The following is a 57671-nucleotide window of genomic DNA, read 5'->3' as shown; positions in this document are numbered from 1 at the left end:
GCTAATGCAATTGAACAATATCAAGTGAGAGAAGACTTTTGTCTTCATGTAACATCCACCGGCGTTGGTAACGTTAAGCCTAAAAACTGTGATGTGATGCTGTATTCCGACGATCCTATCGGGCAGGCGCAAGAGCAAGTAAAGGCAAATTTAGCAAAGCCTTTTACCACCCTGACAGACTACACCAATTACTATATCCCTGAAGACGACCGCATTCACATGAAGTATATGGGTATGCTTTCTTCACAGATAAAACAGTTTGAGCAGCAAGTAGAGCCGCAAATCTCTGAATTAGGAAATTACTTCCCGTCGGCAATTATTTTTGGTCTGGGTTTGGGGTATCACTTACCTGCATTGTTAGAACGAGTGAACTTCCGCTATCTATTTGTTGTTGAACCAGATTTCGAACTATTTTTTGGTAGTCTTTTCTGTCTTGATTGGCATTCCATCATTAATGAAATCGACAAAAGAGGCGAAAGCTTATATCTCCTTCTCGGTGCTGATGAAGATACATTTATTGCTGATTTAGAACAAATGGCTGAAAACATCGGGGCATTTTCAATCGTAAGAAGTTTTTGCTACCAACATACGCCACAAATTGAAACAAACAAGCTGATTGCTGAGTGGATTAAAGGCTACTTTTTATTTCAAAATGGTCATGGGTTTTTCAATGATTCCATTACAGGCTTAGCACACAGTATTCATATCGCAGAAAAGAAAGCCAACTTTTTGACGAATACCAAGGTTGAAGAGTTAGACCGAGATACACCAGTATTTATTGTTGGTAATGGGCCCTCTCTTGATGATGCCGATGAATATTTAAAGAAGAACTGTAAAAATGCCATTGTAATTTCTGCTGGAACATCAGTTGCAAGTTTATACAAAAAAGGCATCAAAGCGGATTTTCATGTACTAATTGAAAGGCCGTACGCGAACTATAAAATTTTTGGTGATATTGTTCCGCCTGAAGTCTATGAAGATATGAACCTCCTTGGTGTGAATACTTTGTACCCAGATACAATAGACAGGTATAAATGGGCGGGTATTACAGTCAAAGGTAATGAGTCAGGTACCGATTTACTAGGTATGTTGAGCCAAACATGCATAGGTACTAACTTGCCTCAAATACCTTATTGTAACCCTGTGGTCGCGAATACGGCATTATCATATGCAATGTACCTAGGGTTTAAAAATATCTACTTGTTTGGTATCGATAACGGCAGCTCAGTTTCTGGTAATCACCATAGTAAAGATAGTATTTATAAATTTAATCAGGAAGATGAGCAGGAAGAAGGGTATATTTCTATTCCCCTGAAAGGTAAATTTCTTCCAGGAAATCGCAGTGAGCTTGTGGAAACAAATGACCTACTTGCCAGCTCAAATCACCAGTTAGAAAAGTTGATCGCATACTTCCCAGAGCGAACCGTGTTTAATATTGGTGATGGTGCCAAGATAAAGGGCACAGTACCTTCTGATGTTGATAGCTTGCTTGATTTACCAGAATTGAGTAACAAAGATGTGAGCATTGAAAACTTTAAATCTCACTTCAAATCTCTAGGGTTGGATGAAATTCCTGACTCAGTTATTGGCTTCGACACGTTTGACGAAATCTGTGAACACTTATTGTCTATTGCGAGAGAACCCGTTAAGACACGTATGGAAGCGCTGGATGTATTGACAAGGCAAGAAAGGTTTTTATATTCATATCACTTGACTCACCGTTCACACTTATTCCATATCATTAAAGGTGCCATGCTGTATTACCACTGTCCAATGGTCACTATGCTATATAAATATGAATCTGAGCAATATACGCTGGATATTTATACTGAGCTTAACGAGCTATGGCAGGGGTATATTCTAGAGATGCAATCCTATTTCCCCGAGCACTATCGAACTAAATGTGATCATGGCTCAGATTGGTTTGAGTAATTACAACGTCTCACTACCAAATTAGGCAGTGAGACTCTTCATTTTTAGGCAGGAATACAGTACAACACAGTTTCAAACCACTCATCGGAGTGGTGTCCAATGTACATATCATAACCATCGTACATTTCGTCAATCATTTTTGGGATTATCCAAAAGTCATCAAAATGATGGTATAGACAAATCGCAAGTGTAGGTTTGTGTGTCTGGATAAAGCTTTTTGCGCCATGTAACGCTTCTATTTCAGCCCCTTCGATATCCATCTTAAGGAAATCTGGCGATACATTATTTTCACTAAGAAAAGTATCTACAGAGGTTACGGGGATTTCTATATCACCTGATTCACTGATGTTGCATCCAGCAGCAGCTTGCACTGCACTTGAATTGAACTTGAGTACTTCTTCTTTTGACCACAAGCCTTTTTCGACAATTGATATCTGTTGGCGAAGGTGATCCGTGTTTAAGGAATTATAACACAGCGTCAAATTGTCTTTTTCAGGCTCAAAAGCATAGAATCGAGTATCTGGCCCGAAATGCTCTAGCATTTCTATTGTTGAGATACAGTCGAATGCGCCGCCATCTAACACTGTATTGGCGCTGGTTATTTTGGGGTGGAGATACTGTGGGTAAGAGGAGCATGGGAAAAGCTTTTCACGATTGCTAATATACGCACTCAAGTTATCCAAAACGTCTCTGGAGTCTTGATCTGATACTCTTTCATACAACCATTGTAGATTGTCAGCTCGGTCAGCCGTCAAAGGTTGACGAGCCGTCGCGATATGGCTCAAGTCAATAAAATTATCGACGCCCATCTCTTTTAGTTGCGCGGCAATCTCAAAGTGCCATGTACTTGCGATAGCTATTGGGTTTGAAGCTAAGTTTTCCTTTGTTGGGGCAAGAACTTGAATACCGTGAAATTGCTTGCCATGTTTTGCTGGGTCATTATCAAAAATCGCTACAACGGTTTTGTTTTTTTGCTGAAGTAGTTCTATGGCTTTTAGTCCACATGTACCAGCGCCAAATACCGAGAACTGCTCATTACTTTCTATGTACTTTATTATTTTTTGATAGTTTTTTGTCAATTCATTCATTGTAAAAAAACTCCTAAATTAAATTTATTCCAAGCGTATCCTGGGTCGAATGATCTTAAATTATCGCTTTTTTAAATATTCGTTCTTCAGGGATGTTTAAGCGAACAAATCGCTTTTTAATTTGTTCATAGCTCTGAGATGCGGCAATTAATACTGGTAAGTCACTTTCAAGGATCTTTTCAGGTGCAAGAACAGGGCGATCCATAAAGGTATCACTAGTAATAAACTCTTTGTCTACGACGAAAAAAGCAACTTTGGTATTTTCGAAAAACAGTGAATTTTCTAATAGGAACTTGGATTGCCAACCTGTTCCCCAGATAATAATTTCTTGAGTATCATGCAAATCAGCCAAGAAATCTTTGTATCCGTGAATGGTTAGAAGCTCACGTACGGACTTAAAGTCAGCGTTGGTAATACTGGATAGTCTAGCTCGTAATAGGTCGTCGAAGAAAATCGTGGTGTAGCCACTTTTTAACAACAAGCCAAACAACAAAACTGCCGCACATATTACCTGATGGTCGAGAATTTCATCTTTAAAGTCACAGCTAATTTGAAAGTTACATGCTTTCAATTCAGGGTGCTCATTTAGTTTATCCAGATACGCTCTTATCTCTGTAAAGGCGCTGTTGTCTGGCCTTAAAATATATTTAATGGTGATATTTTCTGAACTAACTTTCGCATATTTGGCCAGGTTTTCTATGACCTCAGACAGTTTACTTTTACCGCGAACACTTAAGAACGTTTCGTCAGTACCTGCGTCAATACTGGTGACAACCTTTACGTTCTTATTTATTAGAGACTGTTCAATGGTGGGAGAAAACTTAACAGAATTTGAAAGTACACGATGCACTGCTTTAGGGGCATCTTCAATAATCTGAGGCAACAATGAGTCAAAGTCTCGCCCTAAGCTTGGTTCACCACCACCCCAAACAACATTTTCGCAATCGTGCAGATACTCAGCTCCTTCTTTGGAAGTAAGAAGCGCTTTTATATCGTAGGTACTTTTTTTGCCACCATAGTATTTTTCGTCGCAATATGAACACTTCAAATTGCACACAGAGTGGTGTTCAAGCGACAGGTATTTAACCTTCTCAAGGTTATTGCGACCCCAATCTTTGAATTCAAGGTAGGGACACCCATCACAATCGGTTTCAGAACCATTATTTAATGCGGTTTTGAGTTTAACTTTTGCAGCTTTTATTTCTTCAATAGTGATATTGTCTTGAATGTCTTTGATCAGGGTTACGTCACCGCGGATCTCTGAACCGACAAAAAAGCGTTTACAGCAAGCTCTTACTTCGCTTGGTGCTAAAAATAATGAGTGTTCTAAATCTTTACAACTCCATGTACTTACTGCTATCTCTTGTACTCGGCTAAAAAAATCGACTTGATTTGCCTTCGTTTCAAAGCTTTCAAAAGTCAACAGAAGCTGTGTAAGCTTGTGGTACTGGGTTGTATTAAATTCATAGGAATTAGGTAAGCTAGTACACACCTGCGCTTTTAAAGCCAATAGAATTTGCGCTGTTTGCTGCTCATTCAAATGCAAAAAGTTTTGGGTATTTCTTATTCTTGTGGCTGCGATGGCGATGATGCCACTGTAAAAGGATAATTCAAACTGACTAAAACACTGTTTAATTTTTAAAAATGAACGGATCTCAGAGTAGGCTCTGGCAAACCCTTCGATATGCTTAAGAGAGACAGAGTTGACAATGGAGTTTTCTCTAGAGTCTTTAATATATACAATCTCATCAAATACACGAAGGCTTTTAGAAAACCAATATACCTTCAAGAGAAAATCAACATCCTCATGGTAACCTGAAGCAAATTTAATTTGGTTGTCAGTAACAAGGGAGCGTTTAATGGCACTAAAAATAACCGAGCCATCCATTTTCAGACTAAGGTAATCTTCAACTAGCTCAGTTTTACTTTTTATCAGAGACACTCGATCCTTCTTCAGTTTTGTTAAAGGGGAACGACTATCGGCCCAAGAAAAAGAGACAACGTCATCGTTAGCTGCGTCAGAGTTGAGAAAATTGAGCAGCTGTGCAAGGCCTTGATGTTGCCAGACGTCATCGGCGTCAATGAATAACAACCAATCGCCAGTAGCATGATCAATAGCAATGTTCCTAGCGGAGCCTGGGCCTTGATTTTTTGTCGATTTGACCAGCTTAATTGCTCTATTTTGTAAACTTTGTATGAGACTCTTTTCTAGTTGCTCAGCGGTGTCATCTTGTGAGCCATCGTCAACAATAATCCACTCTACATTAGTATAAGCTGCAACAATGCTCTTGACGTGTTCAATGAAAGGCCCAACGTACGCTGTTGCATTATATATCGGCGTGATTATAGAAAACTTATATTCCATCTGAACTCCTAATGGTTACTTCGATGAATACTGGACAACTTTAAAAAGTCTCTACTATTTATCGGTAAGCTTTCACTTTGCTTTACAGCATAGGTCTCATTTTTCTTTGTGTTCTTAACGACAAGAGCCCCAGCACCAATAAAATTACATTGTGCAATTGCAATGTTGTTTCCTATAGTTGCTCCAACGCCCAATACACTGTTGTCACCAATTTCAACATCACCAGCTATGGTAACGCCAGAGTTTATCCAAACATTTTTCCCTATTTTACAATTATGCCCTATGTCAACACCGGTAGAAATAAAGGTGTTTTCACCAATAACTGATCCGGCATGAATGGATGTATGTTCAAGAATGATGCTACCTTTAGCGACTTCAACGCCATGCCCTTCGATACGCGGATTTAAAACCAATTGAGCTGGTTGAAAGCCTTTTGCTTTCATTTCGTTAAACTTTGACTCTCTAATTAAGTTCATATCTTGAAAGCCAATTGCCACCGCAAAACAGACATCTTCTGGATCAAGGTACGCTTCAATAGACTCAAAAGGGTAAACAGGAAGCCCTTCGTAGGTCTCTGAACTAATGTACTTTTTGTCCAGAGCGTACCCCACTAGCTGGTATTTTTCTTTTAAGTATGGAGCTAGTGTTTTGGCCATATTTCCACATCCAACAATCACGAGAGGTTTCATATATTCACTCCATTAAAATGTGCCTGATGGCTGTGATACGAGGCCTAATTTTTGCCCAATACGTTGTTTGTAAAACTCCGCCAGTTCAGAATTCTCTGTGCGGCGATAATATCTATATAGCCAGAAAAAATTGAGCGCTTGCATGTCTTGTGCTAACGATGAGTCCAATGATGTAAACACCCCACCGACATGCCTGCGATACAGAGAAGGGGAGATATCAAACATGAACTTAGACTTCCCATGCGCACCTAATAGAGATGCGAGAAATAAATCACCAGAAAAAGCTTTATGGAATTCACTAGGTATAACTCCTAGCACATTTCTATACATAGCAGTCTGGGTCATTATTCCACCCCAGCATTTCTGTAATTCTACGCCCGTAAAGTCTTTTCTATAAAAGTCTGGTAAAAAGACCGGCTCGATGACTTCATTCTTCTCACAAATAGAGGTCACATCATGTACTGCAAGTACGTAGTCTGGATTAGCATCTAGGAAAGTAATTTGTTTTTGCAGCTTATCAGGGTCAGTCCATGCGTCATCTCCCTCGAGTGTTGCAACATATTCAGAGTTACATAATGGGAGTAAAATATCCGCTACTGGTCGAACACCTTGAGAGTAAAGATTCTCATCAGGCAGTACCGGAATAAAAATATCGGGATACTTGTCACAATAGCTTTGGACTATCTGCCTGGTGCCATCGGTTGAAGCATCGTCATATGCGAGTACTTGAAAAGAGTAATCTGTTTCTTGCAGCAATATACTGTCTAATGCCTGCGCCACAAACTCTTCATGATTATAAGTGATGAAAATAATCGTTAGTTTATTTTTATTGACGACGCGATTTTTAAGAAAGCTTTGAGGATCTATCATTCTACTCACTTATTTAACGAAACTACATATTTCTTCTATTTGAGATTTAGGTTGCCCAAAAAACAGAGGAAGGCATAAGACTCGTTGCGAAATATGCTCCGCAATCGGTAGCTGCCATGTTTTTCCCTGACTTTTTACACATTGCATTTGGTGAATGGCCGGGTGGAAGTACCTTCGAGGGTATATCCCCTTATCATTAAATTGTGACAAGGTATTTAACAGCTCAGTTTCCGAGTTGAATAGCACGGGCATGTATGACGGGGATATCTTGCCGTCGAGTGGAAGCTGCTGAAATTCGACTTTAGATTCAAGCAGTTTAAGGTAAAGGTCTTTTTGCTGCTGTCTATCTTCTTCAATTTTGCTTAAATCGTCTAATATGGCAAGGCCCATCGCGGCGTGAAATTCGCTTAATTTACCGTTTATGCCGGGACTTGCAGCATCTTCACCATCTAAGCCAAAATTAATCATTTTTTGGGCCAGAGCAAGCTCATCTGCTTCTTTGAATGTAATTCCACCTCCCTCTACGGTGTGGAAGAGTTTAGTTGCATGCAAGCTGAAGCAGTTAATATCCCCATGTTCTAGTATGCTTTTTCCATCATCGGTTTTTGTCGTCACGGCGTGTGCAGAGTCATAAATGACATCAAAACCATACTGAGATTGCAGTTTTGCTAAATGTTCAACATTACACGGGTTACCGAATGTGTGTACAGGCACAATGCAGTTAGGTCGATGGCCAGAAGCAAGCTGTTTTTCTAGCAAGTCCGAGTCTAAATTCCATGTGCTTTTGTTTACGTCGCAGAAATCGACATTTGCACCTTGCCACTCCAAAGCCGAATAAGTTGCTTGGAATGTGAAAGGGGTTGTTGTTACCTTTTTATTGGCGAGATTTTTAATTTTAAAAGCAATTTGTAATGCCATTGTGCCGCTAGAAGTAAGTAGAAGGTTTTGTACACCTAATTTTTCTTCAAGCCGAACAGTCAACTCTTTGACCAAAGGGCCATTATTGGTGAGCCAATTTCTGTCATAGATGCCCTCTACATACTTCATGTATTTTTCGATAGGAGGCAAGTAGGGAGAGGTAACAAAAATCATTTTAACTCCGTCAGTACTTTGTACAGATATTCTCCATACGTTGTATTCTCATGGTGTTGACAGGCTTGTTCTACAGCCGCTTTTGTTAGCCAGCCCTTTCTGTATGCTATCTCTTCTAAGCAAGCAATTTTAAATCCTTGCCTTTTTTCAATCGACTGAATGTAAATTGAGGCTTCCATTAGGCTTTCACTTGTGCCCATGTCTAACCAAGCGTAGCCGCGACCAAGCACCTCAACACCAAGTTCAGACTGATTGATATAGGTATTCAATAGATCTGTGACCTCGAGCTCACCACGACTTGAAGCGCTGAGTTGTTCTACATAATCTAAAGCACAGTTATTAAACATATAGAGACCAGTGGCAACCTTATTAGACTTGGGTACTTCTGGCTTTTCTTCAATTGAGTCTACTTGGTTGTCTTTGTTGTATGAAATGACACCAAAACTGCGTGGGTTTTTAACTTCATAGGCAAACGCGGTTGCATGCTTGAGTTGTTTTTTTGCGTTTGTTAAAACAGGCGTCAGACCTGGTCCAAAAAAGAAGTTATCTCCAAGGATAAGGCAAAAAGACGACTCCCCAATAAAACTGCCAGCTTGCTTGATGCCGTCAGATATGCCTTTTGCAGAATTTTGAGTAACGTACTCAATACTTATGCCAAATCGTTCTCCTGAGCCAAGAAGTGACTCAAATGACGCTCTATCACAATCCCGGCAAACAATAGCGACTTCTTGAATATCAGCCAGCATAAGAACAGATAAAGGGTAATAAATCATGGGTTTGTCAAACACAGGTAGTAAGTGCTTGTTAACCCCCTTTGTTACTGGGAACATGCGTGAACCAGTCCCACCAGCTAAAATGACACCTTTCATAGCTCATGCTCATCTAAGTGAAGGATCTCGCCAGACAGCTCTGTATCCTTTACAATTTTATGCCAATGAATGAGCTGCTGGTACCAGTTTAAGGTAATAGTGTCAGGGGTATTCTTGAGATCCCCTGATTGTAATTTGGCTATAATTTCATTGACGCCATAGTACACATCATATTGTGGCTGCCAACCCAAAACTGAGTGCACTTTGTCAAAGTTTACTTCATAACTGCGCACATCAGGGTCACCGTACCAATCAATCGGAATATCTTTGCCTAAAATCTTTTTAGCAACTTCACAAACACTATTGGCCAGTTCACTTAGCTGATAGTTTTGCGGGTTCGATCCCGCATTGAATATTTCGCCATTTATTTTTTCTGCTGGCGTATCAAGCAGTAAACACATTAGCTCAGACGTGTCCTTTACATGCAGCATAGGTCGTTTTTGTGTGCCATCCCGCATTAACGGCAAGCGGCCATTTTCATATGCCCCCAATGCCATACCGTTGATGGCCAAATCAAAGCGCATTCTTGGGCTGTATCCAAACAGCGTTGCTTGTCGAATGACTGTTACGCAATACGAGTCATCAGCAAGCGCTAACACATCGGTTTCAGCTCTTTCGTTGGCAATGGCGTATGTCGTTAGCGCGTTTGTTGTCGACAGCTCGGACACCTTGTCTTTTTGAAAGCCGTAAATGCTACAACTGGAAGGCAGAATGTATTGTTTTACACCTTGTTCTTTTGCAATTTTTGCTGTTCTGGCACGGGATTTGTGGTTGATGTCGTAAGTGATATCCTGAAAAAGTTCACCGCTCGGATCGTTCGAAAGTGCGACCAAATCTATTACTGCGTCCACGCCTTTAAATAGGGAAGCATCAAGCGCGCGGCAATCAAGCTTGTGCTTACTTAAATTGTTATGTGTCGGTAGTCTATCCCCAAAGTAAAAGCGGTCTATTGCAATTACATGGTGACCTCTTTCTAATAGGAGTCTTACCAGTACGCTACCAACATACCCTGAAGCGCCCGTGACTAATATTTTTTTCATACCATTGCCCTAGATAAATTTAGAGAGACAAAAGCAAAATTTATACCGCTATGCAGTTTTTTGCTCAACATGTTGGTTAATTGATGAGATTTCAGGCTGTGTTGTTAGGGCTTGAATTAAATCTTCATAACTAAACTGTGTATTAAAATTAAAATAATCAAACAAAGACTGAAGCATTTTATAATCGTCGGGCTCATCTAGCGTAATTCTGTAATGGCTATGATCCTCACCTGCGCTGATATTCATGACATTTAGGTCCTGAAATTTAGTCATCCCCAGTGTAACGTGTTCTCTATCTGCTTTATGCGTTGCCTTGAGATGCGTTTGTTCGAGCAGTTCGTAGTTGAAAACACAAGTATCTAGCCCGCGAGGAAAGCCAGAGTGGGGGCCAAGAGAAACCATATCATATTGATTGTTCTCGAAAAGGCTTAAGGCTTTATCTAAGAGCGTTGGGTCAATGAATGGACAGTCGCTGGTTAATCGAACAACAATATCATTTTTGGCCGCGCCAAAATGCGTGGCGGCTTCGTAATATCTACCTAATACGTTTTCTGTATCGCCGCGATAAAATTGAATGCCATTTTTTTGACATACATCCACGATGGGGGCTTCTGTGTTGTCGTTTGTCGTGGCGACGATGATGTTCTTTTGAAAGTCTTTTAAGCGCAGAAACATAGTTTCTAATACAGATTGATTACCAAAAGGCAGCAATACTTTTCCAGGCAGGCGTGTAGACGTCATTCTAGCTTGGATTATAATGAATACTTTACTCATTAGTCTTTAATTTAATTGGAATTAATCCATTTAAACGATAGCATATTAAAATTAGCTGTAAAGCTTTGAGCCGTAGAACCGATATCTTAGTCGTATATATTTGGAATATATTTTGCTTCGATTAAAAGAAACAAGCATATTTGCCGGAGTGTAAAATTTGTTAAAACCAGAAATTGTCATTAATGACAGGATAATAGGGCATAATCACCCATGCTATATTATCGCCGAAATGTCGGCCAACCATGGGCAAAGCCTTTCTAAAGCAAAAGAGCTTGTTTACGCTGCTAAAGAAGCTGGTGCTGACGCAATAAAGCTACAAACCTATCGAGCAGATACGCTCACTATGAAGTGTGACTTACCGCATTTTTATATCAATGAAGGTCCTTGGAAAGGTCAATACCTCTACGACTTGTATGAGGGGGCATATATGCCTTGGGATTTTCATGCGCAGCTGTTTGAACTTGCGAACAAAATAGGCATTACTTGTTTTTCGTCTCCATTTGATAGCACGGCTGTTGATCTGCTTGCAGAGCTCAATGCACCAGCCTATAAAATCGCTTCTCCAGAGTTGATCGATCACGACTTAATTAGAAAATCTGCTCAGACGGGTAAACCACTGATCTTATCCACCGGCGGTGCAACATTGCCTGAAATTGCAGAAGCTGTAAAAGTTGCAAAAGATGCTGGGGCTACAGAAATTGCCGTTTTAAAGTGCACGAGTACTTATCCTGCTCCTCCTGAATCAATTAACCTGAATACAATTGCACATTTGAAAGACGCATTTGGTGTACCCGTTGGTTTATCAGATCACACGCTTGGTAATAATATCCCAATTGCCTCAGTTGCAGTGGGCGGTTGTATTATCGAAAAGCATTTTGTCATGGACAAAACGGAAAAAACGGCAGACAGTTTTTTCTCGATGAATCCAGAAGAGCTAAAACAACTCGTTGATGGGGTGAGACAGGTAGAGAGTGCCTTGGGTACAGTCTCATACCCTGATGAAGGCTCAAAAGCGAGACGATGCGTGTATCTGGTTAAAGATGTTGCCCAAGGTGAGATACTCACTGATATGCATTTAGCGCAAATGCGCCCTGGTGGTGGAGAAATACAGCCCAAAGAAATTAAGTATGTTGTAGGGCGAAAAGTGGTTAAAGATATGCCGCGTGGTGCGCAATTAAAATGGGAAGATTTGAGTTAATGAATAGTGCAGAATTAAAAAGCTTTTTTAGTGACTTCCTTGAGCAAAGAGGCGTTGAGGTTGCAGAGGGTGACATTGAACAATATAACTTTGTTGAAGAAGGAGCATTAGACTCATTCGAACTGCTCTCTATGATTTTACAAATTGAGTCTCAATTTGGCGTCAAGGTTACTCCTTCAGAGCTAATGGATGAGTCAAATGCTCAATTGGGCGCATTGATAAATACAATATTGGCGAAGTAATGCGTTATCTATTTCGAGTTAATACTTACCAGGGAATTGGTCATCTAATGCGCTGTCGTTGGCTTGCAACAGCGTTGCAAAGTCAGGGGCAAAGCTGCTGTTTTTTTGTTGATAAGAACACCGATTTAGACGCGTTGTTCGATTCATTCCCTTTCGATATAGTTCAATTAGAAGCTGACCTAGCTGAAAAACAGGATGCTCAGCAGTTTATTTCGAGTGCACAATCGAAAATTGGTGATCTCAGCAGTGTATCCGTTGTTGTAGATAACTACCAACTGGGGGCGCAATGGGAAGCTGACATTAAAAAGAGTGGTGCTCGCGTGATCGCGCTGGATGATATACATCGTACTCATAGTGCGGATGTGGTGATTGATCAGCGCTTAGACTTGAGTGGTGAGCGCAATTACAGCGCTCTAGTAACTCAAGAAACCTCTTTGCTACTTGGTCCTGACTACACGCTTTTAAATCCAGTATACGAAAGGGCTGTCAATAAGGGGTCGCTCGCAGGGAATAATGTATTGATAAGCCTCGGCGGGGGAGGAGACTGGTCTCAGATTGAGGGTTTAGTCCAAAAACTGGCTGAGCAGCGCAAAGTTAGCCTGACAGTAATCGTGGGACCCCAAGCAAAAAATATACATTATTTACATCAGTTACAATCGAGTGGCCTGATAGAGTTAGTTGAATCACCTGAAAGTTTAATCGAATATTACCAACGTTGTGATCTGTTCTTTGGAGCTTTGGGCACTTCGTTATATGAGTTGGCCGCGACCCTCACTCCTGCATTAACATTTGCACTGGCGCCAAATCAAGAAAATGACTGGCGGTCCCTTGATGCACTTGGGCACTTTTTCCATTTAGGCAATCTTAAACATATTGACTTCGATGATGTAATGCAGGCCATCTATGCTTTGCTAGACAATTTAGTGGCAGTTAAGGCGATGAGAGAGGCTGCACCTGTTCGTATTGATGGTCAGGGCGCTAAGCGAATCGCTCGCTTTTTAAATGGCGAGGATATAACCCTAAAAACAGAGCGTAGTCAAAGTGATGAGTGTTTGAGGATTAATGACCACCTGAGCTACAGAGATGTCATTGACCAAGATATCAATTTGTATCGCAATGCCAGAAACAGACCCAACAATAGCGAAAAAATGACTGTGACACAGGATGTGAAACTTGGAGAGCACATCAAATGGTGGTTTAACAACCAGCGTCACTCACAGATTTTGTATTACCAAGGTGCACCAACAATTGTGATGTGGCATCAACTGGTAAGATTTGATGAACAGGAATACCTGATAGGTGGATGGTTTACCACAGATGTAACCCCAAGTTTTGATGTGGTCACAGCAGCGCTTGAATGGCAGCTACAGCAAACTTTCAAATCACATCCAAATGCGGCTTGGATTGCCGTTATTAATAAAGAGAATAAATTTGTTAATTTGCTAAACCAGTATTTGGGTTTTCAGCGCAGTAGAGAGCACACTCACTACTATCTTGCAACTCAACGAGCTTTTCCAAAAGCGACTGACAATGACTTTAACTTTGTCCATTTAGAAAATACCAAAATGGAGCGCTAATGCAGAATATATTTGAACTTGTAAATAAGCAGCGAGTCGCAGATCCCCACAAGGTTGCAATCGTTTATGAGGGGCAAGAAGTAAGCTATGCAAAGCTCATTCAGGAGACATTGAAGTTAAGCCAAGGCTTGAAGTCTTTGGGCCTTGGTAAAGGTCAACGAATTGCACTTTTTGCACCGAATGGTATCGAGTACGCGATAGTTTTATTAGCGGCGGCAAAGCTTGGTGTCGCTGTGGTGCCATTGCCAATAACATTGAAAGGCATGGCGCTAATTAATGCATTAAAAAAAGTCCCAGTAGCTTGCACAATTGCTTGGTCTAGCGTGTCGTCAGCATTATTAGAAAGCAATGTCATTGAGCCGGGACGTCTCATCACGCTAAATAAAAAAGTCGGTGATGAATTAGAGTGGCGCGCTTTTTTGGATGCACAACAAAATGATGATGAGTCTTTTGAAGGGGGCGGCAGCGACCCCTATATCTTGACTATGACATCGGGTTCAACTGGTGAGCCAAAGCCGATTGTATTGAGCCAACAATGTAAAATAGCGCGAGCATTTGAAGCTACAGTTAATTATTACTCTTTATCAAAAACCGACGTTGTGCTGGTGTCAACACCCCTATACCACTCTTTAGCTGAGCGTGGTTTGCTAATGCCCCTAATGCTTGGGGCAACCACTGTTATCATGCCTAAGTTTAACATTAATAAATGGTTTGATTTAATTACAAATTATGGTGTGACATTTATGTTTTCGGTTTCGAGTCAGCTCGAATCGCTTATCCCCGAGTTGCAAAAGGGGCATGATCTATCATCTTTAAAATGTATTGTTAGCTCTTCAGCGGTATTGCCAAGTGAAACAAAGGACAGACTACTCCAGCATTTAGATTGTAGGCTACACGAATGCTATGGTGCCTCTGAGGTTGGGGTAGTCACAGATTTTTGTGTCAGTGAAGACCGTCATAAACGTGGTAGTGTAGGGAAACCTTTGCCATTTGTGTCATTGAAAATTGTAGATAAAGATGGCTTACAAGTTGCTCCATCAGAAGTTGGAGAGATTGTCTGTACTACAAGTACTGCTTTTAATGGTTACCACAAGCTTCCCGAGCAGACTAAAAAAGCCTACGACAAAGATGGCTATTTTTCGACAGGAGATCTTGGCTACCTAGATGACGATGGTTACTTGTACTACGTGGGTAGAAACAAAGAAGTGATCTCCACTGGGGGGATCAATGTTTACCCTCAGGACATCGAATCAGTGATTAAAACCCACCCGCACATTGCTGATTGTGTGGCCTTTGGGATCCCAGACCAAAAATTTGGAGAGGTGGTCAAGGTGGTCTATGTTTCAAATGAAGCAGATAGCGTGATTGATGAAATGGAAATTCGCAAACTGTGTTTTGAGCAGTTAACTGATTATCAGCAGCCTAGGGAGTTACTCCAAGTTCCTTGCTTGGAAAGAAGCGGTCTTGGAAAAATCCTACGTAATGAAGTCAAACTTAAGTACAAGCATTAATATGGGTGAGCAGCACATGGCTAAAACACTTATCGAGCGATTTTTAAAAAGTGACGAAAGGAAGTATATTTTTGGCACGACATCCGAGGCAAAGGCACTTATTGCACTTTGCCAACAGCAGGGTATTGAAATTGCTGGCGTGATCGATAATTTTTATCAGGGCGAGCAGTTTGAGGGGGCTCCCTGCTGTAAATTGGTGGATGCCATACCGCAGTCGCTGGTCTTGTCAGCTGTGACCAATAGTAGGCCGCTAGAGGTGGCTGAGTTGCTTACTAAATCGGGCTTTACTCATATTGATTACTATAGCTTTTTCAGACTATCAGGACTTCCATGCCCTACGATTGATTTTTGGGCAGGTGCAGAGCAGCATTGGCACAATAATGGGCATAAATACCGTGAAGTTCGTGAGTTATTTGAGGAAACTAAATCAAAAGAAATATTTGATGCGGTGGTGTCTTTCAGAACCTCATACGACCTCGAGCATATGAAGGGCTTTGCCTTTGATATCAGTAATATGTATATAGAGCCGTTTGTATTGCCATTTAAAGATGAGGGCGTCTTTTTCGATCTTGGCGCGTTCGATGGTAGCGACACATTGCGGTTTTTGAGTCTGTGTGACTCTGGTAAAAGCTATATGTTTGAACCCATTCCAGAGCAAGTTGACAAGCTTAATAATATTGCCAATAACACCGACAAAATCTCTGTCGTACCGGTAGCTGTTGGTAATGAATCAAAACAAGTACAGTTCTGCCTCGGTGGCACGTCATCAAAAGTGTCAACCGATGGAGAGCCGCTTGAAAATAGCATAAAAGTACAGCAGCTGAGCTTAGATGAATTTTGTGAACAACACCATGTTGTACCAGAGTACGTGAAAATGGATGTAGAGGGAGCAGAGCAAGACGTCATTTTGGGGATGGAAACTTTACTCACTCAGCATAAACCCAAACTGGCGGTAAGCGTGTATCACAGAGTTGAGGATATTATTGATATTCCTCTGATGATTAAACGTGCAAATCCAGAGTACAAGTTTTATCTGCGCCATTATACTCAAGGATACAGTGAAACAGTATTGTTTGCTGTGTGATATGTTCAGGTAAAAGAAAAGCGGCCTCCATAATAAATAGAGGCCGATATGTCATTTCTAAAATTACACTGCGCTAGGCGTCAATAATTTCCCACTTGTTTGATTTGCTGGAGGTAACGGCAGTCTCAAAAAGTTGTAATCCACATTTCGACTGCTCTAAGCCAAAGACATATTTATTTGTCACCGGATCACCATTTTTATATTCGCTGAGAGCTTCATAAATATCGGTGTAAAGGTTCGCAAATGCCTCAACAAATCCAGTTGGGTGCCCTGGCTTCATTCGATTGTACCTGAATTGATTGGCATACGTGCAATCACCTGCACGGTCTAGAATTTCTCTTCTGCCATCACTGTAGCTAATTTCAAGCTCATCAGGATTAAGTTGGTACCATCTTGCACTACCTTGCGTGCCATAGATGCGGATTTCTAGGCCATTTCGATGCCCAATGGCTGTTTTTGACATCCACATAGTACCAGAAATATCATTTGGATATTTAAGTAACATGGTTACGTCATCGACCAGTGACTCAAAGTCAGAGTGATTAGAGAAATGTGCACAAGTTTCTATAGGCTCACACTCTAGTAAGTAACTAGACAAATGGTGTAGGTGAACGCCTAAATCAAGGCAAATTGTGGGGACACTATAGTCTTGTAAACGCCAAGGCTGAGGTTTACTTGGCTGACCAGCGATATCAGGTGGACGCTTGAAACCTTCTTGTGGCATCTCAAGGTGTATTTTTTGGATTTGTCCCAGTTTTTGCTGTCCAATTAAGTGCTTTAATTCTCGCACCATGGCGTAGCCACTATAATTGTAGGTAACAGCTAAAAAATGCTTTTTAGGGTTATAAACCTTAGCAATTTCTTCAATATCATTTAAACCACAGGCGAGCGCCTTTTCGCAAATGATTGGCAAGTCTGCTTCGAGTAATTTAGTAATGACCTCAACGTGGTGGGGAGTAGGCGTTAGAACGACAACAGCGTCGATTGCGTGCTTTTCTTTGTCTATAAGCTGTTGCCAATCATTGTAAACTCGGCTCTCGTCAATAGCCCAATGTTTTGCTGTCTCTGCGTTGACTTCTGGATCTCTACTAAAAGCGCCAGCAACGACTTGGAATTTGTTATCAAGCTGAGCGGCTGAAAAGTGCACATACCCTACAGCGGAATTGGCGCCTCCACCAATAAAAGCGATTTTTAAGTTCTGTACTGACATGCATGTATTCCTATTGAGGTTGCTGTTTCAATGTAATGAGGGTATCGACCAGTGTGGTTGCTATGTACTCTTGGTCACTTGCTGAGAGTTCTGGAAATAAAGGCAGGGTGATTGCGCTATGATAATACTCCTCAGCATTAGGACAATGACCTGGTTTGAAGCCAAGTGACTGATAATAAGGCTGTAAGTAAATTGGAATATAATGCACATGGCAGAAAATCCCTTGAGCACGTAACTCTTCGACAAGTCGCCTGTGTAGGTCTGGACTAGTATCATTGATCCTAACAACATATAAATGATAAGCGTTGTACACACCGGCTTGTTGAGATAAAGGTGTTATCTCCTCACTTTGTGCAAACAGTTTTGTGTAAGTTTGTGCAAGTTGATTTCGTTTCTCAACAAACTCATCTAACCTTTTTACTTGCTGTATACCGAGTGCTGCGTGTAAATCAGTCATTCGGTAGTTAAAACCAAGCTCTTGCTGCTCATAGTACCAAGGACCGTCAGCTTCATTGTGTAATAAATCTTGCTGAGCAGTTACACCATGACTTCTGAACATTTTTAATTTAGCGTTTATGGTTGGGTCATTTGTAAGCACCATACCTCCTTCAGCAGAGGTAATGATTTTAACTGGGTGAAAGCTAAAAACGCAGATGTCTGAGTATTGGCAATGGCCAACTGGCGAGTTGAGGTATTTTCCACCAACAGCGTGCGAGGCATCCTCGATGATCTTAAAACCATAAATTTGAGACAATTCACTTATCGCTTTCATGTCGCAACATTGACCTGCAAAGTGCACAGGTATAAGTACTTTTGGCAGCGTATTTGTTTGTTGCGCTTGTTTAAGCCTAAGTTTCAACTCTGTTATTGATAAATTCCCCGTTGCTGGATCAATATCGATAAAGTCGACTTTTGCGCCGCAATACAGCGCACAATTAGAAGAGGCAACAAATGAATTTGGTGATGTCCAAACAATATCGTTATGACCTACATTCAATGCTAAGCAAGCAATATGCAACGCTGAGGTTGCGCTATTAGTTGCGGTGGCGTACTGCACTTGGCAGTATTGGGAAATCACAGTCTCAAATTCAGGCACTTTGGGCCCTTGAGTAAGCCAAGGTGACTTGAGCACTTCTACAACCGCATCAATATCTTGTTCAGAAATTGCCTGCTTGCCGTACGGGATCATAGTAGCGCCTTTTTATTAAACTCTACGATCTCCTCTACGGATAAATACTCATTGTTAGACAATGAGTTATATTCAAAACCAGGTGCTACCGCATGACCTTTTTCATTCAGCGCATTGGTATCGAAATTATTACTACGGCTGCTGAACTTAATTCCTGGAGCAATAATAAAGTGATCTGTAAACTCAAAGGTATTAAAAGATAGATCTTCAGGGCACATCACTTCATGGAGCTTTTCACCTGGTCTAATGCCAATAACTTTTTGTTTAAGTCCCGGCGCCATTGCTGTGGCTAAATCTGTTATTTTAATGGACGGAATCTTAGGTACAAAAATCTCTCCACCTAACATACGTTCGAAATTTTTGAGGACGAAGTCGACACCCTGTTGCAAACTAATCCAAAACCTTGTCATGTCAGGGTGAGTAATTGGTATATGGTCAGCTTTTTCGTCTATAAATTTCTGAAAAACAGGGACTACAGAGCCTCTTGAGCATACCACATTTCCGTATCTGACAACGGAAAAGAGCGTTTTGTGTCCACCTGCAATGTTGTTTGCTGCTACGAATAATTTATCTGAGGCGAGCTTGGTTGCGCCATACAGGTTAATTGGGTTAGCTGCTTTGTCGGTAGACAATGCAATCACTTTGTCCACATTACAATCAAGGGCTGCCTCTATCACATTTTCAGCACCATTGATGTTAGTTTTGATACATTCCATTGGATTGTATTCAGCGGCAGGTACTTGCTTTAATGCAGCAGCATGAATGACGTAATCCACCCCTTGCATAGCACGTCTTAACCTTTCTCTGTCTCTTACGTCACCAATAAAGTAACGCATACAAGGTTGGTTAAATACTTGCTGCATTTCGAATTGTTTTAGCTCATCACGAGAAAAAACAATAATCTTTTTAGGGCTATATCTCTCTAGTAGCGTTTTGACGTATTTTTTACCAAAGGAGCCTGTGCCGCCAGTGATTAGGATTGTTTTATTATCAAACATATTTTACCCATCTAAAGGTGCAATCATTTCTTTACACTGTAGAAAAAAGTATTAGGTAAAGACTTTGCTTCCGCACCCTAAAAAAAAGTGATTACTCAATACTTTATATCACTTTTTCAAATTTTGCAGTATTTAAACAAGACTCATGAGTTAATTTATCTCTATAGATGACTTTTTGAGCGAGTGGGCGTAGACTAAGAGTACGAGCACTAGACTGGAGAGTGTGATGCAAATCAATTCGCCAAGTAACTCTTTCTTTAATAGAACAGAGCAAACAAACAACAAGTTGAACCAACAATTGGCAACTGGCAAAAGAGTAAATTCTGCTGCCGACGATGCTGCTGCGTTGCAGATAATCAATCGATTGAATTCTCAACAAAGCGGGTTTGAGCAGTCAATAAGAAACGCTTATGATGGAATTTCTTATTCTCAAACTGCCGATTCAGCGTTGTCTGGTGTTAATGACGCGGTTGGGCGTATTAGAGAATTATCAATTCAGGCTGGCAACGGCGCTTTGTCAGACAGTGATAGGCAAGCTCTGCAAGATGAAGTGTCTCAACTTCAGACTCAGATAACTGAAACTTTTGAAAATACGACGTTTGGTGGCGACCCTTTATTTGATGGCCAGCAATCAAGCTTTCAAGTTGGACCAGATGCCAACACGACGCAGAGCTTTACACCGACTGATGGTTCGGTAGCTGCTGGTATTTTAAGCGTTGATATTTCCACTCAAGCGGGAGCTCAAGCCGCTATCACCGCAGCCGACCAAGTTGCCAAAGATGTAAATTCGCAACGTGCTGAGCTTGGTGCGTTTGAAAACACATTAGACAGCACTATTAGAGGCCTTGGTAATCAAAGTGACAGAATTGCAGAAAGCCAGAGTAGAATTGCTGACACTGACTTTGCGCAAGCAGCTGCTGAGCGCACTGCGAACGATATTTTGTCTCAAACTTCTATCGCATTAAGAGGCCAAGCAAACCAGTCTGCATCTTCTGTTTTGAGCCTTCTACAGTAAAAATCAATACTTTTGTATTGATATAGAACATACTCAGTGGCATTTATTTGGCGTTTATGTCAATAAATTGCCACTTAGGTATTGCATCCCTTCCACACTCCCTTACAATCTCCTGTATAGACTTATAAAAACACTTGGATCCAATCCAAATGATACTGATCATCGATAACAACAATAATCGTGCTTCTGGTTTAGCTGCTGCACTGACATTTTGCGGCCAAGCTGCAAAAGTATTAGCTGAGTCAGAGTTTACACCCGAGTCGGTCAAAAAATATCAGGAATGTACAATTGTACTTGGTGCTTTAAATGGATTGGATCACGAGCAGCACATTAAGAAGTTACCTGCACAGCCATTTATTTTGGTTGGAGAGACACTGAGACCTTTAATGTCTCTGGCGAATGTTATCGGCTTGATCAGTGAACCTTTCAGTCACGATGTCACGATGCAACTGCTACATGACTGTCAACAGTACTTAAGTTTATTGCCAGGACAAAGTAGTCAAAATAGAGATGCAAAATCATTTGATGGTCTTGTCGGTGATACTGAGGCTGTGAAAGAAGTCAGGTTTTTAATTTCACAGGTTGCTAAAACTGATGCCAACGTTCTGATTCTAGGTGAATCAGGAACGGGTAAAGAAGTGGTAGCACGAAATGTACACCTTTTATCAAATCGCTCTACAGGGCCATTTGTGCCTGTAAACTGCGGCGCTATTCCTGGTGAACTACTTGAAAGTGAACTATTTGGTCATGAGAAAGGCGCATTTACCGGTGCTATTTCAGCACGAAAAGGGCGATTTGAGCTTGCTCAAAATGGCACACTGTTTTTAGATGAAATAGGTGATATGCCATTGCAAATGCAAGTGAAATTGCTCCGAGTATTGCAAGAGCGTAGCTATGAGCGAGTTGGTGGTACCAAGGCGATTCAGGCTAATGTGCGAGTTATAGCTGCAACACACCGCAATCTTGAGGATATGATTGAGACAGGCAAGTTCCGTGAAGACTTATTCTACCGACTTAATGTATTCCCGATCGAAAATCCTTCGCTTAGTCAACGTGTGGACGATATACCTTTATTACTTAAAGAGCTGTTGCGAAGAGTCACGGAGCAAGGTAACAAAGGCGTAAAGTTCACTGACAGAGCAATCGAAAGCCTCAAATCACATGCTTGGCCGGGTAATATCCGAGAGCTGGCTAATTTAGTTGAGCGTATGGCGATTATGTTCCCTGACAAACTGGTCGATGTCACTGATCTACCAAATAAATATCGATATATCGAAGTGGAAGCTTTTGAGCCTGAGTATCCCGAAGAATTGAGAGAAAAGGACGCGTTTAACGAATTGTTTAGTGAAGGCTTTAGTGATTTTGAAGAGGAAGATGAGCTAGATAGTGTTACTGAACAGCCGCTGCTTGGTTTGTTACCTGATGAAGGGATTGAATTAAAAGATTATTTGGCTGAACTAGAGATCAGCCTAATTACACAAGCATTGGAGCGTTATGATTACGTTGTTGCACGTGCCGCTGAGATCTTAGGTGTCAGACGAACAACACTTGTAGAAAAAATGAAAAAGTACAATCTGAACCGAGATTAATCACCTTGGTTCAGAATGATTAGCACAGTAGGGATCTTAAATCTAAATCTTTGGTGCTTTCTATTAATGGCTGCTTTCTAAAGCAGGCATTATCGTGGTCATTAACCATGCCGCAAGCTTGCATATGTGCATACACAGTTGTTGGGCCTAGAAATTTAAACCCTCTCTTTTTCAAATCCTTGGCAAATCTTTCACTAATTTCGCTGGTGGCAGGGTAGTCCTCTTTACTGCGGATATCGTTAACAATGGGCTTAAAATTAACATATTCCCATTGATACCTAGCAAAACTACCAAACTCTTTTTGCACTTCAATAAAGCGCTGAGCATTATTGATAGTGGCCAGTATTTTAGCTTTGTTACGCACAATCCCTTTATTGTCCATAAGCTGAGTGACATCTTCATCGGTCATTGTCGCGACTTGTTCAACGTTAAAGCATTTAAATGCGCTTCGATAATGCGCTCTTTTTTTCAAAATTGTGTACCAACTCAGGCCAGCTTGTGCCGACTCAAGTGTAATAAACTCAAAAAGCTTATTGTCATCCCAAATTGGTACTCCCCACTCTTCATCGTGATAAGCAACGTAGTCTGGTTTACTCTCATCGAGCCATAAGCATCTAGTGCACATATTGCTTCCTTAAAATCCTCTATGCATGTGTCAAATATTCGACCTAAGCAAGTGAAAAGCTGATGGTCAGCATATTTCATTGTTTCGATAACTATATTTTATATCTGTATAAAAATACAGTGTCAAAGTTTTGTTAGGAGGTAAATTGATTTTAACTTTATGAATTTTATAGATAATTAATGTTGGCACAAGGTTTGCTTTTATCCTGTTAGGAAGATTCATGAGAGTAGTGTCATGGCGTTAGCAAAAGTGATAAATCCACAATTTGTGCCAGAAAACCAATTTAACCCTTGCTTGTTGCAGGAAGCGTATGTTGGTGAACTGAGCGACCTAAGGCAGCAAGCGAGCTGGTTAAGCCATTTGGTAGATACGATGCCTGCGGGTGTTGTAGTCCTTGATGGGCAAGGCATGATCGCAAAGGCGAATCAAATAGCCAAAGATATGCTTGGAGAACCATTAGAAGGCGAAAAATGGTTTAACATCATTCAGCGCTCCTTTAGCCCACAGCAAGATGATGGCCATGAAGTGTCGCTGCGAGATGGTAGGCTTATCAAATTGGAGATTACGGCACTTACGCCAGAGCCTGGTCAATTGGTGCTAATGACTGACTTAACTGAAACGCGTAAATTGCAAGCCAGAGTTGCGCATATGCAAAGGTTAAGCGCACTTGGGAAAATGGTTGCGTCTTTAGCGCACCAAGTACGAACGCCTTTGTCTGCGGCTATGCTATATGGCGCTAATCTAGGAAGCGCCAATTTGCCATCTCAATCCAGAGAGAAGTTTCACAATAAACTCATGTCTCGTCTCAAAGATTTAGAGAGCCAAGTAAATGACATGCTGTTGTTTGCGAAAAGTGGAGAGCAGCAAGTAGTCGAACGAGTCTCTATGCAGCAGTTGCTTAACGAAGTAAAAGCAGGCGCAGATGCGATGTTGTCATTGAATAATGCGGCGATGGAAGTATTTCTACCTGAGCCTGATATCGAAATTCTTGGTAATAAAACGGCGCTTGCGAGTGCTATCCAGAACTTGATCCACAATAGTGTTCAAGTTATTGGGGCTGGAGCAAAAATTACTTTGCGCGCAACTCGTGAAGCGCAAGGTGAAGAAGTCAGAATCTCAGTTAGCGACAATGGGCCAGGGGTCGATTTGTCACAAGCCAACAGATTATTTGAACCGTTTTTCACCACAAAATCACAAGGCACAGGACTAGGTCTCGCAGTGGTTAGTTCCGTAGCAAATTCACACAAAGGGCGTGTTGAAGTAGATAACATGCCAAGCGGAGGAGCGTGTTTTAGCATGCTATTACCGATTTCTCAACACACTCAACTTCAGGAGGTCGTATGAGTAACAAAATTCTAGTCGTTGAAGATGACGCAGGTTTACGTGAAGCACTCTTGGATACTTTAGAGCTAGCTGGCATTGACTGTGTTGAGGCGGATAGCGCAGAGCAAGCGATGGTATTGCTTAAGCAGCAAAGCTTCTCTCTTGTTGTAAGTGACGTACAAATGGGGCAAATGAGCGGTATTGATTTACTTAAAAGTATCAAGCTCAATTACCCACAACTACCTGTTTTAATGATGACTGCTTATGCGACCATTGACGATGCAGTAGAAGCTATGAGGCTGGGCGCAATAGACTATATGGCTAAGCCATTTGCACCTGAAGTGCTGCTCAACATGGTCAGTCGTTATATGCCTGAAAAGGAAAAAGACACAGACGGCCCTATCGTGGCTGACGTTAAAAGTTTACAGCTACTCAACCTAGCCAAAAAAGTGGCTCAATCAGATGCGAGTGTAATGGTATTAGGTCCAAGCGGTTCGGGTAAAGAAGTTCTTGCACGCTATATTCATGACAACTCTGAGCGTTGTAATGAACCTTTTGTCGCAATTAATTGTGCAGCAATTCCAGAAAATATGCTTGAAGCCACTTTATTCGGTTACGAGAAAGGCGCATTCACCGGCGCTATCCAAGCGTGCCCAGGTAAGTTTGAACAAGCGCAAAAAGGCACCATTCTATTGGATGAAATTACGGAGATGGACTTAGGGTTGCAAGCCAAGTTACTTCGTGTACTTCAAGAAAGGGAGGTCGAGAGGTTAGGTGGTCGTAAGACGATTGAATTAGATGTCAGAGTGTTAGCGACGAGTAACCGAGATCTCAAAGAAGCCGTTGCTGAAGGTAAGTTTAGAGAGGACTTATATTACAGACTAAATGTATTCCCGCTGACATGGCTACCTCTGAAAGACAGAGCTGCTGATATTGTTCCTTTGGCAAATCATTTAATTGAAAGACATTGTCAAAAATCTGGCCAAGCTGCACCACAGTTGTCTGCTGAAGCACAAGATAAGCTGATGCAGCATGCATGGCCTGGTAATGTCAGGGAGCTGGATAATGTGGTTCAAAGAGCGCTAATACTACAACAGGGCGGTGTTGTTTCAGACTCAGATATTTTCATAGAAAACTTTGAGCCTGTTGAGTTGAGTTTGACTCCAGAAGTCGTGAGCACGCCTGCTGAGTTAGATAGTTCGCCATATCAGGAGTTGCCTCAGAATGTGTCCAATGTACCAAGCAACGATGCACTTAGCTACAAAGAGGAACTGCAAGACAAAGAGCATCAAATCATTTTAGATACTTTGACGCGATGCAACGGAAAAAGAAAAGACGTTGCTGAAATCCTTGGAATAAGCCCAAGAACGTTACGATACAAGCTAGCTAAAATGAGAGATTTGGGGTTACCTGTCCCTGCCTAAATAGTGAGTTAGCCAGATGTATGTCTGGCTAACTTTTATACTGTCAAAATTCTGTCCTTTCTAAAACTCACCTTGTTTGTTTGTAAGTTGTTGATATTTAACGGGTAAAAGTTGGCACATTTAGTGCATTTATCAATTCATATGTAATCTCACGAGGTGAGCAATATGAAGATTCAACACACCAGTTTATATCAAGAAATGCAGTCAATGGCATCCCAAGCCAGTCGAGTACAGCCAGAAGCAAAAGTGCCAGCGCAAGCGACAGCGGCAACTTCAAGTGCGCAATTTGGCGACATTCTTTCGAGTGCATTAAATAACGTTGCTGATTTACAAAGAGATGCAAAATCAAAAGTTACCGCGGTTGAAATGGGTGACAGAAGTGTATCTCTTGCTGAAGCAATGATCGCTAAAAACAAGTCTTCAGTAGCATTTGAAGCAACCGTTCAGGTACGTAATAAGCTCGTTGAAGCTTATAAAGATATCATGAGCATGCCGGTGTAATTCAGAGAGTTAGTGGAGAGTAACTGTGGCTACAAATCAATCGACAGATTTAGCACTTTCAGACGGCCCCGCAGGAGCGGTTGCAGAAGGTGCTGAGACCCAGCAAGAGCAAAAATCTGGTTACTTCAGTGCTTTAAGCGGCGTTGATATGTTACGTCAAGTTACGCTCGTAATCGCACTGGCAATATGTTTAGCAATCGCTGTATTTATTATTATTTGGGCTCGTCAGCCTGATATGCGACCTCTTGGTCAATACCCAACAGATGAGTTAGTGCAAACTTTAGATTTTCTTGATGCGCAAAAAATAGACTACGAGCTTGATGGAAATACCATCATGGTTGAAGAAACTGACTATCAAAATATTAAGTTAAAGATGGCACGTGACGGTTTTACACAATCTCCGTCGTCAGGTACTGATATTCTGATGCAAGATATGGGATTTGGTGTTAGTCAACGTTTAGAAAGAGAGCGTCTAAAGCACAGCCGTGAACAACAGTTGGCTAGAACCATTGAAGAGTTGCAAGATATTAATCGAGCAAAGGTCTTATTGGCGATACCGAAAGAAAATGTATTCGCACGCCGAGAGAAAAAGCCTTCTGCAACTGTTGTGTTGACAATGAAACGTGGCCGTACACTGGACGGTGAAGAGGTGGATTCGATAGTAGATATCGTTGCATCAGCGGTTCAAGGTTTAGAACCTTCTCGTGTGACCGTGACAGATCAAAATGGTCGTTTATTAAACTCAGGCTCGCAAGACTCGCTGGCTGCCCGTTCTAGAAAAGAGTATGAAATTGAGCGCAAACGTGAGTCTGAGTATTTGTCCAAAATTGACAGTATTATGATCCCAGTTGTTGGTCTTGGTAATTTTACAGCGCAAGTTGACCTAACAATGGACTTTAGTGCAATTGAAGAGACTCAAAAGCGTTTTAACCCAGATCTTCCAGCTGTTCGTAGTGAAACGACATTCGAGGAAAGTAATATCGGTGGGATTACTGCTGGTATTCCTGGGGCTCTAACAAATCAACCTCCAGTGGACTCGAATATTCCTGAAATTGCTGGCGCAGGTGGCAGCGGCAAAGGCACAACGCCGACGCGTTCGCAAAAAGAAGCGACACGTAACTACGAGCTAGACACAACAATTTCGCATAAGCGTCAACAGACAGGGGTTATTCGTCGCATTAGTGTCTCTGTGGCTGTTGATTATGTTGCGAAGGCTGACGCTGAAGGCAATATGGCCATGACGCCTCGCTCACAAGAAGAATTGAATAATATTCGCCGTCTTTTACAGGGTGGGGTTGGTTTTGACATGCAGCGCGGTGACGCATTAGAAGTAGTGACTGTGCCGTTTGTTCGTGAAGATATCTTGGAAGCTTCTGAATTACCTTTATGGGAGCAAGAGTGGTTCATGAAGGTAGCAAGGCTAGCAGCTGGCGCATTGGTAATCATTGTATTGATTATGGCTGTAGTTCGCCCTATGCTGAAGAGATTGATATACCCAGATGATACACTAGAAGATTATGATGAAGATGCATTAACGGCTGGTGTTGATTTAGGCGATAGTACACTAGATATGCTAAGTAATGACTTTGATGAATCAGCTGTTGGCTTCTCCTCGGATGGTACATTACAATTGCCAGACTTACATGGAGATGAAGATCTATTGAAAGCGGTTCGCGCACTGGTAGCGAATGAACCTGAGCTTTCTTCACAAGTGGTCAAAGCGTGGTTAACTGAAGATGAGTGATGAAGAACAAAAACAACTGCCGCCAGCGTTCGATGTTGAGAAGCTAGATGGGGTCGATAAGGCTGCCATCTTGCTACTTAGCCTAACGGAAGAAGATGCGGCGCAGATTTTAAAACACCTTGAGCCAAAGCAAGTACAGAAAGTGGGCATGGCAATGGCTGCGATAGATGATTTGTCACAGTCAAAAATAAGTGCGGTTCATAACCTGTTTATTGAACAAATACAGAGTTTTAGTACTATTGGATTCCAGTCTGAAGACTTTATTAAAAAAGCGCTTACCGCAGCCCTTGGTGAAGATAAGGCAGCAAGTCTTATCGACCAGATTGTTATGGGCTCTGGTGCGAAAGGTCTCGATTCACTCAAGTGGATGGACTCAAAACAAGTTGCAAATATTATCCGCAATGAGCACCCACAGATCCAAACAATTGTATTGTCTTATTTAGAACCTGAGCAATCGGCTGAGATTTTGTCTCAGTTTACTGAAAAGGTTCGGTTAGACTTAACTATGCGTATTGCTAATTTAGAAGAAGTACAGCCAGCTGCACTACAAGAATTGAATGAAATCATGGAGAAACAGTTTGCAGGTCAAGCCGGTGCGCAAGCTGCGAAAATGGGTGGCCTCAAAGCTGCTGCTGATATCATGAACTACCTTGATACTAACGTAGAAGGTCAGCTGATGGACTCAATCCGTGAACATGACGAAGAAATGTCACAGCAAATTCAAGATCTGATGTTTGTATTTGAGAACTTGATGGATGTTGAAGACAGAGGCATTCAAGCCATCCTACGTGAAGTACAACAAGATGTGCTGATGAAGGCAATTAAAGGTGCGGACGATTCCCTCAAAGATAAAATCCTCAGTAATATGTCAAAACGTGCTGCTGAAATGATGGCTGATGATTTGGAAGCCATGCCTCCGGTGCGTATTAGTGAAGTAGAAGCTGCGCAGAAAGAAATTCTTGCTACGGCGAGACGTTTGGCTGATTCTGGCGAAATTATGCTTGGCGGCGGTGGCGGTGAGGAGTTCTTGTAAACCATGTCTGAACCAAAGTTATATCGCGGTAAGCCGCTTCACGGAGAAGCGGTTGATTCACTGTTAGAGCATGTCGAAGACTGGCCCATCCCAAATGTCAAAGAGGACTTGAGTGGTTTAGCCGGTCGCTCTACCGCGATGGGCACGCCGTTAGAAGAGCTCTATACAAAAACTGAACGACAAGCAGAACCTGAGACGGTCGAACCTGAAATTCCCACTTTAACCTTGGAGGAGCTTGAGCAAATCCGTCAGGATGCATATGAAGAAGGCTTAAAGCAAGGTCATGAACAAGGATACATTGAAGGCTTTGAAAAAGGTGCTAAGGAAGGAAATGAAGCTGGATTGAAAGAAGGGGTTGAAGTCGGAAAACAGCAGGGGCTTGAAGATGCGAAGCCTCTCATTGAAGAACGACTGCATATGCTGTCTGGCCTTATTGACAAAATTAATGCGCCATTACAGCAGGTAGATGAGGCTTGTGAGAAGCAGTTAATACAACTTGTCAGTTTATTGACACAACAAATTACTTTTCATGAATTGAGAACAAATCCGGAGCTGATATTACAAGCACTCAAAAAAGGCTTAGATGCGTTACCTATTTCCGATGTGCAGTTGAAAGTACACCTTCACCCTGAAGATTTAAGCCTTGTTGAAGAGGCATACGGCTCTGAAATGCTACAAAAACAAAGGTGGCAACTTATTCCTGAACCCACATTGGAGCGAGGTGGTTGCGAAATTAAATCACCCATTTCATCTATTGATCTTACGGTTAAAAACCGCCTAACAGAAATATTGGAAAAGTTTTTGCATGATAGCGGTATATCGTAATTACGACACCAGCATTCATGACAGAAACAGAGCTTCAAAATCAGCCTTTAGCGAACAGAATTAGTTCTTATCAAAAACATATTCACTCCTATGGGGTTGCTGTAGCTGGCAGCCTCACTCGTGTAGTTGGCTTAACATTAGAAGCAAAAGGTCTAAACGCCGCTGTAGGTAGCCAATGTAAAATAGAGACCATTAATGGCTTTGTTGATGCCGAGGTTATTGGTTTTAACGATGACGTTTTGTATCTAATGCCCAACGATCAAATCTCAGGTGTTTTACCTGGAGCACGTGTTATCCCTCAAGTAAAAGAGTCTGGTTTGCCAGTTGGCATGGGACTGTTGGGTCGAGTTGTAGATGGGTTAGGTCGACCGCTTGATGGCCTAGGCGCGGTCAAGGCTGAGGCCCGTTTGAAATTTGCACAAGCACCCATCAACCCATTGGCTAGAAGACCTATTAGCGAGCCGATGGATGTTGGTGTACGGGCTATTAATTCAATCATTACTGTTGGCCAAGGGCAACGCATGGGTTTGTTTGCAGGTAGTGGTGTTGGTAAATCCGTTTTACTGGGCATGATGACCCGAGGCAGTGAAGCTGACGTTATTGTGGTTGGACTGGTTGGTGAGCGTGGCCGAGAGGTAAAAGAGTTCATTGATGAAATTCTTGGTGCAGAGGGACGTAGGCGTTCTGTCGTGGTAGCAGCGCCAGCTGATGCTTCTCCGCTAATGCGATTAAAAGGGTGTGAAAGTGCCGTGACAATTGCAGAGTATTTTAGAGATCAAGGGTTAAATGTTTTGCTACTACTTGACTCTGTTACTCGATATGCGATGGCGCAACGTGAGATTGCATTGGCAGTTGGTGAGCCTCCTGCAACTAAAGGCTACCCACCTTCGGTATTTGCAAAGTTACCAGCTTTAGTCGAGAGGGCTGGTAATGGCGGTGAAGGGCAAGGTTCAATAACTGCCTTCTTCACTGTTTTAAGTGAAGGAGATGACATGCAAGACCCCATCGCTGATTCAGCGCGTGCGATTTTGGATGGCCATATAGTGTTGTCACGAGAATTAGCTGACAGTGGACACTACCCAGCCATTGATATTGAAAAGTCTATCAGCCGTGTCATGCCACAAGTTGTTTCTGAAGCACATTTACAGCAAGCAAGGGTACTGAAGCAGGTTTATTCCATGTACCAACAGAATAAAGACATGGTTACGCTTGGCGCTTATCAACAAGGGAGCGATCCCATGTTAGACCAAGCGATAGCGATGATGCCAACAGTCAATGGTTTCTTGCAGCAAGGTATGAAAGAAGTACTTAACTATGATGAGTGCTTACAAGGCCTAGCACAATTATTAGGACAAGGTTAATGGCAGCGAACAAACTTGCACTATTACATAAGCTAGAAGCGGATAAAGAAGACGGGTTGAGGGTTAACTTTGTTCAAGCAGAGCGAAGTTTTCAAGATAACCAACAAAAACTTAAAGGTCTAAATGACTTTCGTTTGGAGTACTCTCAGCAGCTATTTAACAAAGCTCAACAGGGGCTCAGTAGTAGTGGATTTTCTCAGTACCACAGCTTTATCAATAAAATTGAAGAGGCAATCAAGCAGCAGGCTAATACTGTGGCAACGGCAAAGCGAGTGGTGGAGCAAAGGCGGAAGCTCTGGTTGGCACAGCAGGCTAAGGTAAAGGCAATCGCCAAACTTATTGAGAAAAAAGAGCTTGAAAAACAAAGGTTACTAGCCAAAGCAGAGCAAAAAATGCTGGACGAATTTGCGACAAATATTTTTATGCGACGCAAGCTGGCTAATTAATGGCTCAAAAATTGCATTTTTATGAAATAACAGGTTTATAAGTAGGCAAGCGGCGTTCAATTGCCACACGAAAAGGTGAGAATATGGTTAATGTTTCATTGGAAGTTGGATTAAACAACACTGTTTCACCACAGCACAGACAAGCAGAGGATAGCTCCGACGGAAGAGGCTTTATGGCGGTGCTCGCGGAAGCCACAGAGCGAGAAGAATCTAATGCATCAGCACAAAATGAAGCGGATAGAGAAGAACAAGTAAAGCAAGAGGCTAGCAGTGAGAAGTCTCATGCTGAAAAAACACGTGCCGAGCAAGAGCGTGCTGAGCAGACTGGACAGGCAAACCAGAAGCCCATTCCAAAAGAGCTAGATGAGCCACTCAAACTGGATGAATCACATTTGCCAAAGCCAAAGCAAGGACCTGATGTTATTTTGAAAGTGGCAACATCTGAGGATGTGAATAAATCAGCTCCGACTCCGAGTGCGGATTCTTTGTTGTCTCAAATTAATGCGTCAAACAACCAAAAAACAGGTGTTGAGCATCATTTAGCACCTGTGCCTCAAGCCCTAAAAGCACACCTTGGAAATGCTGAAAAAGTTGAAGAGGTGCCAACCAAAAGCAGTAAAAAAGGGCCTATTGACCTAATTGGTCCAATTGTTGTTCAGGATAACAAAGACACTGAAAGCGCCATAAAAACAGCCCCTAAACTGATGGCTATGGAAGAAAGTTCTTCGAGCAAACAGGGCCAAGGTCAGGCTGAAGTACTCAAGCCAAATCCCGTTGGGCCGAGACAATCGGAGGGCCCTGTTGGCGATCCTAGTGATGAACCTGCAGCAGGAGCCAACTCGTCAAAACTGCTAGAGAATGGAGGAAAAGTCCAATCTCAGCCAGAAGCATTCGATGGTGTGAAAAAAGAGCGTGAGTGGTATTTGCACGATAATAAAGCTGCTAAGTCAACACCTACGACTGACTCTGTTAATGTAGTAAAAGTAGCTCCTCAACCGACGGATAATAAGTCAGTACCTAATGCAGATGTAGCAAAAGGTACGGGATCAGAGAGAAAAGTACCGGACCTGATTAGTGACTTAATGCAAAAAGAGAGTATAAATCCGGTGCAGGGGCAAGAAAAACCTGTTGCAAAAGAGACCGATAAGCTTACGTCTCTGAGTAAAGAGTTTACAGATAAAGTGCCTAGTGCAAGCGCTCAAAGTGGACAGCAGGCTCAGGCAACAGATGCCCCTAAGCATGTGCTGAAGCAGACTAGCGCAGAGCCTACAGTTACTCCAAAAATAGCAGAAGGTTCAAACTCTAAATTATCAGAGTTAAAAGCGATGGTGGATAATCTGTCACCTGAGGAAAAGCAAGAATTAGAAAAGCTCGTTAATGAGCGTCTTAGCGACGCTAAGCCAGCCGATTCAGCAACTAAAAAACAAGAAGCTGCGCTGTATAATGCGTTGACAGGTAAAAGTCTAAATCAGTCTTCTGAGTCAAGTGCAGCTGCGGTAACAAAAGGTTCAATGGACAGTGAAGCCAAAGACAAAGTTGGCCTAAGCAATGAAAAACTCGGTAATGGTAAGCTGGAGAATAGTGCAAAAACTGATACATCAGTAAAATCAGAATTTACTTACAATAGCACTAAGGTCGCTGCAAAAGAGCAACCTGCCACTGAAGTAAGTAAACAAGGTGCAATAGAAGTATCTGCAACAACAGAAGAGCAAGCAGAGCTGCCAAGTAACTTTGAGGGAGAGCAGCAAAATGGCAGCCAAAATCAGCGCCACACAGCGAGCCAAAATGTTGAAAACGTATTTAAGGCTATTCGAACGCTAGGTACTGAACAAATCCAGAGTAAGGAAGAGTTTGAACAAGTAATCCAGCAAGTTGAGCAGTCACGCCAAAATCAACAAACGACTGTGCAACAATCTAACGCGCAAGCTAAACTACAAATGGATCCTGGGGTTGCACAGGCATTGAACTTGACTCGTAATGATGCCGCTAAAATGCTTCAAGATAAAGTTAACATGATGATTAACTTAAACAACAAAGAAGCTGAGATCAGATTGGACCCTGCCGAATTAGGCAGTATGCAAATTCGCATCCGCTCAGATGCTGAACAAGCTCAAATAAACTTTGTCGTACAAAACCAGCAAGCGAAAGAGTTGCTAGAAGAGTCTATGCCTAAACTGAGAGAAATGTTGGAAGAGCAAGGGATTGAATTAGGAGAAAGTAATATCCAACAAGAATCAGAAGGTAGCTCAAGTGGTGATGAAAATGAGCAACAAGGGCATGGAAAACTTGCTAATGAAGCCAGTGAAGCGCAAAATAATAAAGAACAATCAGTGACTAGCAGAAAACAAAGTGATTCCGCAATAGATTACTATGCTTAACAACTGCTATCATTAAGAGAGAACTTAATTTTATAGAAGCGCACATATGGCTGAAGAAACCGATTTAGAAATAGAAGAAGCGGGTGGTTCCAAAAAGAAGCTCATCATTATAATTGCCGCAGTTGTTGTGATTTTAGGTGGTGTTGCTGGATTTTTCTTAATGTCTGGTGGCGATGAAGAAGAGGCGTCTTTAGCCGAAGAGTCAACTGTTGTAGAAGAAGACTTAAGCGAACAAAACTCTGCCGAGATGGGGAGTGCGTTGTATGTTGCTATGCCAAGGCCATTTGTGTTCAATGTGCCTGGTGCTAGCAGGGATAGAATAGTACAAATTAAAGTTCAATTGTTGGTCCGTGGGGACGTGAACGAAGAAGTCACCAAAAAACATATTCCTTTGATTGAAGGCACATTATTAAGTGTGTTTTCGACGACAACCGCAGATGAATTGAGTACCAGTGCGGGTAAGGAGACATTGAGATTGACTGCGTTGGACAAAGTTCAAGCAGCGATGGAAGGTGTCGAAGGCAGCAAAGTTATTGAACGTGTGCTATTTACCGGTTTTGTAATGCAGTAGGAATCAACCTGTGAGCGATTTACTATCACAAGATGAAATCGATGCCCTCTTGCATGGTGTTGACGAAGTCGAAGAAGACGAAGTACCTTCTGGTGAAGGGGGCGAGGATGCTAATGCCCTACAGTATGACTTCTCCTCTCAAGACAGGATCGTGCGTGGGCGAATGCCAACGCTTGAAATCGTAAATGAACGTTTTGCGAGACATATGCGCATTAGTTTGTTCAACATGATGCGAAGAACGGCAGAAGTTTCTATTAACGGTGTTCAAATGCTCAAGTTTGGTGAGTATATCCACACGCTGTTTGTACCGACGAGTTTGAACATGGTGAGGTTTCGTCCGCTTAAGGGAACTGGATTAATCACGATGGAAGCAAGGTTAGTCTTCATCTTGGTTGACAACTTTTTTGGCGGGGACGGTCGCTACCATGCCAAAATCGAAGGACGAGAATTCACGCCGACAGAACGACGTATCGTACAAATGCTTCTGAAAATTATTTTTGAAGACTATAAAGAAGCATGGGCGCCAGTTATGGATGTCTCCTTCGAGTATTTGGATTCAGAAGTTAACCCTGCAATGGCAAACATTGTATCACCTACCGAAGTCGTGGTTATCAGTTCATTTCATATTGAATTAGACGGCGGTGGTGGCGATTTTCATATCTCCTTACCATACTCCATGCTTGAACCCATCAGAGAACTTCTTGATGCGGGTGTGCAATCTGATACTGAAGATACAGACTTGCGTTGGAGTAAAGCGTTACGTGATGAAATCATGGATGTTGAAGTAGAAATGTCCACTCAATTACTGGAAGTTGATTTGTCATTGCAACAAATTATGGAATTGAAAGCTGGCGATATCATACCAGTGGAAATGCCAGAGCATATCACCGTATTTGTTGAAGAGCTGCCAACTTTCCGCGCAAAAATGGGTCGCTCTAGAGACAACGTTGCATTGCAAATAAGTGAAAAAATTAAACGTCCTGAGTCTGTTAAATCAGAGCTGCATGTGTTTACCAAAGGTGGTAAAAAGCTCGATTCAGATGCAGAGTTAGCTGAATTAGAAGAAGATCTGCACCTATCAGAGGGTGTTGATCTTGACTGGTGATCAAGAATTTAAGGTAGTAAGTGCATGAGTGATGATCAAGATACTATGGATGAATGGGCTGCCGCGCTTGCCGAAGCAGAAGATGCTGATCAAGGCAGTGCTGAAGTCGCTGAGTTAGAAGAGCTAGAAGAGAATAATGCAAATTTAAGCGCTGACGAGAAAAGAAAGTTAGACACTATTTTAGATATTCCGGTCACCATTTCGATGGAAGTGGGTAGATCGAAAATCAACATTAGAAACTTGCTTCAATTAAACCAAGGCTCTGTTGTTGAGCTGGATAGAGTAGCAGGTGAGCCACTAGACGTGCTTGTTAATGGTACGCTGATAGCGCACGGTGAAGTGGTAGTAGTAAATGACAAATTTGGTATCCGATTAACTGATGTAATCAGCCAAGTTGAACGAATCAAAAAGCTTAGATAGTAGTATAAGTCATGACTTGGATACTATTTACAAATGTGGCTGCAGCGCAGCCGCAAGGGCCCAGTTTGGAGATAGTAACTGTTGCTCTGTCCCTGGCTTCTATTATTGCACTCATAATTGGCCTCGCTTGGCTTGTTAAACGTATAAACCCCAATGTTGGAAATAATCAAGACTTTAAAGTGGTCCGAAGCTTGCCGCTGGGGACGCGGGAAAGGTTGTTGGTTATCGAGATAGATGATAAGCAACATTTACTAGGTGTTACACCTCAAAATATCAACTACTTATATCAATTAGAAACCCCTTTAAGCGAAAACCAGACGGCGCCTTTTGTTAAAGAGTTAAGCCGTTTCATGGGTCAACCAATAAAAAAAGAAAAGTGAAAAGCATGCTTCGACTCCTTTTATTTTTAGTTTTAACTATGTTTCTTCCCCATGTAAGTGCAAACGATGGTTTTGAGGCATTAAGTGTAACTACTAACCCTGATGGCTCTCAAGAGTACTCGGTAACGCTCCAAGTACTGGCTATCATGACGGCGCTAAGCTTTATCCCCGCTGCCGTTATTATGATGACCTCATTTACGCGAATTATTGTGGTGTTGGCTATTTTACGCCAAGCGATTGGCTTACAGCAGTCGCCGTCTAATCAAATATTAGTGGGGATGTCACTGTTTTTAACTTTTTTCATTATGGCGCCAATTTTCAGTCAAATACATGAAAAAGCCGTTCAGCCATACCTGAATGAAGAAATGACATCGGTTCAAGCTTTGCAAGAGGCGAAAGAACCAATAAAAGAGTTTATGCTGTCTCAAACCCGCATCTCAGATCTAGAAACCTTCGCTAAAATAGCAGGTTATGAAAAACTGGATAGTCCTGAGGACACACCATTTGTTGTGATTATCCCGGCTTTTGTCACCAGTGAATTACAAACAGCATTTATTATCGGTTTTATGTTCTTTATTCCATTTCTTATTGTAGATTTGGTTGTAGCCAGTGTCTTGATGGCAATGGGTATGATGATGTTATCTCCAATGATTGTCTCCTTACCTTTCAAAATAATGTTGTTTGTGTTGGTAGATGGTTGGTCGCTAGTTATGGGAACATTGGCAAGAAGTTTCGGCTTGGGGGTCTGATATGGAACCAGAAGTTTTTGTAGATATTCTCAGCGACTCTTTATTTCTGGTTATCAAGTTAGTTGCGGCCATCGTGGTACCCGGGTTGGTTATTGGTTTAATCGTGTCAGTATTTCAGGCAGCAACTTCCATCAACGAACAGACGCTGAGCTTTTTACCAAAGCTGATTATTACGCTTGTTGCCCTGATTGTGGGAGGGCACTGGATGACCCAAGAGTTAATGGACTTTTTCAAATTGATGGTCATGCGTATCCCCGAAATCGCAGGTTAATATGGAGATCCTGTTTTCTGAATTAATGCAGGGGTTAAGCGATTATATATTACCCCTGATACGTATTAGCTCAATGATTATGGTGATGGCGGGCCTTGGTGCACAAAGCGTATCTAAACGTATAAAGCTTTGCTTGTCTATTGTAGTTACCTTGGCTGCTGCACCCGCTATACCACAGTCGCAATTCACAGACTTATTCTCTTTTCAAATGATCCTAGTGGTTATTCAAGAAATGATCATCGGCATTGCGATTGGTTTTGCGTCTTTATTATTACTTAATACATTTATTGTTGCAGGTCAGGTGCTTGCTATGCAGACAGGCCTAGGCTTTGCGTCTGTGGTTGATCCGTCCAATGGATTGAGTGTACCAGCGGTTGGTCAATTTTATCTCATTCTTGCTACTTTACTGTTTTTTGTTTTCGATGGGCATTTAATGATGATTCAGATGGTTATTTTTAGTTTTGAATCTTGGCCTATCGGAGGAAATTGGTGGCATGTGGATAATTACTGGGAAATTGTAACTTGGGGGGCGTGGGTATTTGCCACTGCATTGTCGCTGTCCTTGGCGCCCCTAACCGCAATGTTAGTAATCAACATGGCGTTTGGGATCATGACACGTGCAGCACCTCAAATGAATATTTTCTCAGTCGGTTTTGCCTTCACACTCGTAGCTGGTCTTACTATTATTTGGGCTACACTGGGTAACTTTACGATGCAGTATGAGTTCCAGTGGCTTAGAATGATTGAATTGATGTGTGAATTGGTCGGTTGTACGGTGTAGGAGGAAGCAATGGCTGAAGATTCAGGTCAAGAACGTACCGAAGAACCCACCGCCAAAAAAATCAGTGATGCGAGAAAGAAAGGTCAGGTTGCGCGTTCCAAAGAATTGGGTACCACATTCGTACTGATCTTTTCAGCAGTGGCCTTGATTTTGTATGGAGCCGACATTGCGAAAGGTTTATACAACATAATGGGCCGAATGCTGACTTTAAATCGCAACGAGACCTATGATACGACCAAGATGTTTTCTGTTTGGGGTGATGCGTTCTCTGAGCTGTTTTTCCCAATGTCTATGTTTGTCCTGATCATCCTTGTTGCTGGAGTGATTGGAAATACTCTCCTAGGAGGATTTAACTTTAGTTGGCAAGCCGCAGCACCCAAAGCAAGTAAAATGTCGCCTATGAAAGGCATAAAAAGAATGTTGGGCCCTCAGGCAGCTGTTGAACTCCTCAAATCAATTTTGAAGTTTGTGCTCGTTGCAGGGTTTGCCATATTGTTTATTAAATGGATGTTTTACGACATTCTGCATTTAAGTATTGAATCTGCGCCCGGCAACGTTATCCATGCACTAGAAATACTGGCTTGGATGTTTTTGGCTTTGAGCTGCACAATGATTGTGATTTCAGCGATAGATGCACCTTATCAGAGTTATAATCACAATAAGCAGTTAAAAATGACACTTCAGGAAGTGAAGGATGAGTATAAAAACTCTGAAGGTGACCCGCAGATTAAAGCGCGGATCCGAAGAACTCAACGTGAAATGTCTCAACGCAGGATGATGCAAGATGTGCCGGATGCTGATGTTGTTGTTACTAACCCTACTCACTATTCGGTCGCGTTAAAATACGACACAGAGAAAGCTGGCGCGCCAATCGTGTTAGCAAAAGGTGTTGACGAGCTTGCCATGCAAATTCGAAAGGTTGCAAAAGGTAACGAGGTGCCAATTGTCGAGTCTCCAGTGCTCACACGCTCTCTCTACCATACGACCGAAGTAGGCGACCAAATACCCGATCAATTATTTACAGCCGTTGCACAAGTGCTCGCGTATGTATTCCAGCTTAAAAAGTTTAATAAAGGCCGAGGCCGCAGGCCAACAGCGCTTAATAAAGACTTACCAATACCAGACGATATGAAGCACTAATAGTTGGAATGAAGATTGCTTTAACTTACCTGCGTCAATAAATTGAAGTTGATAAGTTATGGATTTTAAAGCGGTTCTACAACAAATAAATCGAGACAAAAAAGACTATGCAAAAGGCATTGGTACCCCATTACTGGTACTTGCTGCTTTAGCTATGGTTATTTTGCCCATGCCACCATTTTTGCTAGATATATTGTTTTCTTTCAATATAGCGCTGGCCCTCGTTGTGTTGTTGGTAACCGTTTACACCATGAAACCATTAGAATTTGGTATGTTCCCTGCGGTCTTGCTTATCGCAACGATAATGAGGCTCGCATTGAATGTGGCGAGTACACGAGTTGTTTTGCTTGAAGGGCACAACGGTGGTGACGCAGCCGGTAAAGTAATTGAAGCATTTGGCTCGGTTGTAATTGGTGGTAACTATGCTGTTGGTCTGGTTGTATTCCTAATTTTAATTATTATCAACTTTGTGGTAATTACCAAAGGTGCTGGGCGTATTTCAGAAGTCTCGGCACGTTTCACATTAGACGCGATGCCAGGCAAACAAATGGCTATTGACGCGGACTTAAACGCGGGTTTTATTTCGGCAGAAGATGCACGAGCAAGACGTGATGAAGTAACCAGAGAAGCTGACTTTTACGGTTCAATGGATGGTGCGAGTAAATTTGTAAAGGGCGATGCGATTGCAGGCATCGTGATACTCGCAATCAATATTATCGGTGGTCTGTTTGTTGGTATGGTGCAGCATGATTTAACGTTCTCGCGTGCGATGGAAGTATACACCTTACTTACTATTGGTGATGGGTTAGTCGCTCAGCTGCCTTCGCTACTTCTTTCTATCGGTACAGCCATTGTTGTTACTCGTCAAAACGAGTCTCATAATATGGGCGAGCAAGTTACTCAGCAATTAGGCAATGAAAAATCGCTGTACATAGCCTCTGGCATTTTAATTGTAATGGGTTTAGTGCCTGGTATGCCGCATGTTGCATTTTTAGGTTTAGGTACTTTAATTGGTGGTCTTGCATATTACTCGAAACAACACAAAGAAAAAGCTGCTGCTGCAAAGGCTGAGGAAGAAGCGCAAGGTACACAAGTGGCAAACAAGCAGCAAGATCAAAAAGAATTGGGGTGGGACGATGTGCAGCCCGTTGATGTCATTGGCCTTGAAGTTGGTTACCGTTTAATTCCACTTGTTGACCAAGCCCAAGGCGGTGAATTACTGAATCGAATTAAAGGGGTTAGAAAAAAGCTTTCACAAGAACTTGGCTTCCTAGTACCTCCTGTACATATTCGAGATAACCTAGAGTTAGACCCAAATGCCTATAAAATTACCTTAATGGGTGTTGGCTCAGGCGATGGTGAGCTCAAACATGGTGATGAGTTAGCTATTAACCCTGGCCAAGTATTCGGCCCGATCCAAGGGGTTGCAACTAAAGATCCAGCATTTGGACTAGAAGCCGTTTGGATTAAGCCTGATCAAAAAGATGAGGCTCATTCACTGGGTTACACAGTAGTTGACGCTGCGACAGTGGTTGCAACGCATATCAGCCAACTGCTTACAAACAATGCGTCTTTACTGCTTGGACACGAAGAAGTTCAAAACCTTTTAGATATGCTAGCGAAAAGCCACCCTCGTTTAGTTGAAGGTCTAGTGCCAGATGTACTGCCTTTGACAACGATTGTAAAAGTTTTACAAAACTTACTGAATGAAGGCGTTGCAATCAGAGATATGCGCTCAATTGTTCAGACCTTAGTTGAGTATGGCCCACGTAGCCAAGACCCAGATGTATTAACGGCTGCAGTGAGAATTTCACTGCGCAGATTAATCGTTCAAGACGCGGTTGGTAACGCCGATGAGATACCTGTCATAACATTGGCGCCCGAGTTGGAACAGATGTTGCATCAGTCACTTCAGAACGCAGGTGATGAGGGGGCAGGCATTGAGCCAGGCCTTGCGGAGCGACTTCAAGGTTCTTTGAGAGAAGCGCACCAAACGCAAGAAATGCTAGGCGAGCCGTCCATCTTATTAACCTCAGGTATGTTAAGAAGTGTTTTATCGAGATTTGTCAAACATACAATTCCTGGCTTAAGAGTGATGTCTTATCAGGAAGTACCGGATGAAAGGCAAATTAAGATCATAAGCTCTGTTGGGCAATAGAGGAACGAGGTGCTGAGTCATGAAGATTAAAAGATTTTTTGCAAAAGATATGCGTACAGCTTTGAAAGAAGTAAAAGAAGAATTAGGCGCAGATGCAGTAATTATGTCAAATAAAAAGCTAGCTGACGGTGTAGAGATTGTCGCTGCTATCGATAATGACAGAGTGGCAACTCAGCCACAGCAAACAGCTGCTCAAGCGCAGCCAGCACCAGAAGCTCAGCCAACTTACAGCCAACCAGCTAGAGTTGTTAAGCCACAGGCTCGTCGTGCCCAACCTGAGCCTCAAGCGAGAGTAGCGGACAGTTTAGAAGCGCTATTAGAGCGCCAAGCGCCTAAGCCTCGCTCTCCAGAGCTTGCATCTATGTTTTCTCAATCAGGCATCGACACTGGTGACTTGTTTGCAGCAAAAGCAGAGCCAAGATCTGAATTCCAAAAGTCAGAATATCAAAATGAATACCAGCAAGCAGAGGCTCGTCCTTCTAAAGCTCAGGCTGCACAGCGCCCAACACGTGCACCAGAGCCAATTGCGTCTGATTGGGGATTCGACGATGATCTAGAGTCAGATTTTGATTCAGCGCCAGTATCAGTCGAACCTAAACAAGACGAAATGAGCTCGATGAGAGACGAGATGAATGCGATTCGTCAATTGCTTGAATATCAACTGTCTGGCTTAATGAAGCAAGAAATGGAGCGCAAAGACCCAACTAGAGCATGTCTAGTTGATAGACTTCAAGGTATGGGGATCAGTGCTGATGTCGCTGAGCAAATGGCTTGCTTCATCCCTGATGATGTATCTCGTAAGGAAGCATGGAATGCGTTATTGAATATGGTTGTGAATCAGATGCACACCACGAACAATGATATTCTTCGTCAAGGTGGTGTTTATGCCATGGTTGGTCCAACAGGTGTTGGTAAGACGACAACAGTTGCAAAACTGGCCGCATTAGGAGCGCAAAAGTACGGCGCCGATAAAGTAGCCCTAATAACAACAGATACATACAGAATTGGCGCTTACGAGCAGCTAGCAACTTATGGTAGAATCATCGGGTGTCCGGTTAAGCAAGTTAAAGATGCGAATGAGTTAGCGGAAGTTCTTTATCATTTACGCAATAAGCGTCTAGTATTAATAGACACTGCGGGTATGAGTCAAAGAGATTTACGCTTGACTGAGCAGCTAAATACATTGATGCGCAGCTCGAGAGTAGATATTCGTAGTTATTTAGTATTAAGTGCAACATCTCAAATGCATGTATTGCAAGAGACAGTAAATCACTTTAAAAAAGTGAATCTAAGCGGTTGCATTTTTACAAAACTTGATGAATGTCTAAGTTTGGGCGAGATTATTAGTATTGCGATTCAAAATCGCTTACCAATAGGGTATCTTACGAACGGACAGCGAGTGCCTGAAGACATTCGTGTAGCAAATGCTCAAAAATTAGTTAAAAAGGCTGAGCAGTTGTATTTAAAAAGAACAAAAGCACAACATTCACGACGTGAAGCAGTGGCGTCTCAGACAGTAGGAATGTATGATTAATACAGTTTTAGATCAAGCAAGTGGCCTGCGTAAAATGAATCAGAAAAGTAACCACGGAGTCAAAGTAATAGCAGTAACTGGTGGTAAAGGAGGAGTCGGTAAGACCAATGTTTCATTAAATACTGCGATCGCGCTAGGACAACAGGGCCATAGAGTTTTAGTTTTGGATGCCGACCTAGGATTGGCAAACTGTGACGTAATGCTAGGTTTAAGGGTCGAACGCAACTTATCGCATGTATTATCAGGTGAGTGTGAACTTGATGAGATTTTGGTTGAAGGCCCTGCTGGTATAAGAATAGTACCAGCCACTTCCGGCTCTCAAAATATGGTAGAGTTGAGTCCAGCAGAACATGCGGGGCTTATTCGCGCCTTCAGTGAATTAAGTAACGATTTCGACGTGCTCATTGTGGATACCGCCGCAGGTATTTCTGACATGGTATTGAGTTTCTCGCGTGCGGCACAAGATGTTATGGTTGTTGTTTGTGATGAACCGACATCTATCACAGATGCATACGCTTTAATTAAAGTACTAAGTAGAGAGCACGGCGTATACAAATTTAAAATCGTAGCAAATATGGTTCGCAGCCTTCGTGAAGGACAAGAATTATTTGCTAAACTCTCTAAAGTGACAGACCGATTTTTGGATGTTGCACTAGAGCTTGTGGCTACGATTCCTTTCGATGAAAATATGCGTAAATCTTCGCGACGTCAAAAAACCATCGTAGAGCTCTATCCGAACTCTCCTGCGGCTGTGGCGTTTAGAGGTTTGGCGAGTAAGGCTGTGAAATGGCCTGTTCCGCACCAACCTTCGGGGCATTTAGAGTTTTTCATTGAGCAATTAGTTAACGGGTAATTATGGCTACACCGGTCAATCGAATGGCGGGATATCAATCTGTGGACCACTTGAATAAAGTGGTCGAGCGTCATACACCTTTGGTCAAGAAAGTCGCATGTCATTTGCTTGCCAGACTACCAGCTAGTGTTCAATTAGATGATCTAGTTCAATCAGGTATGATTGGACTAATCGAAGCAACAAAAAACTTTGATGCAAGCAAAGGAGCCAGCTTCGAAACTTTCGCTGGCATTCGTATTCGAGGCGCAATGCTCGACGAGATCAGACGCGGCGACTGGGCTCCCCGCTCAGTTCACAAAAACAGCCGTTTGGTTGCAGAAGCGATTGCAGAACTCGAATCTACCCTTGGTAGAGAACCTAAAGACACGGAAATCGCTGAAAAACTTGATATTCCTTTAGATGAGTACCATCATATTTTACATGACGTAAATGCAAGTAAAATTATTGGAATAGAAGACTTGGGCGTTGACCAAGACGTAATTTCACCTGCAGACAATGATTTAGCGCTAGACAAACCATTCAATAACGTTAAGAATGAGCGCTTTAATGAATCGTTGATAGATGCAATAAAAACACTACCAGAAAGAGATGCTTTGGTTTTGTCTTTGTATTACAACGATGAAATGAATTTAAAAGAGATTGGCCAGATCTTAGATGTGAGCGAGTCTCGAGTGAGTCAGATTCATGGTCAGGCAATGATTAAACTCAGAGCTAAAATTAATGACTGGATCAATTAGAGTACATTTTAATATTTTTATAGGTTCAAACCTCACCGGAGGAAGTTTTGGATAAGAACATGAAAATTCTCGTGGTTGATGATTTCTCTACGATGAGAAGAATAATCAAAAACCTGTTGAGAGACTTAGGCTTTACAAATGTTCAAGAGGCTGATGACGGCAGCACTGCGCTTCCGATGTTGCAAAATCAAGAATTTGACTTTGTTGTTACCGATTGGAACATGCCAGGTATGCAAGGTATCGACCTGCTCAGAGCTATTCGTGCAGACGACAGCCTAAAGCATATCCCTGTTTTAATGGTAACTGCTGAAGCCAAAAAAGAACAAATCGTTGCGGCTGCGCAAGCTGGTGTTAATGGTTACATTGTAAAACCATTTACTGCTGGAACACTAAAAACCAAGTTAGAAAAAGTTTTTGAACGCTTAGGCTAGTAACGAGTTAAGGATAGGCTTATGTCAGAATCCTCTGCGCCACAAATTACATTAGAGCAAGCGAAACAACTTGTTGAGTATCTTGAGAATGGTGAACAAGAGAAGGCCGACCAAATTTTAATTGAAGCAACCAACAAAGAGCAATCTGAGTTGTTTGCTGAAGTCGGAAAATTGACACGTCAATTGCATGAATCTCTAAAGAACTTTGAGTTAGATACTCGTCTATCAGATCTAACTACTGAGGCCCTTCCAGATGCAAAACAGCGTTTAAATTATGTCATGGAAATGACAGAAAATGCCGCTAATAAAACAATGGATGCAGTGGAAGCGAGTCTGCCGCTCGCTCAAGAGCTGGCTGACGAGCTCTCAGAGATAAAACCTACTTGGGATAGATTGATGAGTCGTGACATACAGCTTGGAGAGTTTAAATCTCTTTGTCACGATTTGAACGATTTTATGCAATCTTCGCAAGGCCGTACAGACGAATTGCAATCGTTAATGACGAACGTCTTAATGGCTCAAGATTACCAAGACTTAACAGGTCAAGTTATTCGTCGAGTCATAGAGCTTGTCAGAGAAGTTGAAGACAGCTTAATACATCTGTTAACCGTATTTGGTACAGCAGAAGTGGGTCAACTTAACACGGCTCCAAAACCACAAGAAGTAGTTGAAACCACTGATGAACTATCGGGTCCAGAGGGGCCAATCATTGACGCTGAAGAGCGAGACGACGTTGTCTCTGGTCAAGATGAAGTTGATGATCTGTTATCTAGTTTGGGTTTCTAATAGGAGAGTATAATAATGAGCTTTGAAGTCGATGAAGATATCTTACAAGACTTTCTTGTTGAAGCTGGAGAAATACTCGAACAGTTATCTGAGCAACTAGTTGAATTAGAAAATAACCCAGATGACAAAGATTTACTGAACGCAATATTCAGAGGGTTCCATACCGTTAAAGGTGGAGCAGGGTTTTTGGGCATGAACGAGCTGGTTGACGCTTGTCATGGTGCTGAAAACGTCTTTGATGTGTTAAGGCAAGGACAGCGCTCAGTTAATCCTGAATTAATGGACGTAATCCTGCAATCTTTGGATACGATAAACGATATGTTCGCATGTATTCAAAATCGCGAACAACCAGAGCCTGCAGACCAAGAGTTACTCGATGTCTTACACAAGCTCAGTCAGCCAGAATCAGCTGATGAAGCACCACCTGCACCAGAACCTGTCGCAGAGGTTCCAGCAGCTCCAGAGGCACCACCTGTTGAAGATGATGTTTTCTTTGAACTGGACGGTAGCAGTGATGATGGTGGAGATGGTAAAGCGCAGTCAGATAGCATTGATGAAATCACCGAAGAAGAATTTGAAAGCTTACTAGATGAGTTACATGGCGCTGGAAAAGCACCAGCACCAGAGGGTAAAACTGAGTCTGCACCACAGGCTTCGACGTCCGAACCTAGTAATGCAAATGATGGTGATATCACTGATGATGAATTTGATAGCTTACTAGATGAGTTGCACGGAGTCGGCCAGTTTGGCGCGACACAAAGCGAACCTGCACCAGCAGCTCCAGCTGCTAGCACTCCAACGCCACCGCCTCCAGCAGCAAGTGCTGGCGGGGATGATGAAGAGATCAACGATGATGATTTCGAGGCGTTATTAGACGAATTACATGGTAAAGGGCAGGCACCTAAAAACTTAGAAAGTGGTGCTCAGGAGAGTGCTGAGCCAGCTAAACCAGCTGCAGCAGCCCCTGCAACGCCTGCGCCACAACCTGCTGCTACTCCAAAACCAGCGCCTAAGCCAGCACCTAAGCCGGTAGCAAAGGCTGCCCCTGCGAAGTCTGAGCCCAAAGCCGCCGCACCGAAAAAGCCGGCTGCGCAAGCTGAAACCACAGTTCGTGTAGATACTAAACGCCTTGACCAAATAATGAATATGGTCGGTGAGTTGGTTCTTGTCAGAAACCGATTGGTCAGCCTAGCTAATAATAGCAATAGCGAAGCCATGGGTAAGGCAATATCTAATTTAGATGTTGTAACCGCTGACCTTCAAGGTGCGGTTATGAAAACGCGGATGCAGCCAATTAAGAAAGTATTTGGTCGTTTCCCTCGCGTTGTACGAGATTTAGCTAGAAGCCTTAAGAAAGACATTAATCTGATTCTTGAGGGTGAAGATACGGATCTAGATAAAAATCTCGTTGAAGCACTTGCGGATCCATTGGTTCACCTTGTTAGAAACTCGGTAGATCACGGCATAGAAATGCCAGATGTACGTGAAGCTGCAGGCAAGGCTAGAACTGGTACTGTGACTTTATCGGCTTCACAAGAAGGCGATCACATTCTTCTAACCATTAGAGATGATGGTGCGGGCATGGACCCTGAAAAATTGAAGAAGATCGCCATCAGTAAAGGCGTTATTGATTCTGATCAAGCGAGCAGATTGTCTGATACAGAAGCGTACAACTTAATCTTTGCTCCAGGTTTTTCGACCAAAGAACAAATATCTGACATCTCAGGCAGAGGTGTTGGTATGGATGTTGTTAAGACAAAGATTACTCAATTAAACGGTCAGGTAAACATTCAGTCTGAGCTGGGTGTTGGGACAATTTTAGAAATCAAAGTACCGTTGACATTAGCAATTCTACCAACACTAATGGTGATGGTTGGAGAGCAAACATTTGCATTACCTTTGGCTGGTGTAAGTGAAATTTTCCATCTAGATCTGACCAAAACCAATGTGGTGGATGGACAGCTCACTATTATTGTCAGAGAAAAAGCTATTCCTCTGTTCTATTTAGAACATTGGTTGGTTAAAGGCACAGACATTAACCAGAAAAAAGCCGAAGGACATGTAGTAATAGTCCAGATAGGTACTCAGCAAGTCGGCTTTGTAGTGGACTCGTTAATAGGTCAAGAAGAGGTTGTAATTAAACCTCTGGATTCACTTCTTCAAGGTACTCCAGGTATGGCTGGTGCAACTATTACTTCTGATGGTGGCATAGCTTTAATTCTTGATGTACCAAGTATGTTGAAGCATTACGCGGGCAAGTAGTTTTAAAGACTATTTGTCATCACCGAAAAGTGGTGCCATGTGCACCACTTTTCGGATCTGTAACATAAAAAAGAGCGATGCCAATGGCAGTTAAAGTATTAGTAGTTGACGACTCAAGCTTTTTTCGTCGTCGTGTAAGTGAAATACTAGAAAAAGATACTGGAATTGAGGTTATTGATTTTGCTGTCAATGGCCAAGAAGCTGTAGAGAAGGCAAGTAAACTAAGACCTGATGTCATTACAATGGATGTTGAAATGCCTGTATTGGATGGCATTAGTGCCGTCAAAAAAATCATGCAGAGCAATCCAACACCTATCTTAATGTTTTCTTCACTAACAAGAGAAGGCGCAAGTGCGACCTTAGACGCATTAGATGCGGGTGCTGTTGACTTTTTACCTAAAAAGTTTGAAGACATAGCAAGAAACAGTGAAGAAGCTATTCGCGCTTTACAAAACAAAGTAAAAGAGATTGGCCGCAAACGGGTTAGCAGGTTTACTAGGCCGATTTCACCAACTAAACCAGCTGCTGCGCCAAGCACGACAGGCTTTTCTCCAAAACCTGTTAGCAGCACACGTTCAAGTTCAACAGTTGCACAACCTGATAGAAGTTTTCAAAAAGCGGCCCCTGAAACAACGCCTCAAAGAAGTTTTAAAGCTTCTGGAAAGTCTTATCAGTTGGTTGCTATTGGTACGTCTACAGGTGGTCCTGTAGCATTGCAAACGATTCTTACGCAATTACCAGCAAACTTCCCTCATCCCATTTTGTTGATTCAGCATATGCCAGCGGCATTTACACCTGCGTTCGCACAAAGGTTAAATAGCTTGTGCAAAATTAAAGTCAAAGAAGCAGAGCAAGGTGATAGACTGATGCCTGGTGTTGCATATCTTGCACCTGGCGGAAAGCAAATGATGGTTGAGTCTCGAGGTGGGAGTAAAACTCTAAAAGTATTTGAGGACGATAGCCCAAGAATTACTTACAAGCCTTGTGTTGATGTTACATTTGCGAGCGCTGCAAAAGCATATTCTGGTGACGTGTTGGCGATTGTCCTCACTGGTATGGGGGCCGATGGTAGAGACGGCGCAAGAATGTTAAAACAAGTCGGTGCGACCATTTGGGCGCAGGACGAAAAAACGAGTGTTGTTTATGGTATGCCTCAAGCTGTTGCAGCAGCCGGTCTTTCATCAGAGAGTTTGGCGCTACAGGACGTAGCTTTGCGCATAAACAAAGAATTAGGAATTGCTTAAGTTTAGACTAATAGTTAAATACAGCTTAGCCATGACCAATCACAAAGGAATAAAACAATAAAGTGAAAATTTGGACGGTTGCTAATCAAAAGGGTGGTGTGGGGAAAACTACCACAACAGTAAGCCTTGGCGGTATTTTAGCCGCTCAAGGCAAAAAGGTATTGTTAATCGATACAGATCCTCATGCTTCTTTAACATATTACTTTGGTATTGATTCGGAAGACCTAGAAGTGAGTGTGTATGATATTTTCATACGAGGCTCCAATATGGCAAGCGAAGAGATTCTGCAAGCGTTATGCCCATCAACGGTAGAAAACTTAGATATCTTACCCGCGACGATGGCGATTGCGACCTTAGATAGAAGTATGGGTAACCGCTCTGGGATGGGGTTAATCTTAAAAAAGGCATTGGCAAAGATAAGTGATTATTATGATTACGCTATCTTAGACTGTCCGCCTGTTTTGGGAGTGTTGATGGTCAATGCGTTAGCAGCCAGCGAGCGTATATTAATTCCTGTACAGACAGAATTTCTAGCGCTCAAAGGGTTAGATAGGATGATGCGAACTATGACATTAATGCAAAGTTCGCATTCTAAGCAATATCAATATACTATAGTCCCTACAATGTACGATAAGCGTACCAAAGCATCTTTAGAAGCATACAAGTCTCTTGTAGAGTCGTATAAAGATAAAGTGTGGCCGGGTGTGATCCCTGTCGATACTAAATTTAGAGATGCAAGTTTGGCTCAGCAGGTGCCGGTGCAGTTTTGCCCTAAATCGAGAGGGGTTTACGCGTACCGGTCTCTATTAGAGCATATTGGTGAACTAGAAAGAGGTAATAATGAGTAAGCACCTGTTTGCAAACGAACAAGTGATGAAACAATATCTAGGAGCCTTGTTACAAGAAGAGGATGAACAGGATGTTGCGCTTGCACCCGTTGCTAGGTTGCTTGAGTCTGTACCCGATGCGCAAAAACAAGTACAGACAGCCCCTGAAGTAAAAGTCCTTGAGCAGACTGAGGTCAAAACCGAAGTTCAGGTTGAAGAAAAAGTTGAACTTCAAATAAAGCCAGTTGTAGAAGATCAACAAGAAACTACGGTTGCACCCGCCCAAGAGCTTGAGATAACTGAAAATACAACTATTATCAAAGAACAAGCACCTGCATTGAGTGCAGCTAAGGACGCCTTCGTTGAAGGAGAGTTTCAAGCCTTATTCTTTGAAGTAGCCGGTTTGACATTGGCAGTCCCTTTACAGTCATTAGGTGGTATTCACCAATTGACGGAGGTTAACCAATTATTTGGTAAACCAAAGTGGTTTAAAGGGGTTATGCTTAATAGAGAAGAAAAGCTGAATGTGGTGGACACAGCTCGTTGGGTTATGCCAGAAAAGTATACACCTGAGCTTGAGGAACAGCTTAACTATCAGTATTTGATAATGCTGGGAGATAGCCCTTGGGGCTTACTAGCTGAAAAATTAGTGAACAATATCACACTGACTGCTGACGACGTTAAATGGCGAACAGCATGCGGAAAGCGCCCGTGGCTTGCGGGCGTTATTAAAGAGAAAATGTGTGCGCTTATTGACGTAGAGAATTTAAATAGATTGCTAGAGCAAGGCCTCGATAGCCGAGAGCAGTAACTAGCATCAATCTGGAGTTTAATCATGAGTCAAGAAAGAATACTTTCTGCAGATAAAAATGCCGATAGTAATGATGAAGTCCTACAGTGGGTGACATACAAGCTAGAGGAAGAAACATACGGTATCAATGTGATGCAAGTGCAGGAGGTACTTCGTTACACTGAAATCGCGCCAGTACCTGGTGCACCAAGCTATGTGCTCGGTATTATTAACCTACGTGGTAACGTAGTTACAGTTATTGATACTCGTGCAAGGTTTGGCTTGATGAGTGCAGAAGTAACCGATAACTCTAGAATAGTCATTATTGAAGCTGAAAAGCAGGTTATTGGTATTCTAGTTGATAGCGTTGCTGAAGTTGTGTACCTACGCAGTTCAGAGATTGACAGCGCACCAAACATTGGTACTGAAGAAAGTGCTAAGTTTATCCAAGGTGTTTCTAACCGTGAAGGTGAGTTACTTATTTTGGTAGATTTGAACAAACTACTCAGCGATGATGAGTGGGATGAGTTGAGTCATCTATAAATCGTGGCTGCAGTAACTTTAGACGATATCTTAATCGTACTAGTCATTGCCTCAAGCTTTATTAGTTTATTGTGCTTGGGGCTTTTATTTGTTTTTAGTAAACGCATACAGCAAGGCCAACAACATTGTGCAAGGCTACAAAAGCAAACCCAGAATGATGCTGAGCAAATCGGTATCTTGCGAAGTGAAATTGCTGAAGTAAGAGCCAGTGTACTGAGCATTGGCAAGAGACTTGTCGCTTGTGAGGGGTTTGCAAAAGATCTGGCACAGCAACAAGCTGCTCAGAAATACGATGACCCAGACGCAAAAATATATTCTAGAGCCGTTAAAATGGTAGAGCTAGGAGCTGACTTAGAAGAAATCATGCGCGAATGCGAATTGCCAAGAGCAGAGGCTGAGTTGCTTATGTCGTTACACAACAAATCACAATGATAAAAAGCGCCATTTGGCGCTTTTTTTATACTCTGTGACCCGCCTTAAACAGCGTTGACACTTTTCAAACTTATTTTGGGGAGTGTAATGCAATCAATAGTTAAACGTACTCAATGAGATTATTCTTTAGCCTTTAAATTAGCCGTTATAGATCAGGCTGAAAAAGGCGGGATGATCTATAGCAAGAGCGCTATGGCATTGAGGGCGCTCAACAGTTTTAGTTTGGCTTCGAAAGCATAGTCGTCTAAATTGGCCTCAAGGCACACCTAAATGTGTTATCGAGGGCAAAGGCATGGATAAAACCAGAAATAGAGCTAACACCAGAGCAGCGTATTAAAGCGTTGTAAAAAGGGTTAGCAGAGACCAAAATAAAGGCAGCCTTTTTTAACACCCAACCAAAACGGAGAATACTTAGGCTTTGATATTTAATTTACCTTGAAAATTCTTCCACCCTGGTGGGAATTTACCCCTTAGAACATATGAAAAAGCAATAAGTTCGGCAATCACATAGTAGAGCTCTTTGGGTATTTCCTCATGCAGATCTAGCTGCCCTAAGGTTTTTACAAGCGCCGCGTCTTCATGGATCATGATCTCCTTTTCTTTTGCCAATGCAATTATCTCCTCAGCTAACTCTCCAAAGCCCTTGCACACGACTTCAGGTGATTTACCCGCTTCATATAACAGGCCAACTGCTGTTTTTTGCTCCATAACTATACCTTAATATTTACAATGGCATGCTTATCGTAAAACTGTTTCACTTGCAGTGCATCTTCTTTCAGCTCGATTTCACCAACTTGCAAGCCATGTGCCGCTAATTTACTCCGTAGCGCATCTAAATGAGGCTGAGCTAGTTGACATACACTCGCACTATTTCCAATGATTTCACAATCAACGGCCTTGTCCATGAGTTCAGCCTGCACGCTAAGTTGTCCTAGCGCTTCATAGTCAAAGTTTAATCTAACAAACCAGACCTGTTTTTCTGGCATACCTGCCTTAGCAGGTTTCTTATATTGGCCAATTTGCAATTCACTTTGTCTGCATTCGGGTGGTGTTTTCATAGGCAGAAAGAGGTTGATCAGGAGTTGACTATCACTGTCAAACTTTTGCCCCAGAGCCTGCCCCTGACTTGTTGCGCTCATTGAATTTTGAATAAAACTTAAATCTTCCATCAGGCTCTGCTGAGCCGATAGGTTTACAGCTTGAATAAATTGCTTTGGCTGCTGCAACTTATTCCCCGGAAAGATGGCTTCGACCATACTGGCTACACGCTGCTCTTGAGAAACGTTTTTTGGCAGTTGAGCATCTGTTTGTGCGGTTAATTGGGTACCTAATAAGGTCACCAACAACTTATCTAGCGCTTGTGTGAAGCTACTAACGGGGACACTCGTATTTAATGGTGTGGCAATGCTAGGTAGGCGAGTAAATAAGTCTTGGCTTACCTCTTGCGCAGTAGATTTGTTTTCATCTATCAGGCGAGAAAAAGCCTGATGAACAAGACGTGTTAGATCTGCAGACTGAGGACTCTTAAAAGACTGCTTGTCTGCGATTTTTTCGCTTAGGAGCGTTGCATTTTTTAAGGTATCAGTTGAGGCATCAGCTAACGCAATGGCTCGTAGTGGCTTACTAAGTATATGGGCTAACGGTAATGCAATCGAAAGTAAGCGTTTACTTTCAGCAGGGTCCTGTGACATCAACTCTTTGACTGGCCCAGGTATCGCCCCTTTTTGAGTAGGCTGATCGATGAGTTTGCTCTTGGTTAAATTCAGATGCTCAGCAGCATAGGGCTTAGCATCTTTGGGTAGAGCAGCTGTCATAACTTGTTGCACCAGTGCTAAGCGGGCCTCAAAGGTTAGTTTAGTTTGTGTTTGTACCTGAGGAGGGCTTGATGTGTGTGAGCCAGGAGCGGCCTTCTCTTTGGGCTGTGTCATCATGGACTCAGGCTTTGTTGTCATTTTTGGTGCGTCTGGCGTTGAGGTTTGAGCTGTTGAGGGGGGAGTTTGCATCTGAGCCGAAGCGAAGTTTTGCTGTATGCCCTGTGCTAGTGCCATTAAAGGGGAGTTTGCCGGTCGCTGGGCAGCTTTTGATACCAGTGGAAGATGTAGGTAATTTGTTTTATTGGGCTGTATATCCGGGATCGCAATATTTCTTTGACCAGAATCGGGTCTCGTAGTAGCTGCGGCAGCTCGATTGAAAAATGGTTTTTCAACGATGGCTTGCAAGGCACTTTTAACCGTTTGTTTAATATCGGCCAAAGATACTTTAAACAACGGTTTATTGTAGCTTAATGTTGGTTCCGAGTGCTGTTTACTTGCACGGTCTAACTGAGCCTGAAAAGGTTGAGCATCCAGTTTGGGCAATATATTTTTTATCGATGTAGCCAACTTGATAGCGGTGGTTTTGGTTGATATAGCAACTTCAATGCCATCAGGTTTACCGTGTATTTTTACCGGATGCCACGCTTGCTGTTGTAGTTGGTTAAGTTGAGATGGTGTGTTTGATTGAAGTTGTGAAATTTGGTGCTGATGGCGCCCTAGCTTGAGCACACCTTTTTGTTGAGATAGCTGCACATAGTTTGCTGTTTGTTGGCTCAATTGAGTGATCAGTTGGGCGATTGCTTTTTTCGCAATAGGCATTTGGTGGAGCTTATCACCAAACATATTGAACAGCTGTATTTGTATTTTGTCACCTTTACTACCTAGACTTGCTACGAGTTTCTCTTCTTGTTTCAATAAACTACCAATACCAGCAGGCACAGGCATATTAATCCCTAATTTGGGAAGTGTGAGCTGTGTATTGGATTGAGGCTTAATTAGCGCTTCAGTCTGCAATGCACTGTGGTCGCCAAAGCCTTTGAGTAAACTCAATAAGCTGAGCAGCGACTGTGCTGAATTAAGGGTTAACTTGGCTTCAGGAGTCGCCAATGTGAGTACGGTACCTGTGGCATCTAGTTTTAATTGTGCCTCAGCTAATTTCAGAGGCTGCTCGATATTTGCTTGGCTACTTAGGCGTATTGGTTGCCAGCGCCCTTCAAGCGCAACTTCCATCTGAATAGAGTCAGGCTTAATTACGATATTACGTGCCAAAAACGTTTTGTCAGCTTCCAAAATAGCTTGAGTGTTGCTATCTTGTGAAGAAAACGTTGTTGTTGACACATTTACCTGACTTTGTACAGGGATAGTTTGCTTGTTCATTATTCTAAATCAAATTTTAAGTAATCGTCTGCAACGTGTTATTCGTATTACCATATCACTATGATAGACTTACGCCCACATATAAGGGTCGTGAGAATAACAAATTTTGCTAGAGATTAAGGCTTTAACGTGCATCAAACAAGACCGTTGTTTGTTCGAATCACTTAACTTTTCGCTGTTGTCTGGTCAAATTATGCAAATAGAAGGCCCAAATGGCGCGGGAAAAACTTCACTACTCAGAATTATCTCTGGCTTTGCGCGACCTGATGAAGGTAATGTATTGTTTAACAATCAAAATATCGCAGAAGATTACGACAACTTTGCTCAATCATTGTTGTTTATTGGTCATAGAACAGGGGTCAATTTACAACTGACGGCATATGAAAATGTGCAACATTGGCTTGGTGTGCATGGTTATGGCTGCACAGAAGATGAAATTTATAGCCTCCTCGGTAAGCTAGGGCTAGTCGGTTTAGAAGATGTACCGGCAAGAACGTTATCTGCTGGTCAGCAGCGCAGAGTAGCGCTAGTAAGGTTATGGCTCAATCAAGCAAAATTGTGGATATTAGACGAGCCATTTACAGCACTTGATAAGCGAGGGGTTGCCATGTTGCAGGGGCGCTTTCAAGAGCATTTAGACAGTGGTGGTTCTATTTTGTTAACAACTCACCAAGACCTCACCAACTCATTTAGTTCATTGCAAACACTGGTTCTGGAGTACAGACATTAATGCAAGTTAGTAATTCGTATTGGACTCTGTTTTGTAATGTTTATCGAAAAGATGTGACTCTTGCCTTTAGACAGCGCGCTGAAATCGTCAACCCACTTTTATTTTTTCTAATTGTTATTACGCTTTTCCCTCTCGCTATTGGCCCTGAGCCAGCATTACTTGCACGTATGGCACCAGGTATTATTTGGGTCGCTGCGCTTTTATCTACTATGTTAGGGTTAGATAAGATTTTTCGCGATGATTACATGGATGGCTCACTAGAACAGTTGATTGCCTCTCCATACCCACTGTCTCTTGCTGTGCTCGCTAAAGTTGCAGCACATTGGACAACCGCAGGGCTGCCAATGGTGGTAATGGCGCCTGTGTTTGCGTTATTGATGAATTTGGAACCCCAGGCCCTTGGTGCCACGGTTCTCACGTTATTAATTGGAACACCGTTGTTAAGTTTCATCGGTGCCATCGGGGCGGGTCTTACTGTAGGCCTTCAAAAAGGAGGTATATTAATGAGTTTACTCGTGTTACCTCTGTATATTCCTGTACTTATTTTTGCAACGTCTGCCATTGATACTAGCATTATGTCGCTAGCATATAGCGGACAGCTTGCAATACTTGGTGCTATGCTCGCCGTCGCATTTGTAGCAGCACCAATTGCCATATCGTCAGCTTTAAGAGTGAGTGTAAGTTAAAATGTGGAAGTGGTTACATCCTTATGCTAAAGCGGAGCGTGCTTACCAATTGTGTAACACCTTGCTTCCGTACTTTGCCGTAGTGTCTGTGCTATCTATTGTAGTTGGGTGGATTTGGGGGTTAGCGTATGCACCTGCAGATTATCAACAAAAAGATAGCTACCGGATTATCTTTATTCATGTACCGTCGGCCATTTTGTCTATGGGCGCCTATTCATCAATGGCTATTGCAGCGATTGTCGCACTGGTTTGGCAGCTTCGTAACGCAGAGCTTGCCGTGATTGCCATTGCGCCAGTGGGGGCAGCCATGACAGCAATAGCGCTTATCACAGGCGCTGCTTGGGGTAAGCCTATGTGGGGCGCTTGGTGGGTGTGGGATGCAAGGCTAACGTCAGAGCTTATCCTGCTATTTTTATACCTAGGGGTGTTGTCTCTTTATCATGCATTTGAAGATAAAAAAGCAGGTGGTAGGGCGGCGTGTATCTTGGCAATCGTAGGTGTCGTAAATTTACCAATTATTCACTTCTCTGTAGAGTGGTGGAACACATTACACCAGGGGGCAACTATCACTAAATTCGACACTTCTGCCATCGATCCGTCGATGTTGTGGCCGCTGTTGATTAACATCTTGGGCTTTGCTGCCCTTGTTGGTGCGATGTCATTGGTTCGCCTTAAAAATGAAATTATGCAAGCAGATAAGCATCGTCCTTGGGTGCGTCAGTTAGTGAGTCGAGGTTGATTATGCAGTTTGAATCATTTAGCGACTTTATCGCCATGGGCGGTTATGGGTTTTACGTATGGCTATCATTTGGTAGTTGCTTAGCCATTATTCTTGGATTGCTGTTCGTGTCTCTTTATGAAGGAAAGCGTCTGAAAGAAGAAGTTAAAATGCAGATGTCTAGAGAAGAGCGTATCAAAAAAGCAAAAGAAGCGGAGGCACAAGCATGAATCCAAGAAGAAAAAAGCGAATGTTAACCGTGTTTGCAGTTATTTTGGGAATTGGCTCTGCTGTTGGATTAACACTTTACGCTTTGCAAGAAAACATCAACTTGTTCTAC

56 protein-coding genes and 1 pseudogene (2 of these 57 cut by a window edge) are annotated in these 57671 nt (G+C 42.3%); 43 read left to right on the top strand and 14 right to left on the bottom strand.

Annotation, left to right across the window (positions count from 1 at the left end; genetic code table 11):
* On the top strand, positions 1-1932 hold the 3' portion of the coding sequence (locus N475_RS19070) for a motility associated factor glycosyltransferase family protein (protein ID WP_227008392.1). 171 nt of this gene lie to the left of the window's left edge; the window shows 1932 of its 2103 coding nt (coding positions 172-2103); its start codon lies beyond the left edge, outside the window; its stop codon occupies positions 1930-1932.
* A gap of 44 nt (positions 1933-1976) precedes the next feature.
* On the opposite strand, the gene N475_RS19065 is transcribed toward N475_RS19070, so the two are convergent.
* Genes N475_RS19065 through N475_RS19030 form a run of 8 tightly spaced genes read right to left on the bottom strand, consistent with a single transcriptional unit; the run spans position 1977 to position 10719 of the window.
* Complete coding sequence (locus tag N475_RS19065) at positions 1977-3020, bottom strand: FkbM family methyltransferase (RefSeq protein ID WP_063356956.1); 1044 nt, start codon at positions 3018-3020, stop codon at positions 1977-1979.
* A gap of 55 nt (positions 3021-3075) precedes the next feature.
* Complete coding sequence (locus N475_RS19060; RefSeq protein ID WP_063356957.1) at positions 3076-5385, bottom strand: glycosyltransferase; 2310 nt, start codon at positions 5383-5385, stop codon at positions 3076-3078.
* An 8-nt stretch (positions 5386-5393) separates the two neighbouring features.
* On the bottom strand, positions 5394-6074 hold the full coding sequence (locus N475_RS19055) for an acetyltransferase (RefSeq protein WP_063356958.1): 681 nt from the start codon (positions 6072-6074) through the stop codon (positions 5394-5396).
* Positions 6075-6086: 12 nt separating this feature from the next.
* Positions 6087-6944: a glycosyltransferase family 2 protein gene (locus N475_RS19050; protein WP_063356959.1), complete on the bottom strand. Its 858-nt coding sequence runs from the start codon at positions 6942-6944 to the stop codon at positions 6087-6089.
* Positions 6945-6953: 9 nt separating this feature from the next.
* Positions 6954-8036, bottom strand: coding sequence for a DegT/DnrJ/EryC1/StrS family aminotransferase (locus N475_RS19045; RefSeq protein ID WP_063365802.1), 1083 nt, complete (start codon positions 8034-8036; stop codon positions 6954-6956).
* The gene (locus tag N475_RS19040; RefSeq protein WP_063356961.1) at positions 8033-8905 is read right to left on the bottom strand and encodes a sugar nucleotidyltransferase; all 873 of its coding nucleotides are present in this window, start codon (positions 8903-8905) and stop codon (positions 8033-8035) included. The genes N475_RS19045 and N475_RS19040 overlap by 4 nt, the downstream gene beginning before the upstream one ends.
* The gene (locus N475_RS19035) at positions 8902-9945 is read right to left on the bottom strand and encodes an NAD-dependent epimerase/dehydratase family protein (protein ID WP_063356962.1); all 1044 of its coding nucleotides are present in this window, start codon (positions 9943-9945) and stop codon (positions 8902-8904) included. Before N475_RS19035 ends, N475_RS19040 begins: the two co-directional genes overlap by 4 nt.
* Positions 9946-9993: 48 nt before the next feature.
* Positions 9994-10719, bottom strand: coding sequence for a cytidylyltransferase domain-containing protein (locus tag N475_RS19030; RefSeq protein WP_081215912.1), 726 nt, complete (start codon positions 10717-10719; stop codon positions 9994-9996).
* 157 nt (positions 10720-10876) lie between these two features.
* On the opposite strand from N475_RS19030, the gene pseI reads away from it, so the two are divergent.
* Genes pseI through N475_RS19005 form a run of 5 tightly spaced genes read left to right on the top strand, consistent with a single transcriptional unit; the run spans position 10877 to position 16331 of the window.
* Positions 10877-11917, top strand: coding sequence for a pseudaminic acid synthase (pseI, locus tag N475_RS19025; RefSeq protein ID WP_063356963.1), 1041 nt, complete (start codon positions 10877-10879; stop codon positions 11915-11917).
* The gene (locus tag N475_RS19020) at positions 11917-12159 is read left to right on the top strand and encodes an acyl carrier protein (RefSeq protein ID WP_063356964.1); all 243 of its coding nucleotides are present in this window, start codon (positions 11917-11919) and stop codon (positions 12157-12159) included. The genes pseI and N475_RS19020 overlap by 1 nt, the downstream gene beginning before the upstream one ends.
* Positions 12159-13736, top strand: coding sequence for a UDP-2,4-diacetamido-2,4,6-trideoxy-beta-L-altropyranose hydrolase (gene pseG, locus N475_RS19015; protein ID WP_063365801.1), 1578 nt, complete (start codon positions 12159-12161; stop codon positions 13734-13736). Before N475_RS19020 ends, pseG begins: the two co-directional genes overlap by 1 nt.
* The gene (locus tag N475_RS19010; protein WP_063365800.1) at positions 13736-15247 is read left to right on the top strand and encodes a class I adenylate-forming enzyme family protein; all 1512 of its coding nucleotides are present in this window, start codon (positions 13736-13738) and stop codon (positions 15245-15247) included. The genes pseG and N475_RS19010 overlap by 1 nt, the downstream gene beginning before the upstream one ends.
* Positions 15219-16331, top strand: a complete 1113-nt coding sequence (locus N475_RS19005) for an FkbM family methyltransferase (protein ID WP_063356967.1) — start codon at positions 15219-15221, stop codon at positions 16329-16331. Before N475_RS19010 ends, N475_RS19005 begins: the two co-directional genes overlap by 29 nt.
* 73 nt (positions 16332-16404) lie before the next feature.
* Here the strand turns inward: N475_RS19005 and N475_RS19000 are convergent, their stop codons facing one another.
* The 3 genes from N475_RS19000 to pseB are packed head-to-tail and all read right to left on the bottom strand — an operon-like array spanning position 16405 to position 19728.
* The gene (locus N475_RS19000; protein WP_063356968.1) at positions 16405-17541 is read right to left on the bottom strand and encodes a Gfo/Idh/MocA family protein; all 1137 of its coding nucleotides are present in this window, start codon (positions 17539-17541) and stop codon (positions 16405-16407) included.
* A 10-nt stretch (positions 17542-17551) separates the two neighbouring features.
* Positions 17552-18730: a UDP-4-amino-4,6-dideoxy-N-acetyl-beta-L-altrosamine transaminase gene (gene pseC, locus N475_RS18995; protein ID WP_063356969.1), complete on the bottom strand. Its 1179-nt coding sequence runs from the start codon at positions 18728-18730 to the stop codon at positions 17552-17554.
* The gene (pseB, locus tag N475_RS18990) at positions 18727-19728 is read right to left on the bottom strand and encodes a UDP-N-acetylglucosamine 4,6-dehydratase (inverting) (RefSeq protein ID WP_063356970.1); all 1002 of its coding nucleotides are present in this window, start codon (positions 19726-19728) and stop codon (positions 18727-18729) included. The genes pseC and pseB overlap by 4 nt, the downstream gene beginning before the upstream one ends.
* Before the next feature lie 226 nt (positions 19729-19954).
* Here pseB and N475_RS18985 point away from each other — a divergent pair, with 226 nt between their 5' ends.
* Together N475_RS18985 and N475_RS18980 are read left to right on the top strand one after the other, a co-directional pair.
* On the top strand, positions 19955-20743 hold the full coding sequence (locus N475_RS18985) for a flagellin N-terminal helical domain-containing protein (RefSeq protein ID WP_063356971.1): 789 nt from the start codon (positions 19955-19957) through the stop codon (positions 20741-20743).
* A gap of 149 nt (positions 20744-20892) precedes the next feature.
* Positions 20893-22332: a sigma-54 dependent transcriptional regulator gene (locus N475_RS18980; protein WP_063356972.1), complete on the top strand. Its 1440-nt coding sequence runs from the start codon at positions 20893-20895 to the stop codon at positions 22330-22332.
* 19 nt (positions 22333-22351) lie between these two features.
* On the opposite strand, the gene N475_RS18975 is transcribed toward N475_RS18980, so the two are convergent.
* Positions 22352-22957, bottom strand: a complete 606-nt coding sequence (locus tag N475_RS18975) for a DNA-3-methyladenine glycosylase I (RefSeq protein ID WP_063356973.1) — start codon at positions 22955-22957, stop codon at positions 22352-22354.
* A 234-nt stretch (positions 22958-23191) separates the two neighbouring features.
* Here N475_RS18975 and N475_RS18970 point away from each other — a divergent pair, with 234 nt between their 5' ends.
* From N475_RS18970 to N475_RS26110, 30 genes and pseudogenes are all read left to right on the top strand, one after another.
* Entirely contained in the window at positions 23192-24301 is a 1110-nt protein-coding gene (locus N475_RS18970; protein WP_063356974.1) for a sensor histidine kinase, read from the top strand.
* Entirely contained in the window at positions 24298-25704 is a 1407-nt protein-coding gene (locus tag N475_RS18965; protein WP_063356975.1) for a sigma-54-dependent transcriptional regulator, read from the top strand. The genes N475_RS18970 and N475_RS18965 overlap by 4 nt, the downstream gene beginning before the upstream one ends.
* Positions 25705-25869: 165 nt before the next feature.
* Positions 25870-26205: a flagellar hook-basal body complex protein FliE gene (gene fliE / locus N475_RS18960; RefSeq protein ID WP_063356976.1), complete on the top strand. Its 336-nt coding sequence runs from the start codon at positions 25870-25872 to the stop codon at positions 26203-26205.
* A 25-nt stretch (positions 26206-26230) separates the two neighbouring features.
* Positions 26231-27949: a flagellar basal-body MS-ring/collar protein FliF gene (fliF, locus tag N475_RS18955; protein WP_063356977.1), complete on the top strand. Its 1719-nt coding sequence runs from the start codon at positions 26231-26233 to the stop codon at positions 27947-27949.
* The gene (gene fliG / locus N475_RS18950; RefSeq protein ID WP_063356978.1) at positions 27942-28982 is read left to right on the top strand and encodes a flagellar motor switch protein FliG; all 1041 of its coding nucleotides are present in this window, start codon (positions 27942-27944) and stop codon (positions 28980-28982) included. Before fliF ends, fliG begins: the two co-directional genes overlap by 8 nt.
* 3 nt (positions 28983-28985) lie before the next feature.
* The gene (fliH, locus tag N475_RS18945; RefSeq protein ID WP_063356979.1) at positions 28986-29807 is read left to right on the top strand and encodes a flagellar assembly protein FliH; all 822 of its coding nucleotides are present in this window, start codon (positions 28986-28988) and stop codon (positions 29805-29807) included.
* Between the two features lie 17 nt (positions 29808-29824).
* A complete protein-coding gene (fliI, locus tag N475_RS18940) occupies positions 29825-31168 on the top strand; it encodes a flagellar protein export ATPase FliI (RefSeq protein ID WP_063356980.1) in 1344 nt (447 codons plus the stop codon).
* Positions 31168-31614: a flagellar export protein FliJ gene (gene fliJ, locus N475_RS18935; protein ID WP_063356981.1), complete on the top strand. Its 447-nt coding sequence runs from the start codon at positions 31168-31170 to the stop codon at positions 31612-31614. The genes fliI and fliJ overlap by 1 nt, the downstream gene beginning before the upstream one ends.
* Positions 31615-31697: 83 nt before the next feature.
* The gene (locus tag N475_RS18930) at positions 31698-33992 is read left to right on the top strand and encodes a flagellar hook-length control protein FliK (protein ID WP_063356982.1); all 2295 of its coding nucleotides are present in this window, start codon (positions 31698-31700) and stop codon (positions 33990-33992) included.
* A gap of 46 nt (positions 33993-34038) precedes the next feature.
* Positions 34039-34563, top strand: a complete 525-nt coding sequence (fliL, locus tag N475_RS18925; RefSeq protein ID WP_063356983.1) for a flagellar basal body-associated protein FliL — start codon at positions 34039-34041, stop codon at positions 34561-34563.
* Between the two features lie 10 nt (positions 34564-34573).
* On the top strand, positions 34574-35668 hold the full coding sequence (gene fliM / locus N475_RS18920) for a flagellar motor switch protein FliM (protein WP_063356984.1): 1095 nt from the start codon (positions 34574-34576) through the stop codon (positions 35666-35668).
* Positions 35669-35692: 24 nt separating this feature from the next.
* On the top strand, positions 35693-36088 hold the full coding sequence (fliN, locus tag N475_RS18915) for a flagellar motor switch protein FliN (RefSeq protein WP_063356985.1): 396 nt from the start codon (positions 35693-35695) through the stop codon (positions 36086-36088).
* An 11-nt stretch (positions 36089-36099) separates the two neighbouring features.
* Entirely contained in the window at positions 36100-36468 is a 369-nt protein-coding gene (fliO, locus tag N475_RS18910) for a flagellar biosynthetic protein FliO (RefSeq protein WP_063356986.1), read from the top strand.
* A gap of 5 nt (positions 36469-36473) precedes the next feature.
* Positions 36474-37217 (top strand): flagellar type III secretion system pore protein FliP, encoded by a 744-nt coding sequence (gene fliP / locus N475_RS18905; protein WP_063356987.1) that lies wholly within the window; start codon positions 36474-36476, stop codon positions 37215-37217.
* Between the two features lies 1 nt (position 37218).
* Positions 37219-37488, top strand: coding sequence for a flagellar biosynthesis protein FliQ (gene fliQ, locus N475_RS18900; protein ID WP_063356988.1), 270 nt, complete (start codon positions 37219-37221; stop codon positions 37486-37488).
* 1 nt (position 37489) lies between these two features.
* Positions 37490-38269: a flagellar biosynthetic protein FliR gene (fliR, locus tag N475_RS18895; protein WP_063356989.1), complete on the top strand. Its 780-nt coding sequence runs from the start codon at positions 37490-37492 to the stop codon at positions 38267-38269.
* A gap of 9 nt (positions 38270-38278) precedes the next feature.
* On the top strand, positions 38279-39409 hold the full coding sequence (gene flhB / locus N475_RS18890; protein WP_063356990.1) for a flagellar biosynthesis protein FlhB: 1131 nt from the start codon (positions 38279-38281) through the stop codon (positions 39407-39409).
* Positions 39410-39467: 58 nt separating this feature from the next.
* The gene (gene flhA / locus N475_RS18885) at positions 39468-41567 is read left to right on the top strand and encodes a flagellar biosynthesis protein FlhA (RefSeq protein WP_063356991.1); all 2100 of its coding nucleotides are present in this window, start codon (positions 39468-39470) and stop codon (positions 41565-41567) included.
* A 19-nt stretch (positions 41568-41586) separates the two neighbouring features.
* The gene (gene flhF / locus N475_RS18880; RefSeq protein WP_063356992.1) at positions 41587-43101 is read left to right on the top strand and encodes a flagellar biosynthesis GTPase FlhF; all 1515 of its coding nucleotides are present in this window, start codon (positions 41587-41589) and stop codon (positions 43099-43101) included.
* A complete protein-coding gene (locus tag N475_RS18875; protein ID WP_023401816.1) occupies positions 43094-43954 on the top strand; it encodes a MinD/ParA family ATP-binding protein in 861 nt (286 codons plus the stop codon). Before flhF ends, N475_RS18875 begins: the two co-directional genes overlap by 8 nt.
* 2 nt (positions 43955-43956) lie before the next feature.
* Positions 43957-44691, top strand: coding sequence for an RNA polymerase sigma factor FliA (locus N475_RS18870; protein ID WP_063356993.1), 735 nt, complete (start codon positions 43957-43959; stop codon positions 44689-44691).
* A 47-nt stretch (positions 44692-44738) separates the two neighbouring features.
* On the top strand, positions 44739-45122 hold the full coding sequence (cheY, locus tag N475_RS18865) for a chemotaxis response regulator CheY (RefSeq protein ID WP_010364893.1): 384 nt from the start codon (positions 44739-44741) through the stop codon (positions 45120-45122).
* A gap of 21 nt (positions 45123-45143) precedes the next feature.
* On the top strand, positions 45144-45908 hold the full coding sequence (locus tag N475_RS18860; RefSeq protein ID WP_063356994.1) for a protein phosphatase CheZ: 765 nt from the start codon (positions 45144-45146) through the stop codon (positions 45906-45908).
* A 15-nt stretch (positions 45909-45923) separates the two neighbouring features.
* Positions 45924-48170, top strand: coding sequence for a chemotaxis protein CheA (locus tag N475_RS18855; RefSeq protein ID WP_063356995.1), 2247 nt, complete (start codon positions 45924-45926; stop codon positions 48168-48170).
* Between the two features lie 83 nt (positions 48171-48253).
* The gene (locus N475_RS18850) at positions 48254-49414 is read left to right on the top strand and encodes a protein-glutamate methylesterase/protein-glutamine glutaminase (protein WP_063365799.1); all 1161 of its coding nucleotides are present in this window, start codon (positions 48254-48256) and stop codon (positions 49412-49414) included.
* 62 nt (positions 49415-49476) lie between these two features.
* The gene (locus N475_RS18845) at positions 49477-50262 is read left to right on the top strand and encodes a ParA family protein (RefSeq protein WP_063356997.1); all 786 of its coding nucleotides are present in this window, start codon (positions 49477-49479) and stop codon (positions 50260-50262) included.
* Complete coding sequence (locus tag N475_RS18840; protein WP_063365798.1) at positions 50255-51052, top strand: chemotaxis protein CheW; 798 nt, start codon at positions 50255-50257, stop codon at positions 51050-51052. Before N475_RS18845 ends, N475_RS18840 begins: the two co-directional genes overlap by 8 nt.
* Positions 51053-51076: 24 nt before the next feature.
* Entirely contained in the window at positions 51077-51574 is a 498-nt protein-coding gene (locus N475_RS18835) for a chemotaxis protein CheW (RefSeq protein ID WP_023401824.1), read from the top strand.
* Positions 51575-52006, top strand: a complete 432-nt coding sequence (locus N475_RS18830; RefSeq protein ID WP_405127392.1) for a DUF2802 domain-containing protein — start codon at positions 51575-51577, stop codon at positions 52004-52006. It begins immediately after the preceding gene.
* 147 nt (positions 52007-52153) lie between these two features.
* A pseudogene (locus N475_RS26110) lies at positions 52154-52350 on the top strand (IS3 family transposase); the annotation flags it as partial.
* 67 nt (positions 52351-52417) lie between these two features.
* Here N475_RS26110 and N475_RS18825 read toward each other — a convergent pair.
* Positions 52418-52714 carry an EscU/YscU/HrcU family type III secretion system export apparatus switch protein gene (locus tag N475_RS18825; protein WP_063357000.1) on the bottom strand — a complete coding sequence of 99 codons (297 nt, stop codon included), beginning with the start codon at positions 52712-52714 and terminating at the stop codon, positions 52418-52420.
* Between the two features lie 2 nt (positions 52715-52716).
* Complete coding sequence (gene fliK / locus N475_RS18820) at positions 52717-55197, bottom strand: flagellar hook-length control protein FliK (protein ID WP_063357001.1); 2481 nt, start codon at positions 55195-55197, stop codon at positions 52717-52719.
* A 106-nt stretch (positions 55198-55303) separates the two neighbouring features.
* Here fliK and ccmA point away from each other — a divergent pair, with 106 nt between their 5' ends.
* The 5 genes in view from ccmA to ccmE are tightly spaced (at most 2 nt apart) and all read left to right on the top strand, a layout consistent with a single transcriptional unit that may run on beyond the window.
* Entirely contained in the window at positions 55304-55927 is a 624-nt protein-coding gene (ccmA, locus tag N475_RS18815) for a cytochrome c biogenesis heme-transporting ATPase CcmA (RefSeq protein ID WP_081215914.1), read from the top strand.
* Entirely contained in the window at positions 55927-56613 is a 687-nt protein-coding gene (gene ccmB, locus N475_RS18810) for a heme exporter protein CcmB (protein ID WP_063365797.1), read from the top strand. The genes ccmA and ccmB overlap by 1 nt, the downstream gene beginning before the upstream one ends.
* Position 56614: 1 nt before the next feature.
* On the top strand, positions 56615-57352 hold the full coding sequence (locus N475_RS18805; RefSeq protein ID WP_063357003.1) for a heme ABC transporter permease: 738 nt from the start codon (positions 56615-56617) through the stop codon (positions 57350-57352).
* Positions 57353-57354: 2 nt separating this feature from the next.
* Positions 57355-57561: a heme exporter protein CcmD gene (gene ccmD / locus N475_RS18800; RefSeq protein WP_063357004.1), complete on the top strand. Its 207-nt coding sequence runs from the start codon at positions 57355-57357 to the stop codon at positions 57559-57561.
* Positions 57558-57671: the beginning of a cytochrome c maturation protein CcmE gene (gene ccmE, locus N475_RS18795; RefSeq protein WP_063357005.1), read on the top strand. Its footprint extends 366 nt past the window's final position; the window shows 114 of its 480 coding nt (coding positions 1-114); it begins with the start codon at positions 57558-57560; its stop codon lies beyond the right edge, outside the window. Before ccmD ends, ccmE begins: the two co-directional genes overlap by 4 nt.

The organism is Pseudoalteromonas luteoviolacea DSM 6061 (genome assembly GCF_001625655.1).
Classification (GTDB): Bacteria; Pseudomonadota; Gammaproteobacteria; order Enterobacterales; family Alteromonadaceae; genus Pseudoalteromonas; species Pseudoalteromonas luteoviolacea.
Note: the sequence above shows the minus strand (reverse complement) of the source record. Positions and strands in the feature narration are given on the sequence as shown.

Coding starts and splice junctions, on each gene's coding strand:
- fliK (WP_063357001.1), bottom strand. CDS start 55,197: ATGAACAAGCAAACTATCCCTGTACAAAGTCAGGTAAATGTGTCAACA.
- N475_RS19065 (WP_063356956.1), bottom strand. CDS start 3,020: ATGAATGAATTGACAAAAAACTATCAAAAAATAATAAAGTACATAGAA.
- flhA (WP_063356991.1), top strand. CDS start 39,468: ATGGATTTTAAAGCGGTTCTACAACAAATAAATCGAGACAAAAAAGAC.
- N475_RS18855 (WP_063356995.1), top strand. CDS start 45,924: ATGAGCTTTGAAGTCGATGAAGATATCTTACAAGACTTTCTTGTTGAA.
- pseC (WP_063356969.1), bottom strand. CDS start 18,730: ATGATCCCGTACGGCAAGCAGGCAATTTCTGAACAAGATATTGATGCG.
- fliQ (WP_063356988.1), top strand. CDS start 37,219: ATGGAACCAGAAGTTTTTGTAGATATTCTCAGCGACTCTTTATTTCTG.
- N475_RS18975 (WP_063356973.1), bottom strand. CDS start 22,957: ATGTGCACTAGATGCTTATGGCTCGATGAGAGTAAACCAGACTACGTT.
- N475_RS18840 (WP_063365798.1), top strand. CDS start 50,255: ATGAGTAAGCACCTGTTTGCAAACGAACAAGTGATGAAACAATATCTA.
- N475_RS19040 (WP_063356961.1), bottom strand. CDS start 8,905: ATGAAAGGTGTCATTTTAGCTGGTGGGACTGGTTCACGCATGTTCCCA.
- N475_RS18850 (WP_063365799.1), top strand. CDS start 48,254: ATGGCAGTTAAAGTATTAGTAGTTGACGACTCAAGCTTTTTTCGTCGT.
- fliN (WP_063356985.1), top strand. CDS start 35,693: ATGAGTGATGATCAAGATACTATGGATGAATGGGCTGCCGCGCTTGCC.
- fliJ (WP_063356981.1), top strand. CDS start 31,168: ATGGCAGCGAACAAACTTGCACTATTACATAAGCTAGAAGCGGATAAA.
- N475_RS18985 (WP_063356971.1), top strand. CDS start 19,955: ATGCAAATCAATTCGCCAAGTAACTCTTTCTTTAATAGAACAGAGCAA.
- fliH (WP_063356979.1), top strand. CDS start 28,986: ATGTCTGAACCAAAGTTATATCGCGGTAAGCCGCTTCACGGAGAAGCG.
- N475_RS19020 (WP_063356964.1), top strand. CDS start 11,917: ATGAATAGTGCAGAATTAAAAAGCTTTTTTAGTGACTTCCTTGAGCAA.
- fliP (WP_063356987.1), top strand. CDS start 36,474: ATGCTTCGACTCCTTTTATTTTTAGTTTTAACTATGTTTCTTCCCCAT.
- N475_RS18860 (WP_063356994.1), top strand. CDS start 45,144: ATGTCAGAATCCTCTGCGCCACAAATTACATTAGAGCAAGCGAAACAA.
- N475_RS18980 (WP_063356972.1), top strand. CDS start 20,893: ATGATACTGATCATCGATAACAACAATAATCGTGCTTCTGGTTTAGCT.
- flhF (WP_063356992.1), top strand. CDS start 41,587: ATGAAGATTAAAAGATTTTTTGCAAAAGATATGCGTACAGCTTTGAAA.
- fliE (WP_063356976.1), top strand. CDS start 25,870: ATGAAGATTCAACACACCAGTTTATATCAAGAAATGCAGTCAATGGCA.
- ccmD (WP_063357004.1), top strand. CDS start 57,355: ATGCAGTTTGAATCATTTAGCGACTTTATCGCCATGGGCGGTTATGGG.
- fliI (WP_063356980.1), top strand. CDS start 29,825: ATGACAGAAACAGAGCTTCAAAATCAGCCTTTAGCGAACAGAATTAGT.
- N475_RS18930 (WP_063356982.1), top strand. CDS start 31,698: ATGGTTAATGTTTCATTGGAAGTTGGATTAAACAACACTGTTTCACCA.
- fliG (WP_063356978.1), top strand. CDS start 27,942: ATGAGTGATGAAGAACAAAAACAACTGCCGCCAGCGTTCGATGTTGAG.
- flhB (WP_063356990.1), top strand. CDS start 38,279: ATGGCTGAAGATTCAGGTCAAGAACGTACCGAAGAACCCACCGCCAAA.
- N475_RS18825 (WP_063357000.1), bottom strand. CDS start 52,714: ATGGAGCAAAAAACAGCAGTTGGCCTGTTATATGAAGCGGGTAAATCA.
- N475_RS18970 (WP_063356974.1), top strand. CDS start 23,192: ATGGCGTTAGCAAAAGTGATAAATCCACAATTTGTGCCAGAAAACCAA.
- N475_RS19050 (WP_063356959.1), bottom strand. CDS start 6,944: ATGATAGATCCTCAAAGCTTTCTTAAAAATCGCGTCGTCAATAAAAAT.
- ccmB (WP_063365797.1), top strand. CDS start 55,927: ATGCAAGTTAGTAATTCGTATTGGACTCTGTTTTGTAATGTTTATCGA.
- fliO (WP_063356986.1), top strand. CDS start 36,100: ATGACTTGGATACTATTTACAAATGTGGCTGCAGCGCAGCCGCAAGGG.
- N475_RS18805 (WP_063357003.1), top strand. CDS start 56,615: ATGTGGAAGTGGTTACATCCTTATGCTAAAGCGGAGCGTGCTTACCAA.
- N475_RS18870 (WP_063356993.1), top strand. CDS start 43,957: ATGGCTACACCGGTCAATCGAATGGCGGGATATCAATCTGTGGACCAC.
- N475_RS19030 (WP_081215912.1), bottom strand. CDS start 10,719: ATGAGTAAAGTATTCATTATAATCCAAGCTAGAATGACGTCTACACGC.
- N475_RS18965 (WP_063356975.1), top strand. CDS start 24,298: ATGAGTAACAAAATTCTAGTCGTTGAAGATGACGCAGGTTTACGTGAA.
- N475_RS18835 (WP_023401824.1), top strand. CDS start 51,077: ATGAGTCAAGAAAGAATACTTTCTGCAGATAAAAATGCCGATAGTAAT.
- N475_RS19060 (WP_063356957.1), bottom strand. CDS start 5,385: ATGGAATATAAGTTTTCTATAATCACGCCGATATATAATGCAACAGCG.
- N475_RS19045 (WP_063365802.1), bottom strand. CDS start 8,036: ATGATTTTTGTTACCTCTCCCTACTTGCCTCCTATCGAAAAATACATG.
- N475_RS19000 (WP_063356968.1), bottom strand. CDS start 17,541: ATGTCAGTACAGAACTTAAAAATCGCTTTTATTGGTGGAGGCGCCAAT.
- pseB (WP_063356970.1), bottom strand. CDS start 19,728: ATGTTTGATAATAAAACAATCCTAATCACTGGCGGCACAGGCTCCTTT.
- N475_RS19010 (WP_063365800.1), top strand. CDS start 13,736: ATGCAGAATATATTTGAACTTGTAAATAAGCAGCGAGTCGCAGATCCC.
- pseG (WP_063365801.1), top strand. CDS start 12,159: ATGCGTTATCTATTTCGAGTTAATACTTACCAGGGAATTGGTCATCTA.
- N475_RS19035 (WP_063356962.1), bottom strand. CDS start 9,945: ATGAAAAAAATATTAGTCACGGGCGCTTCAGGGTATGTTGGTAGCGTA.
- N475_RS18875 (WP_023401816.1), top strand. CDS start 43,094: ATGATTAATACAGTTTTAGATCAAGCAAGTGGCCTGCGTAAAATGAAT.
- fliR (WP_063356989.1), top strand. CDS start 37,490: ATGGAGATCCTGTTTTCTGAATTAATGCAGGGGTTAAGCGATTATATA.
- N475_RS19055 (WP_063356958.1), bottom strand. CDS start 6,074: ATGAAACCTCTCGTGATTGTTGGATGTGGAAATATGGCCAAAACACTA.
- N475_RS19005 (WP_063356967.1), top strand. CDS start 15,219: ATGAAGTCAAACTTAAGTACAAGCATTAATATGGGTGAGCAGCACATG.
- fliL (WP_063356983.1), top strand. CDS start 34,039: ATGGCTGAAGAAACCGATTTAGAAATAGAAGAAGCGGGTGGTTCCAAA.